60 protein-coding genes and 1 pseudogene (2 of these 61 running past the window's edge) are annotated in these 57671 nt (G+C 45.9%); 49 read left to right on the top strand and 12 right to left on the bottom strand.

All coding sequences use genetic code 11. From position 1 onward, the window contains the following. The 6 genes in view from ICN45_RS03440 to ICN45_RS03415 are tightly spaced (at most 14 nt apart) and all read left to right on the top strand, a layout consistent with a single transcriptional unit that may run on beyond the window. Positions 1-763 carry the 3' portion of a branched-chain amino acid ABC transporter permease gene (locus tag ICN45_RS03440; protein ID WP_216173168.1) on the top strand. Its footprint begins 98 nt before the window's first position, so the window shows 763 of its 861 coding nt (coding positions 99-861); its start codon lies beyond the left edge, outside the window; its stop codon occupies positions 761-763. Then, positions 760-1695 carry a branched-chain amino acid ABC transporter permease gene (locus ICN45_RS03435; RefSeq protein WP_255531076.1) on the top strand — a complete coding sequence of 312 codons (936 nt, stop codon included), beginning with the start codon at positions 760-762 and terminating at the stop codon, positions 1693-1695. The genes ICN45_RS03440 and ICN45_RS03435 overlap by 4 nt, the downstream gene beginning before the upstream one ends. Before the next feature lie 3 nt (positions 1696-1698). Further along, positions 1699-2439 (top strand): ABC transporter ATP-binding protein, encoded by a 741-nt coding sequence (locus ICN45_RS03430; protein ID WP_216173166.1) that lies wholly within the window; start codon positions 1699-1701, stop codon positions 2437-2439. Then, on the top strand, positions 2429-3148 hold the full coding sequence (locus tag ICN45_RS03425; RefSeq protein ID WP_255531075.1) for an ABC transporter ATP-binding protein: 720 nt from the start codon (positions 2429-2431) through the stop codon (positions 3146-3148). The genes ICN45_RS03430 and ICN45_RS03425 overlap by 11 nt, the downstream gene beginning before the upstream one ends. A gap of 12 nt (positions 3149-3160) precedes the next feature. Continuing rightward, positions 3161-3970 (top strand): alpha/beta fold hydrolase, encoded by an 810-nt coding sequence (locus tag ICN45_RS03420; protein ID WP_216173163.1) that lies wholly within the window; start codon positions 3161-3163, stop codon positions 3968-3970. Between the two features lie 14 nt (positions 3971-3984). Beyond that, complete coding sequence (locus ICN45_RS03415; protein ID WP_216173160.1) at positions 3985-4773, top strand: SDR family NAD(P)-dependent oxidoreductase; 789 nt, start codon at positions 3985-3987, stop codon at positions 4771-4773. Positions 4774-4794: 21 nt separating this feature from the next. Here ICN45_RS03415 and ICN45_RS03410 read toward each other — a convergent pair whose 3' ends face one another. Both ICN45_RS03410 and map read right to left on the bottom strand, forming a co-directional pair. Beyond that, positions 4795-7395, bottom strand: coding sequence for a [protein-PII] uridylyltransferase (locus ICN45_RS03410; RefSeq protein WP_216173157.1), 2601 nt, complete (start codon positions 7393-7395; stop codon positions 4795-4797). 4 nt (positions 7396-7399) lie between these two features. Then, a complete protein-coding gene (map, locus tag ICN45_RS03405; protein WP_216173153.1) occupies positions 7400-8236 on the bottom strand; it encodes a type I methionyl aminopeptidase in 837 nt (278 codons plus the stop codon). A 267-nt stretch (positions 8237-8503) separates the two neighbouring features. On the opposite strand from map, the gene rpsB reads away from it, so the two are divergent. The 16 genes from rpsB to ICN45_RS03325 all read left to right on the top strand — a co-directional run bounded on the left by rpsB (position 8504) and on the right by ICN45_RS03325 (position 23529). Then, complete coding sequence (gene rpsB, locus ICN45_RS03400) at positions 8504-9253, top strand: 30S ribosomal protein S2 (RefSeq protein WP_216173149.1); 750 nt, start codon at positions 8504-8506, stop codon at positions 9251-9253. After that, positions 9253-10137: a translation elongation factor Ts gene (tsf, locus tag ICN45_RS03395; protein ID WP_216173147.1), complete on the top strand. Its 885-nt coding sequence runs from the start codon at positions 9253-9255 to the stop codon at positions 10135-10137. The genes rpsB and tsf overlap by 1 nt, the downstream gene beginning before the upstream one ends. 185 nt (positions 10138-10322) lie before the next feature. After that, positions 10323-11033: a UMP kinase gene (gene pyrH / locus ICN45_RS03390; protein ID WP_216173144.1), complete on the top strand. Its 711-nt coding sequence runs from the start codon at positions 10323-10325 to the stop codon at positions 11031-11033. Between the two features lie 11 nt (positions 11034-11044). Continuing rightward, a complete protein-coding gene (frr, locus tag ICN45_RS03385; RefSeq protein ID WP_216173141.1) occupies positions 11045-11605 on the top strand; it encodes a ribosome recycling factor in 561 nt (186 codons plus the stop codon). 25 nt (positions 11606-11630) lie between these two features. Further along, a complete protein-coding gene (gene uppS / locus ICN45_RS03380; RefSeq protein WP_216173138.1) occupies positions 11631-12407 on the top strand; it encodes a polyprenyl diphosphate synthase in 777 nt (258 codons plus the stop codon). A gap of 16 nt (positions 12408-12423) precedes the next feature. Then, a complete protein-coding gene (locus ICN45_RS03375) occupies positions 12424-13251 on the top strand; it encodes a phosphatidate cytidylyltransferase (protein WP_216173135.1) in 828 nt (275 codons plus the stop codon). A gap of 5 nt (positions 13252-13256) precedes the next feature. Next, positions 13257-14441 carry a 1-deoxy-D-xylulose-5-phosphate reductoisomerase gene (gene ispC / locus ICN45_RS03370; protein WP_216175611.1) on the top strand — a complete coding sequence of 395 codons (1185 nt, stop codon included), beginning with the start codon at positions 13257-13259 and terminating at the stop codon, positions 14439-14441. Between the two features lie 65 nt (positions 14442-14506). After that, the gene (locus ICN45_RS03365; RefSeq protein ID WP_216173132.1) at positions 14507-15637 is read left to right on the top strand and encodes a M50 family metallopeptidase; all 1131 of its coding nucleotides are present in this window, start codon (positions 14507-14509) and stop codon (positions 15635-15637) included. 53 nt (positions 15638-15690) lie between these two features. Then, positions 15691-17982 carry an outer membrane protein assembly factor BamA gene (gene bamA / locus ICN45_RS03360; protein ID WP_216175610.1) on the top strand — a complete coding sequence of 764 codons (2292 nt, stop codon included), beginning with the start codon at positions 15691-15693 and terminating at the stop codon, positions 17980-17982. An 18-nt stretch (positions 17983-18000) separates the two neighbouring features. Next, a complete protein-coding gene (locus ICN45_RS03355; RefSeq protein WP_216173129.1) occupies positions 18001-18528 on the top strand; it encodes an OmpH/Skp family outer membrane protein in 528 nt (175 codons plus the stop codon). Between the two features lie 5 nt (positions 18529-18533). Further along, entirely contained in the window at positions 18534-19598 is a 1065-nt protein-coding gene (lpxD, locus tag ICN45_RS03350) for a UDP-3-O-(3-hydroxymyristoyl)glucosamine N-acyltransferase (RefSeq protein ID WP_216173126.1), read from the top strand. A gap of 47 nt (positions 19599-19645) precedes the next feature. Then, positions 19646-20095, top strand: coding sequence for a 3-hydroxyacyl-ACP dehydratase FabZ (gene fabZ, locus ICN45_RS03345; protein WP_216173123.1), 450 nt, complete (start codon positions 19646-19648; stop codon positions 20093-20095). Then, positions 20095-20892, top strand: a complete 798-nt coding sequence (lpxA, locus tag ICN45_RS03340; RefSeq protein WP_216173120.1) for an acyl-ACP--UDP-N-acetylglucosamine O-acyltransferase — start codon at positions 20095-20097, stop codon at positions 20890-20892. The genes fabZ and lpxA overlap by 1 nt, the downstream gene beginning before the upstream one ends. Before the next feature lie 10 nt (positions 20893-20902). Next, on the top strand, positions 20903-22108 hold the full coding sequence (gene lpxB / locus ICN45_RS03335; protein WP_439650794.1) for a lipid-A-disaccharide synthase: 1206 nt from the start codon (positions 20903-20905) through the stop codon (positions 22106-22108). Beyond that, a complete protein-coding gene (gene rnhB, locus ICN45_RS03330) occupies positions 22105-22698 on the top strand; it encodes a ribonuclease HII (protein ID WP_216173114.1) in 594 nt (197 codons plus the stop codon). The genes lpxB and rnhB overlap by 4 nt, the downstream gene beginning before the upstream one ends. Positions 22699-22704: 6 nt before the next feature. Beyond that, positions 22705-23529, top strand: a complete 825-nt coding sequence (locus tag ICN45_RS03325; protein ID WP_216173112.1) for a TrmH family RNA methyltransferase — start codon at positions 22705-22707, stop codon at positions 23527-23529. A gap of 13 nt (positions 23530-23542) precedes the next feature. Here the strand turns inward: ICN45_RS03325 and ppsR are convergent, their stop codons facing one another. Then, the gene (ppsR, locus tag ICN45_RS03320) at positions 23543-24370 is read right to left on the bottom strand and encodes a posphoenolpyruvate synthetase regulatory kinase/phosphorylase PpsR (RefSeq protein WP_216173110.1); all 828 of its coding nucleotides are present in this window, start codon (positions 24368-24370) and stop codon (positions 23543-23545) included. A gap of 106 nt (positions 24371-24476) precedes the next feature. Between ppsR and ppsA the strand changes: the two genes are divergently transcribed. Beyond that, positions 24477-26882 (top strand): phosphoenolpyruvate synthase, encoded by a 2406-nt coding sequence (ppsA, locus tag ICN45_RS03315; RefSeq protein ID WP_216173107.1) that lies wholly within the window; start codon positions 24477-24479, stop codon positions 26880-26882. A gap of 84 nt (positions 26883-26966) precedes the next feature. Here the strand turns inward: ppsA and smpB are convergent, their stop codons facing one another. Next, positions 26967-27419: an SsrA-binding protein SmpB gene (gene smpB, locus ICN45_RS03310; RefSeq protein ID WP_216168069.1), complete on the bottom strand. Its 453-nt coding sequence runs from the start codon at positions 27417-27419 to the stop codon at positions 26967-26969. Between the two features lie 25 nt (positions 27420-27444). On the opposite strand from smpB, the gene ICN45_RS03305 reads away from it, so the two are divergent. Genes ICN45_RS03305 through ICN45_RS03255 form a run of 11 tightly spaced genes read left to right on the top strand, consistent with a single transcriptional unit; the run spans position 27445 to position 36170 of the window. Then, a complete protein-coding gene (locus ICN45_RS03305) occupies positions 27445-27876 on the top strand; it encodes a type II toxin-antitoxin system RatA family toxin (protein WP_216173104.1) in 432 nt (143 codons plus the stop codon). Next, on the top strand, positions 27869-28219 hold the full coding sequence (locus ICN45_RS03300; protein WP_216173101.1) for an RnfH family protein: 351 nt from the start codon (positions 27869-27871) through the stop codon (positions 28217-28219). Before ICN45_RS03305 ends, ICN45_RS03300 begins: the two co-directional genes overlap by 8 nt. Positions 28220-28245: 26 nt before the next feature. Beyond that, complete coding sequence (guaB, locus tag ICN45_RS03295; RefSeq protein ID WP_216173098.1) at positions 28246-29709, top strand: IMP dehydrogenase; 1464 nt, start codon at positions 28246-28248, stop codon at positions 29707-29709. A gap of 49 nt (positions 29710-29758) precedes the next feature. Next, positions 29759-31366, top strand: coding sequence for a glutamine-hydrolyzing GMP synthase (guaA, locus tag ICN45_RS03290; RefSeq protein ID WP_216175609.1), 1608 nt, complete (start codon positions 29759-29761; stop codon positions 31364-31366). A 21-nt stretch (positions 31367-31387) separates the two neighbouring features. Then, positions 31388-32185 (top strand): ferritin-like domain-containing protein, encoded by a 798-nt coding sequence (locus ICN45_RS03285; protein WP_216173095.1) that lies wholly within the window; start codon positions 31388-31390, stop codon positions 32183-32185. 24 nt (positions 32186-32209) lie between these two features. Then, positions 32210-32935 (top strand): hypothetical protein, encoded by a 726-nt coding sequence (locus tag ICN45_RS03280; RefSeq protein ID WP_216175608.1) that lies wholly within the window; start codon positions 32210-32212, stop codon positions 32933-32935. Positions 32936-32963: 28 nt separating this feature from the next. Next, entirely contained in the window at positions 32964-33617 is a 654-nt protein-coding gene (queE, locus tag ICN45_RS03275) for a 7-carboxy-7-deazaguanine synthase (RefSeq protein WP_216173092.1), read from the top strand. Positions 33618-33667: 50 nt separating this feature from the next. After that, positions 33668-34132 carry a 6-carboxytetrahydropterin synthase QueD gene (queD, locus tag ICN45_RS03270; RefSeq protein WP_216173089.1) on the top strand — a complete coding sequence of 155 codons (465 nt, stop codon included), beginning with the start codon at positions 33668-33670 and terminating at the stop codon, positions 34130-34132. Next, complete coding sequence (tadA, locus tag ICN45_RS03265; protein ID WP_216173087.1) at positions 34133-34591, top strand: tRNA adenosine(34) deaminase TadA; 459 nt, start codon at positions 34133-34135, stop codon at positions 34589-34591. It abuts the gene before it with no gap. After that, on the top strand, positions 34588-35532 hold the full coding sequence (locus tag ICN45_RS03260) for an LD-carboxypeptidase (RefSeq protein ID WP_216173084.1): 945 nt from the start codon (positions 34588-34590) through the stop codon (positions 35530-35532). The genes tadA and ICN45_RS03260 overlap by 4 nt, the downstream gene beginning before the upstream one ends. Positions 35533-35540: 8 nt before the next feature. After that, a complete protein-coding gene (locus tag ICN45_RS03255) occupies positions 35541-36170 on the top strand; it encodes an SOUL family heme-binding protein (RefSeq protein WP_255531072.1) in 630 nt (209 codons plus the stop codon). Between the two features lie 20 nt (positions 36171-36190). Here the strand turns inward: ICN45_RS03255 and ICN45_RS03250 are convergent, their stop codons facing one another. From ICN45_RS03250 to ICN45_RS03230, 5 genes are read right to left on the bottom strand one after another with little or no spacing between them, the layout of a single operon-like run. Next, positions 36191-37060 (bottom strand): 23S rRNA (adenine(2030)-N(6))-methyltransferase RlmJ, encoded by an 870-nt coding sequence (locus tag ICN45_RS03250; protein ID WP_216173081.1) that lies wholly within the window; start codon positions 37058-37060, stop codon positions 36191-36193. Between the two features lie 6 nt (positions 37061-37066). Further along, entirely contained in the window at positions 37067-37858 is a 792-nt protein-coding gene (locus ICN45_RS03245) for a phosphatase PAP2 family protein (RefSeq protein WP_216173078.1), read from the bottom strand. A 5-nt stretch (positions 37859-37863) separates the two neighbouring features. Beyond that, positions 37864-39123: a glycosyltransferase family 9 protein gene (locus ICN45_RS03240; RefSeq protein WP_216173075.1), complete on the bottom strand. Its 1260-nt coding sequence runs from the start codon at positions 39121-39123 to the stop codon at positions 37864-37866. An 18-nt stretch (positions 39124-39141) separates the two neighbouring features. Then, on the bottom strand, positions 39142-40185 hold the full coding sequence (locus tag ICN45_RS03235) for a lysylphosphatidylglycerol synthase transmembrane domain-containing protein (RefSeq protein ID WP_216173072.1): 1044 nt from the start codon (positions 40183-40185) through the stop codon (positions 39142-39144). A 49-nt stretch (positions 40186-40234) separates the two neighbouring features. Then, positions 40235-41731: a glycosyltransferase family 39 protein gene (locus ICN45_RS03230; RefSeq protein WP_216173069.1), complete on the bottom strand. Its 1497-nt coding sequence runs from the start codon at positions 41729-41731 to the stop codon at positions 40235-40237. 48 nt (positions 41732-41779) lie between these two features. Between ICN45_RS03230 and ICN45_RS03225 the strand changes: the two genes are divergently transcribed. Continuing rightward, positions 41780-42577, top strand: coding sequence for a DUF3047 domain-containing protein (locus tag ICN45_RS03225; RefSeq protein WP_216173066.1), 798 nt, complete (start codon positions 41780-41782; stop codon positions 42575-42577). A 16-nt stretch (positions 42578-42593) separates the two neighbouring features. Here the strand turns inward: ICN45_RS03225 and ICN45_RS03220 are convergent, their stop codons facing one another. Next, entirely contained in the window at positions 42594-44867 is a 2274-nt protein-coding gene (locus tag ICN45_RS03220) for a heavy metal translocating P-type ATPase (RefSeq protein ID WP_216173063.1), read from the bottom strand. 51 nt (positions 44868-44918) lie between these two features. Here ICN45_RS03220 and ICN45_RS03215 point away from each other — a divergent pair, with 51 nt between their 5' ends. The 12 genes and pseudogenes from ICN45_RS03215 (at position 44919) to ICN45_RS03160 (ending at position 55979) form a co-directional block, all read left to right on the top strand. Then, the gene (locus ICN45_RS03215) at positions 44919-45113 is read left to right on the top strand and encodes a heavy-metal-associated domain-containing protein (RefSeq protein WP_216173060.1); all 195 of its coding nucleotides are present in this window, start codon (positions 44919-44921) and stop codon (positions 45111-45113) included. Positions 45114-45261: 148 nt separating this feature from the next. Further along, positions 45262-46353 (top strand): annotated as a pseudogene (apbC, locus tag ICN45_RS03210) (iron-sulfur cluster carrier protein ApbC); the annotation flags it as partial. A gap of 14 nt (positions 46354-46367) precedes the next feature. Then, entirely contained in the window at positions 46368-46907 is a 540-nt protein-coding gene (locus ICN45_RS03205; RefSeq protein ID WP_216173054.1) for a DUF3305 domain-containing protein, read from the top strand. Next, positions 46907-47527, top strand: coding sequence for a DUF3306 domain-containing protein (locus ICN45_RS03200; protein WP_216173052.1), 621 nt, complete (start codon positions 46907-46909; stop codon positions 47525-47527). Before ICN45_RS03205 ends, ICN45_RS03200 begins: the two co-directional genes overlap by 1 nt. Next, the gene (locus tag ICN45_RS03195) at positions 47524-49614 is read left to right on the top strand and encodes a 4Fe-4S binding protein (protein WP_216173050.1); all 2091 of its coding nucleotides are present in this window, start codon (positions 47524-47526) and stop codon (positions 49612-49614) included. The genes ICN45_RS03200 and ICN45_RS03195 overlap by 4 nt, the downstream gene beginning before the upstream one ends. After that, the gene (locus ICN45_RS03190) at positions 49611-50261 is read left to right on the top strand and encodes a TorD/DmsD family molecular chaperone (protein ID WP_216173048.1); all 651 of its coding nucleotides are present in this window, start codon (positions 49611-49613) and stop codon (positions 50259-50261) included. The genes ICN45_RS03195 and ICN45_RS03190 overlap by 4 nt, the downstream gene beginning before the upstream one ends. A gap of 114 nt (positions 50262-50375) precedes the next feature. Beyond that, positions 50376-50597, top strand: coding sequence for a twin-arginine translocation signal domain-containing protein (locus ICN45_RS03185; RefSeq protein ID WP_216173045.1), 222 nt, complete (start codon positions 50376-50378; stop codon positions 50595-50597). 70 nt (positions 50598-50667) lie between these two features. Further along, positions 50668-53646 (top strand): formate dehydrogenase subunit alpha, encoded by a 2979-nt coding sequence (locus ICN45_RS03180; protein ID WP_216173042.1) that lies wholly within the window; start codon positions 50668-50670, stop codon positions 53644-53646. 27 nt (positions 53647-53673) lie between these two features. Next, positions 53674-54330, top strand: coding sequence for a formate dehydrogenase FDH3 subunit beta (gene fdh3B / locus ICN45_RS03175; protein ID WP_216173039.1), 657 nt, complete (start codon positions 53674-53676; stop codon positions 54328-54330). Continuing rightward, entirely contained in the window at positions 54330-54566 is a 237-nt protein-coding gene (locus ICN45_RS03170; RefSeq protein ID WP_216173036.1) for a hypothetical protein, read from the top strand. The genes fdh3B and ICN45_RS03170 overlap by 1 nt, the downstream gene beginning before the upstream one ends. A 47-nt stretch (positions 54567-54613) precedes the next feature. Further along, entirely contained in the window at positions 54614-55669 is a 1056-nt protein-coding gene (locus tag ICN45_RS03165) for a formate dehydrogenase subunit gamma (RefSeq protein WP_216173032.1), read from the top strand. Between the two features lie 10 nt (positions 55670-55679). After that, positions 55680-55979, top strand: coding sequence for a hypothetical protein (locus ICN45_RS03160; RefSeq protein WP_216173030.1), 300 nt, complete (start codon positions 55680-55682; stop codon positions 55977-55979). 4 nt (positions 55980-55983) lie between these two features. On the opposite strand, the gene ICN45_RS03155 is transcribed toward ICN45_RS03160, so the two are convergent. Continuing rightward, positions 55984-56682: an ATP-binding cassette domain-containing protein gene (locus ICN45_RS03155; RefSeq protein ID WP_255531069.1), complete on the bottom strand. Its 699-nt coding sequence runs from the start codon at positions 56680-56682 to the stop codon at positions 55984-55986. Position 56683: 1 nt separating this feature from the next. After that, positions 56684-57379: an ABC transporter permease gene (locus ICN45_RS03150; protein WP_216173024.1), complete on the bottom strand. Its 696-nt coding sequence runs from the start codon at positions 57377-57379 to the stop codon at positions 56684-56686. 66 nt (positions 57380-57445) lie between these two features. On the opposite strand from ICN45_RS03150, the gene ICN45_RS03145 reads away from it, so the two are divergent. Both ICN45_RS03145 and ICN45_RS03140 read left to right on the top strand, forming a co-directional pair. Further along, on the top strand, positions 57446-57649 hold the full coding sequence (locus tag ICN45_RS03145) for a hypothetical protein (RefSeq protein ID WP_216173021.1): 204 nt from the start codon (positions 57446-57448) through the stop codon (positions 57647-57649). Then, on the top strand, positions 57646-57671 hold the 5' end (the start) of the coding sequence (locus tag ICN45_RS03140; RefSeq protein ID WP_216173018.1) for an endonuclease/exonuclease/phosphatase family protein. Its footprint extends 727 nt past the window's final position; the window shows 26 of its 753 coding nt (coding positions 1-26); its start codon is at positions 57646-57648; its stop codon lies beyond the right edge, outside the window. The genes ICN45_RS03145 and ICN45_RS03140 overlap by 4 nt, the downstream gene beginning before the upstream one ends.

The following is a 57671-nucleotide window of genomic DNA, read 5'->3' as shown; positions in this document are numbered from 1 at the left end:
TATTGCCAATCTTTCTCACGGCGCCTATTTCATGTTGGGCGCGTATGTGGGGTTGAGCGTAATTGACGCAGGGCACTCTTTCTTTCTGGCGATCTTGGCTGCAGCAGTGGCTATTGGGATTCTCGGTTGTATCGTCGAACGCATTATTTTGCGCCGTCTCGCGGGCAATAGTTTGTCGCAAGTACTGGCTACTCTAGGAGTTGCCTTTGTGATCGCAGACTGTAGTTTGTGGTTCTGGGGTGGGGATCCTCGCCCAGTCAGTGCCCCTAGCTTCTTGGCCGGTGGCGTACAGATCTTCGGTCTTACCTTTCCTCTCTACCGAATTGCTCTGGTGGTATTTAGTATTTTTATTGCTATCGGTTTATGGGTACTACTAGATAAAACTAAGCTGGGCGTGATGATTCGTGCCAGCGTTGATGACAGACAAATGGCACAGGGTATTGGTGTTCCCGCTACTAAATTATTTTCAATTGTGTTTTGTTTGGGTGCAGCCCTTGCTGGAGTTGGAGGCATTGCCGCCGCGCCTATTCTCTCGGTTTATCCGGGCTTAGATGCAGATATGCTGCCAATTGCTCTGGTGGTTGTCATCCTTGGGGGTCTGGGTAGTTTATTGGGCGCCTTTATTGGCAGTTTTTTAATTGGCTTTATTTATAGTTTTGGCCAAGCGCTTTTTCCAGACTTGGCTTACATCATTTTATTTTTGCCGATGTTAATCATTTTGGCTATTAGGCCTCGCGGTTTGTTTGGAAAGATTAGCGCTTGAACCGGATTGCTTCTGTCATCACCCTTGTCCTATTGCTCATGCTCCCAGTACTTACTGGTGGTACGTATTACACCAATCTCGCCAGTCAAATTCTGATTGCAGCTATCTTTGCAATGAGTTTGAATTTATTGGTTGGGTATGCGGGCTTAACTTCCTTAGGTCATGCCGGATATCTGGGGTTAGCCGCCTATATCAGTAGCTGGTTAATGGTGAAGTTGGGATGGTCACACGCTAGCTCTGCTGCAATAGCAATTGTTGGTACTACAGTAATTGCAGGTATTTTTGGGCTGATTGCCTTAAGGGCTAGTGGAATTAGTTTCCTCATGATTACGCTAGCCTTCGGACAAATTTTGTGGGGCTTAGCTTATCGCTGGGCAAGCGTCACTGGCGGCGATAATGGAATTTCTGGCCTCACTCGCCCAAGTCCATTTGGATTAGATCTTGGCGAAGCAAATCATTTTTACTATTGCTCTTTAGTGGTATTTGTATTGGTGTGGATTGCTATTGCCATTTTTATACGCTCGCCGTTTGGTGCAACCATTCGCGGTACAAAAGATCAACCACGTCGTATGAGTGCCTTAGGATTTAATGTCTGGCTGATACGCTGGATTACATTTACAGCTTGCGGATTCTTTGCTTCGATTGGCGGCATTATGTATGTCTACTATCACCAGTTCATCAGTCCACACAGCCTCTCATTAGCGAACTCTGCAGAAATGCTCTTGATGGTGATTGCTGGCGGCGCTGGAACCTTACTAGGCCCTGTGATTGGCGCTGCCTTGGTAATGCTTCTCAAAAATGTGGCCAGCCAGTACGTTGATCACTGGGTCACTTTGCTTGGTTTGGTCTTTATTTTTATAGTGATGTTCATACCAGGTGGAATTGTGGCTGGGTTTGAGCGGATTAAAAATGCTTTGTCTGCAAGCAAATAAAAGATGAACCCAATTCTTCAAGTTACTAACTTAACGAAGTCATTTGGCGGTTTACAAGTGGCCAAAGGAGTGAACCTTTCTGTTAATCCGGGGGAGCGGCATTTATTAATTGGCCCCAATGGCGCAGGTAAGACCACACTCTTCAATCTAATATCTGGCGATTTAACTTCGGATTCTGGGAGCATTACTCTTTCTGGTAAGAACGTGACTAAGCTTTCTACCGCACGACGTGCACAATTGGGCTTGGCTAGAACGTATCAAATATTGACGCTATTTGGAAAAGATAATCTACTTTCGAATGTGAAATTAGCGCTGCTTGGAAAAATGTCGCTCCGATGGCAGTGTTGGGGCTCATTCCTATCTACTGCAGCACTTGATCAAGAGGCTTTGGGTGTTCTTGAGATAGTGGGTTTGGCTGCTAAAGCACATTTACCGCTAGAGCAAACTTCCTATGGTGAAAAGCGTCGCCTAGAAATTGCCATGGCACTGGCGCAAAACCCTCAAATCCTATTATTGGATGAGCCATTGGCTGGCTTATCAACCGAAGAGCGTGAAACCATTACTGAGTTATTAAAAGGGATTGATCGCAAGATTACGATTTTGATGATTGAGCATGATATGGAAGTCGCTTTAGCATTTGCTGATCGTATTACGCTCTTGCACTATGGTGAGGTGATTACAACGGGTACACGTCAAGAAGTGGTAAATGATCCACGTACCAAGGAGATTTATCTTGGGCAATAAACCCATTCTGACGATTAAGAATCTCAATGCTTTCTATGGCGATAGCCATATTCTGTATGACGTCTCGTTTGCATTAAGAAAAGATACTGTGCTGGCGCTCCTCGGAAGAAATGGCGCCGGTAAGACAACTTGTATTAGTTCAATTATTGGATTTTTACCTGACCGTGAGGGCGCCATAGAGCTGGATGGAGTGCAATTACAGCAGCTTTCTCCTGAAAAAATCTGTCAGGCTGGAATTGGCATTATTCCCCAAGGAAGAAGAATCTTCCCAAGTTTGAGTGTTAAAGAAAATCTTGAAGTCGCTTATCAAGCCCCTCGTTTGGGGAGCTCTCGTCAATGGACTCTGAAAGATGTCTTTCAGTTCTTTCCGAGACTGCAGGAGCGGCAAGATCAAGTGGCGGGTAGCTTATCAGGCGGCGAACAGCAGATGCTGGCTATTGGTCGGGCCTTGATGACCAACCCTAAAGTTCTACTAATGGATGAGCCTTCGGAAGGTTTAGCCCCCCAGATCGTAAAAGAGGTGGGTAATATTATTACTTCACTTAAACCATTCATCTCGATTGTATTGGTTGAGCAAAATTTAAATCTGGCACTGAGTGTGGCCGATGATGTGGTTCTGCTGAATGGCGGTAAAGTTGTGTTTGCTGGAACCAAGACTCTCTTTTGTGAGAAGCAGCAGGAGCTCCAAAGTCATCTCGGGGTGGAATAAAGGAGTATGGGAATGCAAGAGCAATTGAAAACTGCCAAGATAGGAATTTACGACATCAATTACTTGGATGTTGGATCAGGTACCCCAGTTGTCTTGATTCATGGTTTAGCTGGCGACTATAGCGCCTGGACTAGTCAGATCCAACTTTTAAAAGATCACTATCGAGTCATTGCATTTGATAATCGCGGTGCAGGTAAAAGCACGCAAGTAGACGAAGCAATTAGCACTCAGGACTTAGCCAAAGACACTCTGGGTTTGATGGATTTCTTAAAGATAGAATCTGCACATGTCGTTGGCAGATCGATGGGTGGTGCGGTAGCTCAGCATATGGCATTGATGGCGCCAAAACGGGTGAAGTCCCTGGTGTTGTGTGCTTCGTTTGCAATCTTGGATCCTTTGGGGCGCCGAGTGTTGCTGAATATGCGCGAGGCACTCGAATGGCGCATGAATTGGTCCGACCATGCCCGCCATTCTGTGCAGAACTTTGTCTCTGCTGATTTCTTTAACCATCGGCAAGAGCAAGTTAAAAAAATTGAGGCTTTGATTGGTGGTGAGACTCGTCTACCAGCATGCTATAGCCGTCAAAATGAGGCATGTCAAAATCATGATACGAGTAGTCAGCTTAGATTCATTACTCAGCCTACCTTAATCATGGCTGGGCAGAATGATCCTATCTGCTCCCTCACGGCAACGAAGATTTTGAGTGATGGTATTACTAACTCTAAATCAATTATTTTTGATAACGCCAGCCATTTTTTCCTGATGGAGCAGGCAGATAAATTTAATCAATCGCTGCACGATTGGCTGAGTACTCAGGCTTAACGTCTCAGACCACTATGAAATGGATTGATCAATTTTCTTTAGAAAAGCAGGTTGCTGTAGTAACTGGAGCGGCTGGTGGCTTAGGTAGTCAGTTAGTCAAAATCCTCATGGAGGCTGGTGCGTATGTGGTTCTGGCTGATACAGATGAGATTCGCTTAAACAGAGTAGCTCAAGAGCTTGATCCTTCGGGGCTGAAGCTATTCGTACAAAAGTGTGACGTAACAAAAGAACAGGACATCCTGAGTCTGATTGATCAGGTGCATCAGAAATACGGAAAAATGAATGTATTGGTGAATAGCGCTGGAGTTTTAGGTCCCGATGCTGCCTGGTTGCATGTTTCAGAAAATGATTGGGATAGTGTTTTGGATGTGAATGTGAAGGCTAGTTGGATGATGGCTACGCATATCTCGAAATATATGATTGCCAATCAGCTTGCTGGCAGAATTATCAATATCTCTTCATCACTGGGTCTGAGGTCGCAACTCAAGCGGATTCCTTATGCAACATCAAAGGCAGCGGTTGAACATTTAACACGTAACCTTGCTATGGAATTGATTCAGCACAATATTCGAGTCAATTGCTTGGCGCCAGGGTGGATGAATACCAATATGGTGAAGAATATCTTGGCAGGGGAAGAGGGTGAAAAATGGCGGGCATCGATTCCAATGCGCCGAGCTGCTGAACCAGCAGAGCTTGCTGGACCTCTACTACTCTTAGCCTCTCAGGCATCTAGTTATATGACGGGCACGATCTTGCGTGTAGATGGCGGCTATGCTTATTGTGGAATTGAACTGCCAGAGTAATCTTTGCAAAACGTCTGTAGCTTACGCGCCTAAAGCCTCGAGTAATTCTGTTTCAAGTTGTATCTGTAGCTTTGGGTTCTTACCCAGATTGGCAGCGTCTAGCAATAAAATATCTTCCACTCTTTCGCCTAGCGTATTAATTCTGGCAGTATGAATAGAGACCTGATGCTTTGCCAATACCCTAGAGATGGTATAGAGCAAGCCAGTGCGGTCACTTGCAGAAAGTGCGAGTGTGTAATATCTGCCACGGTCATCAGGAACCATATGCACCCTTGGCTGTATTGGGAAAGTGCGTGATTGTCTGGAAAGACGACCCATACTTGGATTTGGCAAAGGCTCCGTATTCATTAATGCAGCTGTTAATTCAAACTCTACTAGTTGAATGATGTCGCGATAACTACCGCCTTCATCTACTAAGTTGCTACCAGAAATTTGGAAGGTATCTAAAGCGTAGCCATGACGCGTTGTGTGAATACGCGCATCCCAAATTGAGAAACCATGTCTTTCAAAATAAGCGCAAATACGTGCAAAAAGGTCTTCTTGGTCTTTTACATAGACGGCCACTTGCAAACCCTCTCCAATTGGCGACAGGCGTGCTCGAACAATGGGCTGGTCATTATTCACTTTGTTATAAAGATGGCGGGTGAGCCAAGCTATATCAGATGAATCTTGCCTGAGGAAGAAGGCAACATCTAATTGCTTCCACAAGTCATCATAAGACTCATCAGTAATACCGTAGAGGCGTAATTTTGTGCGAGATTCTTCTTGATGCTGCGCTAGATCTGATGATGCGTCCGGTTTAGCGCCACCTAAGACTCTTAAGGTTGCACGATAAAGGTCTTCTAATAGTTTGCCTTTCCAGGCATTCCACACTTTATGGCTGGTACCGCGCACATCCGCTACAGTTAATAAGTAAAGTGCAGTCAGATGTCGTTCATCACCCATCTTTTTAGCAAATGCACTCACCACATCAGGGTCAGTAATGTCCTGCTTCTGAGCAACCTGACTCATATTGAGATGTTCTGCAACCAGCCACACTAATAGCTCAGTATCTTTTTTATCTAAGCCATGGTCTTTAGCAAACTTTCGGGCATCTGCTTTACCAAGCTGTGAGTGATCGCCACCACGCCCTTTAGCAATATCGTGAAAGAGGGCTGCAATCACCAGTAACCAAGGTTTTTTAAAGCGAGCAATTAAGCTGCTACAAAAAGGGAATTCATGGGTGTGTTCAATCACCATGAAGCGACGCACATTGCGCAGCACCATCAGGATATGCTGATCAACGGTATAAATATGAAATAAATCATGCTGCATCTGCCCCACAATCCTCCGAAAAGCGGGCAGATAACGACCTAATACACTGCTACGATTCATTAACTGAAAAGCACGACTGACACCTTCAGGTTGTTTCAGGATCTCCATAAAGAGTGCGCGATTGATTGGGTTAGTGCGCCACTTGCTATCCATCTTTTGACGAGCGTTGTATAGAGCCCGAAAAATAGTAGCAGAGAGACTCTTCACATTGGATGTTTGAGCAAAGACCAAAAAAGTTCGCAAAATTTGCTCGGGATGCTTTTGATATAACTGTGGATCTGTGATATCTAGAACGCCCTGTCTTTCAATGAAATACTCATTGCCTTCGCCTAGTATGGGGTGAGTGGTCTTGGATTCTTGAGGAAAGAGTAAGGCCTCAATATTCTGCAAGAGGACATCATTTAATTGGGTAACGGCTTTGGCAGCCCAATAGTAACGACGCATAATCGCCTCACTGGCTTGACGCGATGATTCTTCCTGAATACCCATTGAGGCTGCTAAGGCAGCTTGCCAGTCAAATGCGAGGACATCTTGCCTACGTCCAGCTAGTAAATGCAGGTTGGCTCGCAGCGTTTCTAGAAAACGCTGATTACGGTTCAGTTCCGTGAGCTCACGCTGGGTTACTAAGCCGGACTGGTATAAATCCTTAAAAGTATTGCCCAGTAGCGCTGCCTTACTAACCCAAGAGATGACCTGTAAATCACGCAAGCCCCCCGGGCTTTCTTTGCAATTGGGTTCCAATGAATAGGGAGTGTCTTGGTATTTATAGTGACGCTGGATTTGTTCTGCTTGTTTGGCTTGAAAGAAAGCTTTGGGGTCTAAAGCTTCTTCAAATGCTTTAGCAAATTCCTTAAAGAGTGGTTTCTTGCCGCACAGTAGGCGTGACTCGAGTAAGGAAGTTCGTACGGTGATATCTTGCTCTGATTCAGAAATACATTCTGCAACGGTTCTGACTGAAGAGCCAATCTCCAAGCCGGTATCCCAACAGCTTGCAACGAACTGCTCAACCTTCTTTGATAGAGAGCTAGCTAACTGCTCATCTGCTGGCAGCAAGATTAAAATATCAATATCAGAGTAGGGAAACAAGGCGCCTCTTCCAAACCCCCCAACGGCAACAAGAGCAGCTTCATTACTGAGCTCGCAACTATTCCATAAGTGTATTAAGAGCTCATCGCTGAATTTGCTTAGTTGTTTTATCAGTTTGCCAACAACTTGTGTTTCCCTAAATTCTGCATAGGCAATTTCTCTGGCGGCCCTCAGACTTACCGTATCCGTAATACCCTTTACCGCTTGCTGCATGATGCTCATTGACTTAGGCGCTAGCCAAGCTTGGTCTAAAAGATAGACCCTTAACGCAATCCGGAGGAGGATTACTGCCTTCTGACCAGGTGAGCACTTCGACCCCGGTCTGGGTAACAAGTAAGGTGTGTTCCCATTGCGCCGATAGACTGCGATCTTTTGTTTTAACTGTCCATTGATCGGGCATGGTACGAATCTCACGACGGCCAGCATTAATCATGGGTTCGATGGTGAATGTCATGCCGGTAACGAGCTTTTCACCAGTGCCAGGTTTGCCATAGTGAAGAATTTGGGGGTCTTGGTGAAATACTTGACCAATGCCGTGACCGCAGTACTCACGAACCACGGAGTAACCCGCTTTTTCTGCATGAGTTTGAATCACGTGGCCGATGTCTCCTAGTGAGGCACCGGGTTTTACTTGGGCAATACCAAGCCACATACATTCAAAAGTAATTTGGGTGAGGCGTTTTGCCATCACAGAGACTTCACCCACCATAAACATCCGGCTAGTATCACCATAGTAGCCATCCGGTGTAATGACTGTGATATCTAAATTGACGACGTCACCACTTTTGAGAACTTTGTCCCCGGGAATGCCGTGACAAATCACATCATTGACAGAGGTGCAAATTGATGCTGGAAAGGGTGGATAGCCTGGGGGCTGATAATTGAGTGGCGCAGGTATCGTTTTTTGGACATCGCGCATATAGCTATGGCAAATGTTGTCCAGCTCACCGGTAGTCACCCCAGCTTTAACGTGAGGAGCCACGTGATCGAGGACTTCGCTAGCTAAACGTCCAGCCTCACGCATCCCTAGGATGTCTTTTTCTGCAGTAAATACACTATTCATGCCTGGATTATCAACGACTTGGCAATTTTTGGCTCACCCTGATTGCCTAAAAATTAGGCAATCCTCCTATTTTGAGAGTCCCTTACGACGGTTTCATGCTGTTCTCACCTTGTTTTGAGTATGGGAAGAGTAGCTATAGCATTGATATTTAAGCTATAATTTTGCTCTCAGGTCTTTTTTGACTTGAAATCGCGAGTTGAGCCTTCCAGGGTGGCGCTTTTTAGCGCAGCTAGGACTCAACTTTAGAACCAACCCTTAGGAGAAGTTATGTCAGTAACTATGCGTCAAATGCTGGAAGCCGGTTGCCATTTTGGTCACCAAACCCGTTTCTGGTCCCCAAGAATGGCCCCCTATATTTTCGGCCATCGCAATAAAATTCACATTATCAATTTGGAAAAAACCTTGCCGATGTTTCAGGACGCCCTGAAATTTGCAAAGCAGGTTGCTTCTAACCGTGGCACGATTTTATTTGTTGGTACCAAGCGTCAATCACGCGAGATTATTGCTGAAGAAGCTGCTCGTGCTGGTATGCCTTACATCGACAGCCGTTGGTTGGGCGGTACGCTCACCAATTTCAAAACTGTAAAAGGTTCCCTTAAGCGTTTGAAAGATATGGCAGTTGCTAAAGAGGCTGGCGATTGGGAAAAGCTTTCTAAGAAAGAAGCTTTGACCAACGATCGGGATCTCGACAAATTGCAAAAAGCACTTGGCGGTATTCAAGATTTGAACGGCGTTCCTGATGCTATTTTCGTAGTGGACGTTGGCTATCACAAGATTGCTATTACAGAAGCCAATAAGCTTGGTATTCCAGTAATTGCTGTTGTGGACACCAACCACTCACCAGAAGGTATTGATTACATCATTCCTGGTAACGATGACTCTAGCAAAGCCGTAACCCTGTATGCCCGCGGTATTGCTGATGCAATCCTTGAAGGCAAGGCTAACTCTGTTCAAGAAATCTTGACAGCGGTTAAAGAAGGCGAAGAAGAGTTTGTTGAAGAAGGGAAAGCTGAATAATGGCCGCTATTACCGCTGCAATGGTTGGCGAGTTACGCGCCAAGACGGATGCTCCCATGATGGAGTGCAAAAAGGCTTTGACTGAGGCTGAAGGTGATATGGCTCGTGCAGAAGAAATTCTGCGTGTAAAGCTGGGTAGCAAAGCAGGTAAAGCAGCTTCCCGTGTAACGGCTGAAGGCATTGTAGTTTCTTATATCGATGGTACGACTGGTGCTTTGCTTGAAGTGAACTGCGAAACTGATTTTGTTTCTAAGAATAATGATTTCTTGGCATTTACAAACGCGTGCGTAAAGTTAATTGCTGATCAGAATCCAGCAGACATAGCTGCCTTGCTTGGATTGCCAATGAATGGTCAAACGGTTGATGAAGTTCGCAGTGCGTTGATCGGTAAGATCGGCGAAAACATCATGCCACGTCGTTTCAAGCGTTTCACTAGTGGCGGCAAATTAGTGTCTTATCTCCATGGAACTCGTATTGGTGTGCTGGTCGAGTTTGATGGCGATGAGCTTGCAGCTAAAGATGTAGCAATGCATATTGCTGCAATGAAGCCAGTGGCTTTGTCTATGGCCGATGTTCCTGCTGAATCCATTGCTGTTGAGCGTAGTGTTGCGGTTCAAAAGGCAGCTGAATCTGGTAAACCACCAGAAATCGTTGAAAAGATGGTTGAAGGTTCGATTCAGAAGTACCTCAAAGAGGTTTCTTTATTGAATCAAACTTTCGTGAAGAACGATAAGCAAACCGTTGAGCAAATGCTTAAGGCCGCGAATACAACAATCCAAGGTTTCACCATGTTTGTTGTGGGTGAGGGCATTGAGAAGCGTCAAGACGACTTCGCTGCTGAAGTGGCTGCCCAGGTAGCTGCTGCCTCTAAAGCAACTGCGTAAATAGCTGTTTTGGGGCTTGCCCCAGATGATCGGTAATACCCAAAAGGGCATAGGAACCTCAGTTTCTATGCCCTTTTCTTTGATCTTTCCTAAGCCCTTTATAATTTGGCAGAGATATTAAAAAGTGCTTAAAGATCAATAAGCTAAGTAAGCAAATTACTTGGCAAATTACGGAAAATAAAAATATGCCAGGCTACAAACGCGTCCTCCTCAAATTATCTGGTGAAGCCCTGATGGGTGACGATGCTTTTGGCATCAATCCAGTCACAATCGACGCTATGGTTGCTGAGATTGCGCAAGTGGTCAATAGCGGTGTAGAGCTTGCTATTGTGATCGGTGGCGGAAACATTTTCCGCGGTGTTGCTGGTGGTGCTGCCGGTATGGATCGTGCAACAGCCGATTACATGGGTATGTTGGCAACCATGATGAATTCCCTCGCACTACAAGATGCTTTACGTCAAAAAGGGGTTGAAGCTCGAGTTCAATCTGCGCTTCGAATGGATCAAGTGGTTGAACCTTATATTCGCCCGCGTGCAATTCGGGCAATGGGTGAGGGCAAAGTGGTGATTTTTGCAGCGGGTACTGGCAATCCATTCTTTACCACCGATACTGCAGCCGCTCTTCGGGGTGCTGAGATGGGTGTTGATGTCATGCTGAAGGCAACCAAGGTCGATGGCATCTACAGTGCGGACCCTGTGAAAGATCCAACAGCTACTCTATATAAGACCATTACTTTTGATGAAGCAATTATTAAGAACTTACAAGTCATGGATGCAACTGCTTTTGCATTGTGTCGCGACCGTAAATTACCAATCAAAGTATTTTCGATTCTCAAACCAGGCGCCTTGATGCGCGTGGTTCAAGGTGAACCTGAAGGTACCTTGGTACACGTTTAATAGGAGGCCAAATGTCTGCAGCAGAAATTAAAACCAATACCGATCAAAAGATGCAAAAGTCTCTTGATGCATTGAAAACCAATTTAGCCAAGATTCGCTCTGGACGTGCTAACCCAGGAATTTTGGAGCACATTCAAGTCGATTACTACGGTAACCCAACCCCATTAAGTCAGGTGGCTAGTTTGGGTTTGGCTGATGCTCGCACCATCAACGTTCAACCATTTGAAAAGACGATGGTGGCTGCAATTGAAAAGGCAATTCGGGATTCGGATTTGGGTTTGAACCCTGCCTCACAAGGCACTGTCATTCGGGTGCCCATGCCGGCATTGACTGAAGAGCGTCGTCGCGATTTAACCAAAGTTGTCAAGAATGAAGGCGAAGAGACCAAAATTGCTGTGCGTAATTTACGTCGCGATGCGAATGAGCATCTCAAGCGCTTAACTAAAGATAAAGAAATTTCTGAGGATGAAGAACGTCGTGCAACCGATGAAATCCAGAAGATGACCGATAAGGCCGTGATTGACATTGATAAGCTTGTCTCCGAAAAAGAAAAAGAGATCATGACGGTTTAAGTACCCGATTGAATTATTAGCTCTTATGACCCAGCACCTGAGTTCAACCATTGATATCCCAGAGGTAAGCGCCATTCCTCGCCATGTGGCCATCATCATGGATGGCAATGGGCGTTGGGCTAGTAAGCGCTTGATGCCCCGCGTAGCCGGGCATTCTGAAGGCTTGGGTGCTGTACGCAAGATCGTGCAAGAATGCCGCCGTATTGGTGTGGAGTATTTGACGGTATTTGCCTTCAGCTCAGAAAATTGGCGTCGTCCACCGGAAGAGGTGGGCTTCTTAATGAAGTTGTTTCTGAAGTCACTCAAGGGTGAGGTTTCACGTCTTGCAGAGAATGATATTTCTTTGCGCTTGATCGGCGACTTGAGCCGCTTTGATTCTGCGATTCAAGAGATGGTTCAATTTTCTGAAGAAAAAACTGCTGGGTGCAAAGCCTTAACCTTTACGATCGCAGCAAACTATGGTGGACGCTGGGATATTTTGCAAGCAATGCGCCGTTGTTTAGAAGTGAACCCTAATTTAAAGCCTGAAGAGCTGAGTGAAGAGCTCTTACAGCCTCATCTTTCCATGGCATATGCTCCTGAGCCTGATTTGTTCATTCGCACCGGTGGTGAGCAACGCGTGAGTAATTTCTTGTTGTGGCAGCTTGCTTATACCGAGTTGTATTTCACTGATGTTTTATGGCCTGATTTTGACGAGCTTGAATTAAGAAAAGCGTTTGACTGGTTTAGTCAGCGCGAGCGCCGTTTTGGGCGAACTAGTGCTCAGCTTGCCTCGCAAGTAATGAGCGATGCAGTCTGCTAATTAAAAACAATTCTCCATGCTAAAAACCCGAGTCATTACTGCCCTAGTTCTTTTGGCGGTACTTTTGCCCATCCTTTTCTTATTACCACCGGTTTATATTGGCGCTTTCTTTATGTTTGCTTTGCTAGCTGCCGCTTGGGAATGGAGTCGCCTGATTGCGGCTGAAGCGGGTCGTGCTGCATGGCTTTATGCCTTATTTTGCTTGATGATCATTTTATTTTTACTGGGGATGCAAAACGCTGCATGGCAGTTTGCATTGCTACTCTTGGCAGTCATCTTCTGGTTCTTTGTGGCACCTTTTGTTTTGGCAAAGGGGATGAATCTTTCATTACAAAAGCTTCGTCCTTTTTATGTAGTCTTAGGTCTGATCTTATTACCGGCTACTTGGTTTGCTTTGGTATTTTTACGGGAGCTGGGTTTGGTGTTCTTGTTGAGTAGCATGGCATTGGTATGGGTGGCTGATATTGGCGCCTATTTTGTTGGGAAGGCGTTTGGTAAGCGCAAGTTGGCCATACAAATTAGTCCAGGAAAATCAGTTGAGGGTGCAATTGGCGGCCTCTTACTTTGCTATGGCTACGCTTTACTCTGTGTTATTTACCTACCTTTTGAGTCTACTTTATTTGGTGCGTGGGCCATTCGTTTCGGTTGGGTTCCGATGTTTTTCATGGTGACTGTTTTAGTGGCTTTCAGTATCTTTGGGGATCTCTTTGAGTCACAGTTAAAACGTTTGGCCGGAGTGAAAGACAGTAGCCATCTATTACCAGGACATGGTGGCGTATTAGATCGCGTGGATGCGTTGATTCCAACCATGCCGATTGCTGCTCTACTCGCTGGATTAGTGTGATGTCAATCAGGCAAGTTGCCATCTTGGGATCTACGGGATCCATCGGGGTAAATACGCTCGAGGTGATTCGTGCTCATCCTAATCGCTTTAATGTTGCCGCCCTTACTGCTGGAAAGCAAGTCGATCGATTAGCTGAGCAGTGCGTTGAATTTAAACCGGCCATTGCAGTAGTGACTGATGCTGCTGATGCTGCTCGTTTAAGCGCCTTATTACTTGAGCAAAAAATCCTTACACAAGTGTTATATGGGCCACAAGCGCTAGTCACTGCTGTAACTGAATCCGGTTGTGATACGGTAATGGCGGCAATAGTGGGTGCGGCCGGGTTAGTTCCTACATTAGCCGCAGCACACTCAGGTAAAAGGGTGCTCTTAGCAAATAAAGAGGCGCTAGTGATGTCTGGCAATCTCTTTATGCAAGCCATGAAAATCGGTGGGGGGGAGCTTATACCTATTGATAGTGAGCACAATGCCATTTACCAATGCCTTCCAAAAGATTTTACAAATACGCCACATCCTAGCCAGGGTGTTGAAGAGCTTTGGTTAACTGCTTCTGGTGGTCCATTTAGAGATAGTTCTTTAGAGCAACTGAGAGATGTCACTCCAAATCAAGCTTGTGCTCACCCGAATTGGGTAATGGGTAGAAAGATCTCGGTTGATTCGGCGACGATGATGAATAAAGGCCTTGAGGTGATAGAGGCGTTTTGGTTATTTGGTTTGCCACTAGAAAAAATTAGAGTACTTATTCATCCGCAAAGCGTGGTGCATTCCATGGTGCGTTATCGTGATGGTTCCGTCATTGCGCAACTGGGCCAACCGGATATGCGCACTCCCATTGCTTATGGACTTGCCTGGCCAGAACGAATTGCTGCTGGTGTAGCACCCCTAAATTTGACCCAATTAGCTACCCTTAGTTTTACTGAGCCAGACTTGGCCCGTTTCCCTTGTCTATCATTGGCGTTTGCTGCTGCAAAGACTGGTGGTACAGCGCCAGCCATCCTGAATGCAGCAAATGAAATTGCCGTAGCTGCCTTTTTGGAAGAAAGAATCCCTTTTTTGCAAATCCCAGCCATCGTAGAAAAAACTTTGAGCGCTATCAGCGTAACTCATGCAAGTTCACTGGAGTTAATTTTAGAAGTGGATGCGCAAGCAAGAGCAATTGCTCGTGATCTTATTGATGAGATGCGTCAGTAAATAATATTAATGAAGTAAAACTCAATAAGCAAAACTCAATAAGCAAAATTGATTAAGGATTTTCTTTGCAGGCACTTATTACCCTCGCCGCGTTTCTTTTGACCTTAGGAGTATTGGTCAGCTTTCATGAGTTTGGGCATTTTGTCGCTGCACGCTGCTGCGGCGTACGCGTGCTTCGATTTGCGGTGGGATTTGGTAAGCCCCTTTTTACTTATGTAGCCGCTAATAAAACGGAATGGGTTCTCGCTTCAATTCCGCTTGGGGGTTACGTCAAATTATTGGATGGTCGCGATCGGCAGCAATCAATTTCATCAGCAGAAGCGTCTGAGGCTTTTGATAGAAAACCCCTTTGGCAACGCTCTGTGATTGTTGCAGCGGGACCCTTCGCCAATTTCGTTTTAGCAATCTTTTTGTTTGCTCTTATTTATATTTCTGGCGCTCCACAACTACCAGCAATCCTGCAGGCCCCATCTGAACATTCTGTGGCTGCCAAATTGGGGGTGGTTGAAGGTGATCGCGTGATTGGCTGGCAATCCTTGTCTTCGAGTAAAGCTGTGCCCCTTTCTGGTGAATTTGAGCCTGTTCCTAGTTGGAATGCCTTGCGCTGGATTTTGCTAGATGCGCTCACAGGGGAGCGGGGATTTGCTTTGGAGGTCCAGACACCCACGGGTGGCATCGCCATTAAACGCTTTTTAGAAGCTGATTTACCCCAATGGAGTCCCGAAAAAGACCCAATGTTGGCCTTGGGTATTAGGCCAATGCCGACCCCTTTTGCTGAGTGGACGGAGTTGAAGTTGGGCCCCTTGGATGCCGCGGCTTTCGCTGCCCAAAGGGTCTGGTTAATCACCAAAGTGTCTACCAGGCTAATGGTAGGAATATTTACTGGAAGTACTTCCTTCAAGCAGTTGGGAGGCCCCTTAAGTATTGCGGATATGGCAGGCAAGACAGCCCAGGTTGGATGGCAGCCATTTTTAGCATTTTTAGCACTTATGAGTATTAGTATTGGTCTACTGAATTTACTCCCTCTTCCCATGCTAGATGGGGGTCAGCTACTGTATGATGCATGGGAGTTGGTTGCTGGTAAGCGGATATCGATTTCAATGCAGGAACAGTTCCAAAAAGTGGGCTTTCTCTTGTTGATTTCCCTGTCCCTACTAGCCTTGTTTAACGATTTACAACGCTATTTTTCGCCTTGAATTTTCTGACTTCCTTATTTCACACCTCCCCTCGTCTCATTGCGCAGCTTTTGATGGTACTTACTGCCTGTATTAGCTTGAACGTAGGCGCAGCCGAATCCTTTGTTGTGAAGGATATACGTGTTGAAGGATTACAACGGGTTGAGCCAGGAACAGTATTTAGTTATCTACCGGTTCAGGTAGGCGATACCTTTACTGAAGAGAAGGGGGCGGAGGCGATTAAAGCCTTGTATAGCACTGGCTTTTTCAGGGATGTACAAATACAAGCGCAGGGCAATGTCTTAATTGTGATCATTGAAGAGCGTCCAACCATTTCCCGTATTGAATTTACGGGAATGAAAGAGTTTGATCAAGAAAATATTCGTAAGTCCCTTAAGGCAGTTGGCGTTGGAGAGGCCCGTTTTTATGATAAAGCGTTAATTGATAAAGCGGAACAAGAGTTAAAACGAGCCTACATAGGAAAAGGTTTATACGCTGCAGAGATCGTTGCAACCGTTACCCCATTAGAACGTAATCAAGTTGCTGTTTATTTCAACGTTGATGAAGGCCCTGTTGCCAAAATTCAGGAGATTAGCTTTATTGGTAACGAAGCATTTAGTGAGAGCACCTTAAAGAGTGAGATGCAATTAAAAACGGGTGGTTGGTTATCTTGGTACACCAAAGATAATTTGTACTCTAAGCAAAAACTGACTGCTGACCTTGAGACTATCCGTTCTTACTATCTTAATCGTGGGTACCTTGAATTTATTATTGAGTCTACTCAAGTCTCGATTACACCAGATAAAAAAGGTGTTTACCTCACGATTAGTGTCAGTGAGGGTAAGAAATTTACTATTAAAAATATTAGCTTGGCGGGTGATACCTTGGGCAAAGAAGCTGAACTCATACAGTTAGTGACTTTAAAGTCCGGGGATACCTTTTCGTCTGCGCGCTTGACTGAGAGCACCAAAGCAATTGCAGAGATATTGGGCTCTTATGGTTATGCCTTTGCAAGCGTTAATCCACAGCCAGATGTCCGTCGTGAGCTCTCAGAGGTTGACCTCACTTTAGTTGTTGATCCAGGTCGCAGGGTTTATGTGAGACAGGTAAATATTTCTGGAAATGCAAAAACGCGCGACGTCGTTATTCGTCGGGAAATGCGGCAGTTCGAAAGCTCCTGGTTTGATAGTGATAAGGTTGACTTGTCCAAAAAACGTTTAGGTCGATTAGGTTACTTTACAGAAACCGATATTTCTACCGAGGATGTTCCGGGCTCCCCAGATCAGGTTGACGTGAATGTTGCGGTAAAGGAAAAACCAACAGGCGCTGTAACTTTAGGGGCTGGTTTTTCTACAACTGAGAAATTAATCCTCTCCGCTGGTATTAATCAAGACAATGCATTTGGTACTGGTACGGCAATTGGTTTGAATTTTGCGATGGGTAAGATTAACCAGAATTTGACACTTTCGAATTACGATCCTTACTTCACGGAGGATGGTATCAGTCGCTACACGGATTTGTTCTATCGCTCCTCCAAGCCTTTGTATTACACGGGCGATCCTAATTACCAAATCAAATCCGTTGGTTCAAATATTAAGCTTGGGGTACCCTATACTGAAGTGGATCGTGTGTTCTTTGGCACTGGTGTTGAAGCCTATCAAATTAATACCACCTCTAATACACCACAACCATACTTAAGCTATGCTCAAAATTATGGGATTGCTGCGCCTGGCTACCCTGGAACATTAACTACCTACAACATACCTTTCACAGTTGGCTGGGCACGGGATGGGCGCGATAGCGCCATGATTCCTTCAACGGGATCTTTGGAACAACTATCTGCTGAGGTAGGGACTCCAGCGGGGAACATGACTTTTTATCGTATTTATGGGCAATATCAAAAATATCACTCGATTTCAAAGGGGCAAATTCTGTCTTTTAATAGTGAAGTGGGTTACAGCCAGGCCTATGGAAATAATCCATTTCCAATTACCAAGAACTACTATGTTGGTGGTATCGGATCTGTTCGTGGTTACTCACCAGGTTCTCTTGGGCCACAGTATTACAACACCACCACCTATCAAAACCAACCTACTGGTGGGCAGTCAAAGATAGTCGTAAATGGGGAATATACCTTCCCTGTTCCTGGCTCAGGAACTGATAAGACCCTGCGTTTATTTACCTTTGTCGATGGTGGTAATGCTTTTGGGGAAAATATCAACCTGGTATTGAATTACTCTTATGGATTGGGTATATCATGGATATCACCCTTGGGGCCGCTCAAGTTTAGCTACGGTATTCCTTATAAGCCTTATCCTACCGCTAACGTTCAGCGTTTACAGTTCCAAGTGGGTACAGCGTTTTAACTGTTTGAGGAAAGTTTTATGAAGTTTAATAAATTCTCTAAGTGCTTACAAATTGGCTTAATAGCTATTCCATCTGCATTCGCAATGTCATTGACTTATGCGCAAGATGCGGGCACCCGAGTTGCTGTTGTGAATTCGGAAAAAGTATTTAATGAATCCAATTTAGCCAAGGCCATGCAGACTCGCTTGCAAAATGAGTTCACGAAGCGCCAGAATGACTTGCGTGACAGCGCGGAAAAAATTAAAACTGCAGCAGAAAAGCTAGATCGTGATTCAGCTGTAATGAATGAAGCTGAGCGTGTACGTCGTCAACGGGAGTTAGCTGATCAAGATCGCGAGTTACAGCGCAAGCAACGTGAATTTACAGAAGATCTCAATCAACGCACATTTGAAGAGCGTGCCAAGATCGCTGAAAAAGCAAATCTGGTCTTGCGCCAAATTGCTGAGCAAAGAAAATTGGACGTCATTATGCAGGAGGCAGCGTTTGTTAGCCCCAAGGCTGATATCACTGATGATGTCATCAAGGCTTTAAATAGTCAGAAGTAAGTTTTATGCCAACCGCCATCGAGCTGGCCGAACAGTTTCAAGCAAGCTTGGTGGGGGAAGCCTCCCTCACTTTTATTGGACTTGCCCCTTTAGAGCAGGCTCAGTCCAATCAAATCTCTTTTCTTTCTAATCCGCTGTATCGCCAACAGGCGAGTGAAAGTGCTGCAGGCGCATTAATTGTTAGTAACAGCGACTTAGAGTTTTTGCAGGCTAATCCAGGAGCTAACCCTAAGCGGGTCTACTTTGTTTCTAGAAACCCTTACGCCAGCTTTGCAAGGATGGCGCAGTATTTTGCCAAAGCCAGCGCACCAATTTATTCCCCTGGAATTCATCCAAGTGCTGCAATAGATCCAAGCGCAGTTATTCCGCCATCCTGTCATATTGGACCGTTTGTACAAATTGCTGCTGGTGTAAAACTCGGTGAGAGGGTGGCGATTCTTGGCAATGCTAGCATTGCTAGAGACAGTGTCATTAAGAGTGATACGCTGATTTATCCATCGGTTTCTATTTATTCTGCCACTCAAATTGGTGAGCGTTGCATTATTCATAGCGGCGCTGTCATTGGTGCAGATGGATTTGGTTTCGCCCCTGATTTTTCTGCTACTGGTGGCGAGTGGGTCAAGATCCCTCAAACGGGACGAGTGGTAATCGGTGATGATGTTGAAATTGGCGCCTCTACGACAATTGATCGTGGAGCCATGAGTGATACCGTGATTGGCGCAGGAAGCAAAATCGATAATCAAGTACAAATTGCGCATAATGTCAGTATTGGTAATGGCTGCGTCATCGCTGGCTGTGCCGCAATATCTGGTAGTACAAAGATTGGTAATTTCTGCATTATTGGGGGCGCCGCGAATTTCGCAGGCCATCTTACGATTGCTGATAGAACTACCGTATCTGGCAATACCTCCATCATTCGCTCAATTACTGTGCCAGGACAGCATTTCACGGGCGTATATCCATCAATGCCCCATAGCGCCTGGGAGAAAAATGCCGCTATTTTGCGTGGTCTAGATAAAATACGTCAACGCTTGCGTTTGTTAGATAAAAGCAAAAATCCAGAGTCTTAAGACTCCTTACGAACGAATTTCATTAAAACTTCCATTTGGGTCATCTTATGAGTAAAGCAATAGCAATTGATATCAATCAGATCATGAAGTTATTACCGCATCGCTACCCATTTCTGTTAGTTGATCGCGTATTAGAATTTACTCCACGTCAAAGTATTACTGCAATTAAAAATGTCACAATTAATGAGCCGTTCTTTCAGGGTCACTTTCCAGATTTCCCAGTGATGCCGGGGGTACTCATTATTGAGGCCTTAGCACAAACTGCTGCATTGTTGACGTTTACAGAAGAAAAAGCAGATGATGCGGTTTACTATTTTGCAGGCATTGATGGGGCTCGTTTTAAAAAGCCCGTGTTGCCTGGAGATCAATTAGTGATGGTCGCCACCTTCCAACGTGAAAAGGCGGGTATTTATAAATTTCATGTAAAAGCAACGGTCGATGGAGAGCTTGCAGCCGAAGCTGACATTACCTGTGCTGTGCGTACGAAAGGCGCGTAATGACTCGGATTCATGCATCTGCTGTGATTGATAGCAAGGCTGAGCTGGCTAGTGATGTTGAGATTGGTCCTTATTCCGTCATCGGACCGAATGTCAAAATCGGAGCCGGTACTAAGGTAGGCTCACATACCGTTATTGAAGGCCATACAACGATCGGCATAGACAATCATTTTGCGCACTTTGCAGCAATTGGCGGAGTCCCACAGGATATGAAATATCGTGGGGAGCCTACTCAACTAGTGATTGGTGACCGCAATACGATTCGAGAGTTCACTACGATTCACACAGGGACAGTGCAAGATGGCGGCGTTACCCGTCTTGGTAATGACAATTGGATCATGGCTTACGTGCACATCGCACATGATTGTCAGGTGGGTAACAATACTATTTTTGCTAGCAATGCACAAATTGCAGGGCATGTTCATGTGGAAGATTGGGCAATCTTGGGCGGCATGTCTGGCGTTCATCAGTTTGTGCGCATTGGACAACATGCCATGCTTGGAGGTGCTTCTGCTTTAGTGCAAGATATTCCGCCATTCGTGATGGCAGCCGGTGAAAAAGCTTCCCCCCATGGTATTAATGTCGAAGGCCTTAAGCGTCGCGGCTTCTCCAGCGAATCCATTACCGCATTACGCCAGGCTTATAAAGTACTTTACAAAGATGGCCTCAGTTTTGAGGATGCCAAAGTAGAAATCCAAAAGATGATTGCGGCTAGCGCAGCTGATGCTGCTACCGTTGAAAAGCTCACGCAGTTCCACGACTTTATCGCTGCCTCGACGCGCGGCATTGTTCGGTAACGAGTCTACCTTGCCTAAGTTAGCGTGTGTAGCGGGCGAACCATCTGGTGATTTGCTAGCGGCACCTGTTTTGAGCGCCTTGAACCAAATTCCAGATATGGTCGGATTAGAGGTTTACGGCATTGGTGGTCCGCGTATGCAAGCAGAAGGTATGCGTTCAGATTGGCCGATGGAAACGCTCAGTGTGCGAGGTTATGTTGAAGCCATTAAGCAACTCCCGGCAATTCTGAAACTGCGCAAGGAGCTCATTGCCAATCTTTTGGGTGAGGGTCGCCCAGACGTGTATTTGGGAATTGATGCACCCGATTTTAATTTAGGGGTTGAACTTCAATTACATAAGGCGGGTATTCCGACTTTACATTTAGTTTCGCCATCTATATGGGCGTGGCGCCGAGGACGAATTCAGAAAATTGCTAAAGCAGTCGATCGTATGCTGTGTATTTTTCCTTTCGAAACGGAAATTTATGATCGCGCCGGCATTACCTCAACCTATGTGGGCCATCCATTAGCAAGTGATATACCGCTTGAGCCAAATGTAAATCAAGCCCGTCAGCAGATTGCCCAAACGCTGAGTGTCCCAAGCAATGTATTAGATGGCCTAGTGATTGCCGTGTTACCAGGAAGTCGTAGTTCTGAAATTGAACTGATTGCCCCCGTCTTTTTTGACACCATGCAATTATTGGCTGATCGACTTAAGGGTCAAAAACTCAATTTCATTATTCCGGTGGCAACACCACGATTAAGGGCGCCACTAGAGCAACTCTTACTGAATGTGAAGAAGAGTAATCCTGATATTCAGATTCACTTATTGGATGGCATGGCTGATGAAGTATTAGAGGCGTCCGATGTTGTGTTAATTGCTAGCGGTACCGCAACCTTGCAAGCCGCTTTATGGAAAAAACCGATGGTGATTTCGTATAAGGTACCCTGGCTAACAGCACAAATCATGAAACGTCAGGGGTACTTGCCCTATGTCGGTTTACCGAACATTCTCTGTGGCGAGTTTGTAGTACCTGAATTATTGCAGGATGATGCTAGCCCTGAGAATTTAGCCAATGCTGTACAAGAGTGGTTAAATCATCCCGCTAAGGTGAATGATCTTAAGACCCGCTTTGCGCAGATGCATGAAACGCTGCGTCGACCGACAGGTTTGTTAGTGGCGCAAGCCGTTGTGCAAACAATTACTAATAGCCGCCAGAAGAGAGCAGGCGCATGAGTCTCATTTGGATCTGTGGAGTCGATGAGGCAGGACGTGGCCCGCTAGTGGGTTCTGTGGTTGCTGGTGCAGTCGTGCTGGATCCAGAAAACCCCATTGAAGGATTAAAGGATTCTAAGAAATTATCTGCTGCTCGTCGCGAGTATTTGTATGAGCAGATTATGGTGAAGGCTAAGGCCTGGGGTGTTGGAGAAGCGAGTCCTGCAGAGATCGACGATATCAATATTTTGCAAGCAACCATGTTGGCTATGCGTCGTGCGATTGAAGATTTAGCTAGTCGTTTAGGTGCATGGCCAGATAAAGCATTGATTGATGGCAACCGCTGCCCTGAGCTACCCATTGCCGCCGAGGCGATTATTAAGGGCGATACTAAAGAGCCGGCGATTTCCGCTGCATCGATTTTGGCTAAGGTCACTCGCGACCGTCAGATGCAACTCTTGCATGCGCGTCATCCGCAATATGGCTTTGCTCAGCATATGGGTTATCCAACTGAAGCACATTTTGCAGCACTAAAAGAGTTTGGTGCGTGTGACGAGCATCGCAGAAGCTTTTCTCCAGTCAGAAAAGTACTGGAAAACATAACAAGTTAGATGCCAATGAATTTTGATCTGATTACCTCCAAGGACAACCCGCTTTTTAAAGAGATTCGGCTATTGCAAGCGACGGGATCAAGAGGGCAAAAAGCTCGGATGACAAGTGGACAAGCCTTGTTAGAAGGAATCCATTTAGTGCAAACTTGGGTAGGAGATTCTGCCTTAAAAATGCTAGTTACTTCAGAGGTGGGTTTAAAGAATTCGGAAATAGCAGAAGCAGTCTATTCCCATTTAGAGATTTGCCCTGATACTAAGGTTTTTCAATTGGATGGCGCCCTCTGGGATTTGCTGAGTGAATTGGTGAATGCACCCCACATTGCCGGTCTTTTAGATCTTCCAAAGACCTGTTTAGCCCCATCTCAATCTATTGGAACTTTGGCGGGGGATCTAGTGGTCTTAGACCGCATACAAGATGCTGGTAATGTCGGGTCTATTTTGCGTACAGCTGCTGCAGCAGGTTTTACACAGGTAATCGCTTTATCCGGATGTGCCCATTTGTGGTCCACTAAAGTATTGCGCGCTGGCATGGGGGCTCACCGTTTGCTCGATTTATATGAAGGCTGGTCCAATCAACAAGTATTAAGTGCAGTTACCGCACCATTACTAGCGGCCACTGCGGATGCAGAGCAGAATCTTTTTGACTTGAAAAAGATCTTACAGCATCCAGTCGCCTGGGTGATGGGCAGTGAGGGTCAGGGAATTTCTGAAGACCTCACGGCTCAGGCAAAGGGAGTCTCTATTCCAATTGACCCACGAGTTGAATCACTCAATGTTTCAACAGCAGCAGCAGTTTGTCTTTTTGAGACGATGCGGGTTAGGCGAACTTAGCGACGTTCTAAAACTAACCCAAAATAGTTCTATCTGATTTGATTGCTTGCAATACAGTAGTGGCGATTTCTTCAATGGATTTGCTAGTAGTCAGTATCCAAGGAATCGATTGTTTTTTCATCATCGCCGTTGCCTCATTGATCTCATAGCGACAGTTATCTAGTTTGGCGTAATTGCTGCCAGGCCGACGTTCATTACGGATTTCTGAAAGGCGCTCGGCGTCGATCATTAGACCAAATATCTTTTGGCGAAATGGCACGAGGTCCTTCGGTAATTGACCCCTCTCAAAATCTTCTGGAATCAAGGGGTAATTTGCTGCCTTCAATCCGTACTGCATTGCTAAGTACAGACTGGTTGGCGTCTTTCCTACTCGGGAGATGCCAACTAAAATGACATCTGCTTCAGCTAAGTTTTGATTGGACTGGCCATCATCATGAGCTAAAGAGAAATTGATTGCCTCAATCCGATTTTTATAAGCCTCGGTATCTGCATTGTGGTGTAGGCGGTTCATAGCATGGGTAGATTTCATGCCTAGGGCAGTCTCAAGGGGCGCCACAAAGGTTTGGAACATATCCAAGATTAAGCCATTCGCCTTAGTCACGATGGCATTGAGCTCAGGATTGACTAAAGTAGTGAAAACAATGGGCTGTACCCCATATTTCTGGTGGGCCTGGTTAATGTTGCTGACCGCTTCGTGGGCCTTATCGACACTATCTACAAAAGGGATGCGAATGCGCTTAAAACTGGCCTCAAATTGAGCCAAAATCGATTGGCTGAAGTTATCGGCAGTGATGCCGGTTCCGTCAGAAACAATGAAAACAATACGGGTTTCGGTAGACATGGATTTGGCCTAAAAGTCAGGGTCAGCACTACAATAAGAAGTTATAGAAGTATGCCCCATTTTGAGTGGCCGCTTGACCAGTTTCCTTATCTTTTGAGAGTATTTTATGTCCAACCAACAGCAACAAAATAGTAGTTTGGCAGATGCCTATGTTTTACCTTTTGAGCAACTCCGCATGACTGATGTCGAATCCGTCGGTGGTAAAAATGCCTCTCTAGGAGAAATGATTTCTCAGTTGGCTTCCACGGGAGTTCGTGTACCAACTGGTTTTGCCACTACTGCACTGGCATTTCGTGACTTTTTGAATCACAACAATCTCACTGAGCGTATTCAACAGCGTTTGGAAGGTTTGAACATTGATGATGTGCGTGCATTAGCGCAGGCTGGTGCTGAGATTCGTCAGTGGATTGAAACCGCACCATTTCAAGCTAAGCTTGAAGAAGAAATTCGAAGAGCATTTGCAGTGTTGGATGATTCCGGCAAAGGTTCTTTTGCGGTGCGTTCATCTGCAACCGCTGAAGATCTGCCAGATGCTTCATTTGCTGGTCAGCAAGAGACTTTCTTAAATGTTGAGGGCATCGATGATGTGCTCAAGAAGATTCGTGAAGTCTTTGCTTCTCTTTATAACGACCGGGCTATCTCTTATCGCGTTCACAAGGGCTTTGCCCATGCTGAAGTAGCCTTATCGGCTGGTATTCAACGAATGGTGCGCTCAGATTTGGGGGCGGCCGGCGTCATGTTTACTTTGGATACGGAATCAGGCTTTGAGGATGTCGTATTTATTACCTCTAGCTATGGCTTGGGTGAGACGGTGGTGCAGGGCGCAGTAAACCCGGATGAGTTCTATGTGTTTAAGACCACATTAGCGCAAGACAAAAAAGCGATTATTCGTCGCTCTTTGGGTTCTAAATTGATTCAGATGCAATTTGCGCCAAAAGGCTCTGCTGAAAAAGTGCAGACTGTTGACGTTATTCCTGAAAAGCGTAATCGCTTTTCGCTGGAAGATGCAGATATTACTGAATTGGCAAAATATGCTGTCATTATCGAAAAACACTACGGTCGTCCAATGGATATCGAGTGGGGTAAAGATGGCCAAGATGGTCGCATCTATATTCTCCAGGCTCGTCCTGAAACAGTAAAGAGCCAAGCGGCCGGCCAAGTAGAGATGCGTTACAAGCTCAAAGGTAGTTCTAAGGTATTGGCTCATGGCCGTGCGATTGGTCAAAAAATTGGTGCTGGCCCCGTCAGAATTATTCGTGACCCAAGCGAGATGGATCGTGTCCAACCAGGTGATGTATTGGTGGCAGATATGACCGACCCAAACTGGGAACCAGTAATGAAGCGTGCTTCTGCCATTGTGACTAACCGTGGTGGACGTACTTGCCACGCAGCAATTATTGCCCGCGAGTTGGGTGTGCCTGCAGTAGTGGGTTGCGGTGATGCTACTGAACACTTGCAAGACGGCATGATGGTGACAGTTTCTTGTGCCGAGGGAGATGAAGGTCACATCTATGATGGGCTAATCGAAACTGAAGTAACTGAAGTGTCTCGTGGTGTATTGCCAGAGATTCCGGTGAAGATCACCATGAATATTGGTAATCCTCAATTGGCATTTGATTTCTGCCAGATTCCAAATGCCGGAGTAGGCCTTGCGCGCCTGGAATTTATTATCAATAACTATATCGGTGTTCATCCACGCGCAGTATTAGAGTACCCCAATGTTGATCCAGACCTCAAGCGTGCGGTTGAGAGTGTTGCTCGTGGCTATGCAAGTCCACGCCAGTTCTACGAAGACAAATTGGTTGAGGGCGTGGCTACGATTGCAGCCGCTTTTTATCCAAAACCTGTCATCGTGCGTTTATCTGATTTCAAATCCAATGAATACAAAAAACTCATTGGCGGATCCCGTTACGAACCCGATGAAGAAAACCCGATGCTGGGCTTCCGCGGTGCTTCACGTTATGTATCAGCAGATTTCGGCGAGGCCTTTGCGCTTGAATGTGCGGCGATGAAGCGTGTACGTGAAGATATGGGCCTCGATAATGTTGAAATCATGGTTCCTTTTGTGCGTACTATCAATCAGGCTAAACGCGTAATTGAAATGATGGAGAAGTTTGGCCTGAAGCGTGGTGTGAATGGTTTACGTCTTATCATGATGTGTGAGATTCCATCGAATGCCATTTTGGCAGATCAATTCCTTGAGCACTTCGATGGATTCTCAATCGGATCAAACGACATGACTCAATTAACGTTGGGATTAGATCGTGACTCTGGTATGGAATTACTGGCAATTGACTTTGATGAGCGAGATCCGGCAGTGGAGTTTATGATTGCCCGATCTATTGAGGCTTGCCTCAAACAAAACAAATATGTGGGTATTTGCGGTCAAGGTCCATCAGATCATCCAGACTTTGCGCGTTGGTTAGTTGAGAAAGGCATTACTTCAATCTCACTGAACCCAGATAGCGTAGTAGAGACTTGGGAAATGTTGGGTAAGAGTTTAAAAGCCTAAATTACTGATGAAGGAGATTAAAAAAGCCTAGATTGAATCTAGGCTTTTTCTTTTAAGCCATCTCCGCATCTATTTTTAGAAGTACTAGGCGTTTAAGTCGCCTCTAGCAATGCGCCCTTTTTGAACTTCCCATTCACGCTCTTTGGTTGCGGCGCGTTTGTCATGCTGTTTTTTACCTCTTGCCAGGCCAATCTCACACTTCACATTCCCCTTAGAGAAATGGAGATTTAGTGGCACTAGGGTATAGCCCTTTTGCTCAACCTTGCCAATGAGCTTACGGATCTCTATTGCGTTTAAGAGCAGTTTTCTAGTGCGGGTGCTATCTGGAACAATATGGGTAGATGCTGAAAGCAGGGGAGTAATGTGGCAGCCGATGAGGAAAAGCTCCGCCTTGCGAATGACAACATACGCTTCTTTGACGTGCACACGACCGGCGCGGATGGCTTTGACTTCCCAGCCTTCCAGCACTAGTCCGGCCTCGAAGCGCTCTTCGACGAAATAATCGAAGAAGGCTTTTTTGTTATCGACGATACTCATATTTATTTAGCTTCCAAGATCAATTATGGCAGACGTCTTCAAGACCGTTTTAATTAGTCAATCAGCCGACCGCATGTATGGTTTAGTAACTGACGTGGCACGATATCCCGAGTTTTTACCTTGGTGTGGCGGGGTGGAAATTTTTGAGCAGACCGAGACTGTCCTGGATGCCAAAATTAATATCCATTTCAAGGGCATTACCCAATATTTCCACACCCGAAATGTGAATCATCGCCCCGAAACCATTGATATGGTCTTTGTGGATGGCCCGTTTAAGCATTTTTCAGGGCAATGGAACTTTATTCCTTTAAGGGAAGATGCTTGCAAAGTCGAATTTAAGCTCCATTGGGAGTTTAAGAGCGTCGTTCTCGATAAGATTATTGGCCCCGTATTCAGCCATATTGCTGGGACCTTTGTGGATTGCTTTGTCAAGCGGGCTGAGCAGCTCTATGGCTAAACACACACTGGATCTCTTGTTGTGTGACGCCAGGTTAGGGGAACCGATTCTGAGTTCTTTGAAATTGGTCTTTCAAGATGAGGAGCCTGCAACTGTAGGTTTGGCTTTGATCAAAGCAGGGATCGCAACTAGCCAAAATGACCCTCTTTTAGCTAGAAAAGGCTGTTTTGGGGTTTTTGGTATACGTAAGGATTGGGATAGTCCTATTTACTCTGGAGACCGTTTAGAGCTTTATTCTCCCCTGCTCATTGACCCTAAGACTGTGCGACGTAAAAAGGCCAACCAGAACCAAGATGCGAAATTCCAGGCTGCCGCAGCGAAAAGAAAGGCTAGGAGGCTATAATCTGTTTTTGTGACTAGGGGTTTTGCATGCGACTCATTCAAAAAGCACTTACTTTTGACGATGTGCTCCTCGTACCGGCCTATTCATCGGTACTCCCTCGAGATGCCAGCTTAGCAAGTAAGTTAACTCGAGATATTTCTCTCAATACACCACTCGTATCCGCAGCGATGGATACCGTCACCGAAGGTCGTTTGGCAATTGCCATGGCCAGCGAAGGTGGCATTGGCATTATTCATAAGAACTTATTACCAGTAGAACAAGCGCGTGAAGTGGCCAAAGTCAAACGTTATGAATCTGGTGTTCTGCGTGATCCAATTACGATTGCCCCAGATGTTACGCTGCGCCAGGTGATTCAACTTTCTCGTGAACATGGCTTCTCAGGATTCCCCGTATTAGTTGGAAAAGAAGTCGTTGGAATTATTACGAACCGCGATTTGCGTTTCGAAGAAGATCTGGATGCTCAAGTAAAAACGAAGATGACACCTCGTGAGCGTTTGATTACCGTTAAAGAAGGTTGCTCATTAGAAGAGGCCAAGCGCTTGATGAGTCAACATCGTTTAGAGCGTGTACTCGTTGTCAATGATCGATTTGAGTTACGTGGTCTCATTACCGTTAAAGATATTCTGAAGGCTACTGAACATCCAAATGCTTGTAAAGACAGTGAAGGCAAGCTCCGCGTGGGTGCGGCAGTTGGTGTTGGTCCCGATAACGATGAGCGTATTGAGTTATTAGTTCGTGCTGGCGTCGATGTCATCGTGGTCGACACCGCGCATGGCCATAGTCAAGGCGTCTTAGATCGCGTTAAATGGGTCAAGAAAAATTATCCTCACATCCAAGTAATTGGCGGCAATATTGCTACTGGTGATGCTGCTAAAGCTTTAGCTGATCACGGTGCCGATGGTGTGAAGGTTGGTATTGGTCCAGGCTCTATTTGCACTACACGAATTGTGGCGGGGGTTGGTGTCCCGCAGATTACTGCAATCGTCAATGTAGCAACTGCACTGAAAGGCACAGGCATTCCACTGATTGCTGACGGTGGCGTGCGTTACTCAGGTGATATCGCTAAAGCGTTAGCGGCAGGCGCAAGTTCTGTGATGATGGGCGGCATGTTTGCTGGTACTGAAGAGGCTCCTGGTGAAGTATTCCTCTATCAGGGACGTTCTTATAAGAGTTACCGCGGCATGGGTTCTTTGGGCGCGATGGCTGATGGTTCTGCTGATCGTTATTTCCAAAGCGATATCGTTGCGAATGCTGAAAAACTAGTTCCCGAAGGGATTGAGGGCCAGGTTCCTTATAAAGGTAGTGTTCTTGCCATCTTGCATCAACTGACTGGCGGTATTCGTTCCTCCATGGGTTATCTCGGTTGCAAAACAATTGAAGAGCTACATGAAAAAGCCAATTTTGTGGAAATCACTTCTGCGGGCGTGCGCGAGTCACACGTTCATGATGTGAAGATCACTAAGGAATCACCGAACTACCATATTGATTAATAAGCAAACAATAGCTGAAATGAAGGCTGAATTGAAGACGGATTCTTTCGTGCACGACAAAATACTGATTCTCGACTTTGGTTCGCAAGTAACTCAATTAATTGCTAGGCGTGTGCGTGATTCCCAAGTGTATTCTGAGATCCATCCCTATGATTGCGATCCCGAATTCATTCGTCAATTTATTCAAGAGCAGGGTGGCAAAGGGATCATTCTTTCAGGTGGTCCAAGTTCAGTGACTGAAGACGGTAGTCCACGTGCTCCCCAAGTTGTTTTTGAATTAGGCGTTCCAGTGTTAGGTATTTGCTATGGCATGCAAACCATGGCTACCCAGTTGGGTGGCGCAGTAGCATCTGCAGAATCCTTGGGTAAAGCCCGTGAGTTTGGTTACTCAGAAGTGCGTGCTCATGGCCATACCAATCTTCTCAAGGGTATTCAGGATTTTTCTACTAGCGAAGGCCACGGCATTCTAAAGGTGTGGATGAGCCACGGTGATTCGGTAACATCCTTACCATCATCATTTAAATTAATGGCCTCTACAGATTCTTGTCCTATTGCTGGCATGGCGGATGAAGAGCGTCGTTTCTACGCGTTTCAGTTCCACCCAGAAGTAACTCATACATTACAAGGTGAGGCAATCTTAGAGCGCTTTGTTCATCAAATCTGTGGCTGTAAACCAGACTGGGTAATGGGCGACTACATTGCTGAAGCGGTTGAGCATATCCGTAAACAAGTAGGGGATGATGAAGTCATTCTTGGCTTGTCTGGTGGAGTTGACTCCAGTGTTGCAGCGGCACTCATTCATCGCGCCATTGGTGAACAGCTTACTTGTGTATTTGTTGACCATGGCCTACTTCGCTTAAATGAAGGCGATATGGTCATGGAGATGTTTGCCCGCAATCTCGGTGTCAAAGTGATTCGAGTCGATGCTAAAGAGAAATTTATGTCTGAGCTTGCAGGTGTTACAGACCCTGAAGCCAAGCGCAAAATTATTGGGAAAGAATTCGTAGAGATCTTTCAAAGCGAGTCGAGCAAGATTGAGAATGCGAAGTGGCTAGCGCAGGGAACTATCTATCCAGACGTGATTGAGTCAGCTGGTAAAGGAAAGAAGGGTGCGCATACCATCAAGAGTCATCATAATGTTGGTGGTTTGCCCGATGATATGCATCTCAAACTCCTTGAGCCCTTGCGTGAATTGTTTAAAGATGAAGTGCGTGAACTTGGAGTTGCTTTAGGACTGCCAAGGGAGATGGTCTATCGCCATCCATTCCCAGGACCTGGTTTAGGAGTTCGTATTTTGGGTGAGGTGAAGGCGGAGTTTGCTAGCCTGCTGCAACGTGCTGATGCCATCTTCATCGAAGAATTACGAAATACTATTGATGAGACAAGCCAGAAGTCTTGGTATGACCTCACAAGTCAAGCTTTTGCAGTGTTCTTGCCGGTGAAGTCTGTTGGCGTGATGGGAGACGGCAGAACTTATGAGTACGTTGTGGCACTCCGAGCAGTGCAGACACAAGACTTTATGACAGCACACTGGGCGCATTTGCCACATGAGTTACTGGGTAAAGTGTCGAACCGCATCATCAATGAAGTGCGCGGTATCAATCGGGTTGTTTATGACATCAGCGGCAAACCGCCAGCCACGATTGAGTGGGAATAAAAACCTAGTCGATTGCTGTAGATGAGTGACTTACGACAAGCCGCCCTTGAAATACTGTTAATTGCAGATCCCAAGACGAAGGTCGAGCAGCTCAATCAATTATTTGATGATCAGCGTGATGGGCGTCTTAGCCTAGATCCTGCTGCGCGTTTGAATTCAGAGGGTCGGCAGCTTCCCGGCCGACCCCAGCGACCAGAATTAGTCCCGCCGTTAACGGTTCCTAAAAGAGCAATGCACACTGTCGAAGGTAGACATTCTTTACTGCATTCCTTGGCCCATATTGAATTTAACGCCATGAATCTTGCCTTAGATGCCATCTGGCGATTTGCCGATATGCCTGCGCAATACTATGTAGATTGGTTAAATGTGGCCAAAGAAGAGGCTTATCATTTCAGCTTAATTGAAGCGCACTTGCAATCCCTTGGTTTAGCCTATGGCGATTTTCCTGCTCACAATAGTTTGTGGGAGATGGTGGAGAGAACCTCAGATGCAGTCATTGCTAGAATGGCACTGGTGCCCAGAACAATGGAGGCTCGTGGATTAGATGCAGTCCCAGCCATTCGCGATCGATTTAAGCAGGTAAAAGACGATAGGGTCGTGGAAATATTAGAGATTATCCTCAGGGATGAGGTTGGGCATGTATTGATTGGCAATCAGTGGTTTAATTTCTTATGCACCAAGGAAAACCTATCACCAATAAAGGCATATCAAGATTTAGTAAAACAGTACTGTGCTCCCGTATTAAGAGGACCATTTAATCTACAGGCAAGAGAGCAGGCTGGTTTTACATCAGAGGAGCTTGACCTTCTCGGTCAATAATGCCTTTTAGAAAGTGATTCTGTGATGACCTTACTTTTGAAAACGACTTATCTGCGTAGAGTACTTTTATTAGTCCTAACCGGATTATTGGGGGCTTGTATATCTTCTCAACCCTATCCATCTGGAAGCGTATTGCCACAGCCTGAAGTCCCCCCTAAAGTAAGACCTCCTCAAGTAGGACAACAGTGGGTTTATAACGTTCGTAATGTCTTCAATCAGAATCTGGTAGATGTGATTACCGAGACGATTGTTTCTGTAGACAAAGAGGTTCGCATTCAGCGTAGCGGCGTTAAAGCCGGCCCACTTCCTGATGAAATTCAATCTCCATGGGGTTTTGTTGTTCAGGATCCGCATTGGAATCCTCCTCAGGTATTTCAGCAGGCATTGCCAATATGGCCAGAGCAATTAGTTCCAAAATGGTCTGGTTTTTATCGAACTCGATATCAGGTGCCTGGTTATCCAGATTCTAGTTATTACTGGGGGCTCAATATCAGCGCTCTTCAATGGGAGGGAATTACAGTCCCTGCAGGACAGTTTTCAACTATCCATTATCAAAATGAGGCACCCTATTTTGAAAGTAATGACCTTTTTAGAGTAGCGAATGATCGTCAAGAGGATGTTTGGCTAGCTCCAGAAATTGGTCGGTGGGTTATACGGAGGAGTTATGGCCGATATTTAACCAGTGGTGTCTTTTGGGTGAATGCCTATTGGGAAGACTATCTGCAGTGGGACCTTGTCGCCTGGAAGTAAGCAAAGCGCTTAAAATGGGTGTATTGCTATGTATACCGTTAAAGAACTTTTCCCAACCCTTCAAGGTGAAGGTGCTCACTCTGGGCGTGCTGCCATATTTTGCCGTTTTGCAGGTTGTAATTTATGGAGCGGCCGTGAAGAGGATCGAGCGACTGCCGTTTGCAAATTCTGCGATACCGACTTTGTAGGTAGTGATGGTCTTGGCGGCGGCAAGTTTGAGAATGCCAAAGATTTGGCTGAGGCAATAGAGACTTCTTGGAGAAGTACTTCGGCAGGACCACAGCAACGTTATGTTGTTTTCACTGGCGGCGAACCACTTTTACAATTGGATGAGGATCTGATTGCAGCCCTCCATCAAAAAGGTTTTGAAGTGGCCATTGAAACCAATGGCACAATTAAAGTTCCTGCCGGCATTGATTGGGTCTGTGTTAGCCCCAAAGCTGGTGCAGAATTGATTGTGCTGCAAGCAAATGAATTGAAGTTGGTTATTCCACAACTTGGACAAGATCCCCTGGAGAAATTATTGGCTCGCTTTGAGAAGATGGATTATCGAAACCGTTTCTTACAGCCCATGGATGGACCGAATTTGATCAGCAATACCGAATTAGCGGTAAGCCTTTGCCAGAAACGCCCACTTTGGAGGTTAAGCCTTCAATCTCATAAACTCATCGGTATACGCTAAGGTGTTCGATAATCTGGCTAAGGCTAGCAAGGCCATTAATTAAGTGCTGAATGAAAAGTAAACAAACTGCAATTTCTATTACCCGTCGTCTTGAATTTGATTCAGGACACCGCATTCCGAATCACGATGGGCAATGCCGGCATCTTCACGGGCATCGATATGCTATCGAAGTCACTTTGACTGGTGAGGTTATTGAGCAACCTGGTCAGGCTGATGATGGCATGGTCCTTGATTTTGGGGATATCAAACGCCTTACCAATCAATATGTGGTTGATCTTTGGGACCATGCATTTTTGGTTGCCAAAGAAGATGAAGGGCTCGTTGCGTTTTTAGCAAGCTTGCCCAATCACAAAACAGTAGTTATGGAGCATGTGCCTACCGTAGAAAATCTTGCGAATGCTGCCTTTACTATTTTGCAGCCGGTATTTAGTCAGGCCTTTGGTGGTCGACTCGAACTCTCCTCTCTGCGCTTATACGAAACCCCAAATTGCTGGGCTGATGTTCATCATTCCTAAATGAATCCAATCGAGCTTGATCGCCAGTTTATGCAGCAAGCTTTAGAGCAAGCTCAGTTGGCTGCTCTTGCTGGTGAAGTTCCTGTCGGCGCTGTGCTGGTCCGCGATGGTCAAGTGATCTCGAGGGCATTTAATAAGCCGATTACAGATCATGATCCTAGTGCGCATGCTGAAATGTTGGCATTAAGACAGGCAGCCTTGGCAGCTGAAAATTACCGCTTGCCAGGTGCCACTTTGTACGTAACCCTGGAGCCGTGCACGATGTGTGCCGGTGCAATCTTGCATGCTAGGCTTGATCGCATTGTTTATGGGGCTAGCGATCCAAAAACAGGTGCTGCAGGTAGTGTTTTAGATGTATTCTCTTCTGAACAAATCAATCATCAAACCAGTGTGGAGGGCGGAGTGATGGGCGAGGAATGCGGTCAATTACTACGAGACTTTTTTAAGGAGCGGCGTTGAAATCGATTCACCTCATGGCTCCGTCTGGAGCAAGCCTGGATGATAAAAGTCCATTAGCTGGAATCGCATGGTTAAAGAGCAAGGGGATTACTGTTGAGAATCCTGAATGCGTACATCGTGTTCATGAGCGTTTTTCTGGATCCGATAACGAGCGTTTAAATGAATTAAATCAGTTAGCTACCCTCGACCCCCAGAATGTGGTGATGGCCATGCGTGGTGGGTATGGCTTGCATCGCTTACTCCCTGACATTCATTGGTCAGCAATTGCAAAGGCCGTGAACAATGGTTTACAAATTTGTGGTCACAGTGACTTCACAGTATTCCAGCTAGGCTTATTGGCAAAGACGGGGGCGATCAGTTTATCCGGCCCAATGTTGAATTATGATTTTGGAAAGCTGGATGAAAGCGGTAAGTCGATTCCTCCTGATGAATTTATGTGGCAGCAGTTTCAAGCTGCAGTAAAAGAACGAAAACTGAATTGTAGTGTTTCTGCTACCCAATCTTTTTTAGGGAAGGCAGTAAACAATTCTCTATCAGGAATGTTATGGGGCGGTAACTTAACCATCCTGGCTGGTTTAGTGGGAACACCTTATTTGCCATCAGCGCAACAGACTAAGAATGGCATCTTATTTCTGGAGGATGTCAACGAGCATCCTTATCGGGTAGAGAGAATGTTGATGCAATTGTTTGAGGCAGGAGTGCTTTCAAATCAGTCCGCTATCTTATTGGGTAGCTTTTCTGCGTATCGTCTTTACGATCATGACAAAGGATATTCTTTAGAGAGCGCAATTGAAGCAATTCATAAACGCTTACCAGAATCCATTCCTATTTTGACTGACTTGCCTTTTGGTCATCAGTCTAATAAGCTTACGCTACCGGTTGGCGCTCAAGCCAGCTTAGACTATAGTGCAGCGGGATTCACTCTTAAAGCGAACTGGTAGGGTAGTGCTTGAAAATTACTTTCTTCCGAATTCTGTTCTGTTTGCTTTCTTTTGGAGAGATAGGTACTGCAATGGCTATTGAGGAACCTAAATATGTTGTCCTTGAAAAAACACCGCCATTTGAGCTAAGGTCTTATGCCCCAATGATTTTGGCAGAAGTGCAGGTTGAGGGGGGTTTAGACGAAGCATCGAGCCAAGGTTTCCGGCTCATTGCAGCCTATATTTTTGGGCAAAATCAGCCTAATGAAAAAATTTCGATGACTACTCCCGTGGTCGTAGAAGAGCAGCCTGCAAAGGGCGCCAAGATCGCAATGACTACCCCGGTCAACATTGAATCCAATGCCGGAAAATGGACAGTATCTTTTGTGATGCCTGCAGAATACTCTATGGAGAGCCTCCCTAAACCCCTGAATTCCAAAGTACTACTGCGGCAAATTCCAGCTGTGAAGCGCGCAGTGATTGGCTTTTCTGGTTTTTATAATGAGAATAAGGTCGCGGAAAGAACTCTCGAGTTAGAGGAGTGGATGAAGACTAAAAATCTGCAGGCGGCTAGTGTTCCCAAATTTGCTCGTTATAACCCGCCTTGGACGCTACCTTTTATGCGCCGTAATGAAATCATGATTGATGTTCGCGACTAGTGATATCCGAGGTTTACTGCTTAAGCCTCAAAACTCTTCAGTACGAATTTAGCACCACTATCTACACCTAAAGCTTTAATTAGAATCGGCAATGCTTGTAGCAAATTTGCTTCAAGAGTCCACGGTGGATTGATGATGAACATGCCACTCGCTTGCAGGCGACGTTCCCCGGGTGCATTTTCCACCCGCAATTCTGTATGAAGCCATGAGCGCTTGTGATGTGTAGCAATCTTTTTCATACGATCAGGTAGGGCAGCCGCCTCTCTTCTAGAAAGCCCGGGATACCAAATGGCGTAGCAGCCGGTAGCAAAGCGCTGGAGCGCTTCCTCCATCGCTGTTTCAAGATGGCGGTAATCTTGTTTGTCTTCGTAAGAAGGATCAATTAATACTAAGCCGCGCCTGCTAGGGGGCGGAAGCAAGCCCTTCAGTCTTGAAAAACTATCTTCGGCATAAACATCAATCTGTTTGGATTGCTTGAGTTGGTTAATATTGTGACGCAATATATCAATCTCTTTGGGGTGAAGTTCAAACAGCTTCAATCTATCTTGTGGCCTCAATAGATTTGCCAAGATAAAAGGTGAGCCTGGATAGAGGGCTAGTTCTTCTTGGGTATTTTCTGATTGAATGATCTCTAGATAGTGCTGAATACTTTCTGGGATAGGATTTCCTGCTTCAATATATTTGAGTAGACGAACTATTCCGCCCTCAGCTTCTTTACTAATTGCTGCAAAACCATCCTTTAGGCTATAAATTCCTGCTCCAGCATGCGTATCAACAATCGTCAGAGCACCCGGCTTCTCTTGGAGATATTCAACTAAATGAATCAGGATTAAGTGCTTCAGAATGTCTGCATGACTGCCCGCATGAAATGCGTGTCGGTAACTAAACATGGTCCATTAGTCCGACTTAGTGAGTGATTGGGTGAACTGGGCTTTGATAAACACAGTAAGCGTCACAAGCAGGATGGCTATGGATATATATTGCAATGGCAGGTTTAATTCATGATCCATGATTTGGGTCAGATGAGCGTAGACAGCGCAGACGCCCCCAAGAGCTATAAATCTTAGCCACAGGCTTTTAATGGCAAGATATTTTTCTGGGATGCCATTGGCCAAAATAGCCCCCAACATTCCACACCACAGCCCAAATCCAGCGCCTCCGAGCACATCGGTTAACCAGTGCGCTCCAAAAGCACTTCGTGAGAGGCCGACCAAGGCTGCCGCCACAAAAAGAAGCAGCATCAGTCCGCGCTTTTCTTTATCGGTCGAAAAATACAGGGCACTAGCAATAGCAAAAGCCGTTAAGGTGTGACCAGATGGAAAAGCCTTATGTAGCAAGGGCTCACCAATGCGGTAAAAACTACCTTCAGTTAACACGCTAGCGGGCCTAGGTAAATCAAAGAGGGCCTTTAAAGAACTGCTGGCAATTGCGGAGATTACCCCTGCAAAAATCCCGGCGCTCAATAAGCGGGGCGCTAAGAGGATGAGTGGAAATGCAATCGCAAATACTCCCCAGCCATTACCTAGGAAGGTAAGCCATACCCAAACGGTGTCTGGTAATAATGAGGTAATTCGATTGATGAATAGAAAACTACTAGTTTGCAGTTCACCTGAATATATCGCGAAGGCAAGTGCCAATGGAGCAAGCGGAATAAACCAGGCAAAAGTAGAAATTGCTTTTTTGCCCATTCTGATTAGCGACCCTTCGCCTTGTCAGCGTCTTGCAGTTGAATTTGTACTTTGTCTAACACTTGAGCAACAGTAATCGCTTGCATACAGACATTGTCCTGACAGGGAGTCTTGCGATGGTTGGCCGCACTGACACATGGAGAACAAGCCAGATTGGCGGTGATCGCAATTGAATTACCGATTGAGCCATATAAAGCGGGAGTTTCTGGTCCAAACAGCACTACTGTTCTGAGGGGCGTTACAGCGGAGAAGTGACCTGGACCGGAGTCATTGGTCACCATGACATCTGACAGGGTGTAGAGCGGGGGCAGTTCCGCAAAAGTGACTTGGCCTGCAAAATTCAGCGCATTCTTGACATTGGCGACTACACGTACTTTTTCTACATAAGCAAGCTCTGCAGGCGATCCTGTTATCAAAATCAGGTCATGAGGATATTGCGTATTGACCGATTGGATTAATTCAGAAAAGCGTTGCTGAGCCCAGCGCCGCTGCGGTAATAAGTCACTCGCATTGGGATTAATCAGAATTAAGCGCTGCTTGCCATGCACATATTCAATCCCTGCTTCACTTGCTTGCTTCTCAATACGTTCACGCACTTTCTCAAGTACTGCCGGATTAATGATGGCTTGCTCTAAACGCACTTCAGAATCGGAAATATGAATCTTGCTAAAGGGTACTTCAATCTCTTTGGCAAAAGCCGCATGAATTAAAGAAAGAAAGTTTTTAGTAATGTGGATATGGGGGTTGTAGTGGACTTTGCGAGTCAGCATGAAGCCGCGCCATAAGCCTTCACCATGAAAGATGTGATAACCCACACGACGACGGGCGCCGCACAAACCGGTTAGTAATGCCGTGAAGCGTGAGAAAAGCTCTAAATCAATGACGGTATCAATATGATGACGACGCGCAAGCCATAAGAAACGCAAGGTATCTTTGATTAAACCGCCCAAGCTAGAAGAATCAATAGTGAATATATTTTCTGGCTTAACAGTATTCAATAAAGTGAGGCTGGCACGGTTGCTCTTAAAAATTAAGAAGTAGAGTTCCGCACCACGGGCTTGTGCATTACGCATTGCAGGGTCTACCAAGATTGCGCTACCCATTTCGGAGAGTTCAATAAAGAGAAGTTTCTTTGGGGTCTCGGGACCGCGAGTGAAAAGATTTTTCACGCTATCAATGAGTGCCACCAATGGGCTAGCGACTGCACAGAGTGGGACGCCTACCCAATGATCAATTGCACGCATAGTGTTGACGCTAATAGCCATAGTTTCGCTCTGAAAGAATTATTTTCGTTTTAATAAAAAGTACGCACCAGGCAATACCGATATAACAGTGAGCGCACCATAGCTAATAGAGGCTAAGACAGTGAGGGAGGGATTTACTCCCCACAATGCCAATACTGATGAGAGTGTGGCTTCACGTAATCCCCAGCCCGATATGCTGATAGGTAGCATCAGCAATAAGCTGAGGGCAGGTAAACCAATCATTAAGCTTTCAATCGGCGCATCCACTCCATAGGCTTTTAGGCAAAACAAGAGTGTAAGGATAGTTAGAAAGTGAATACCAATTGCCAATACGGCTTGCGCAAGATTAGCAGGCCAAGAAAATGCTAGCCGAATACCCGGCATTGCATTGTTCATTTGTAGGCGATCCAATAATTTTTGTAATAGTTGACGGCTTGGAGCCCATGCCAATATGACGGAAATAATGAGCCCTACCAGAATCATGATGCCTAGAACGGCATAACCCAGATCTTGACCCCAGGCAGCAAGCGTTACACCACCCAATACCAAACCAATACCACCTAATAAATTATTCCCAGCAAGCCCTAATAAGCGGTCTACCAAAACCATTGCAAAACTTAAGCGCAGTTTGGGAGTGGCATGCCCAAGATCTACTGAGTGATGCAACTCTTGATCCAGCTCTTTGGGGTCGCTCAAATTTCCTGCATTGGTTAGGTGAGTAGCCGTAATAGCGCGGTAACTATCTCCACCTAGAGTGCTTGGTAGACCTTGATTAATTAATCCGCCAGCAAAGTAGAGTCCAATGTAGGAGTGAATGCGGCGCGGAAAACCTACTGCTTGCATAAACAATCCCCAGCGATAGCCACCGCAAACAAAGGCGGTCATCATGCAGGCTAGGGCGGCTAAGAACCAAAGTGGCTCCATTTTGATTTCGGAATCCAGTAGGGTGTGCCAATCAATTCCGCTTGTCGCTTTCCAGAGAAGTGCGACAGAAAGCAAAATACGAATAGTGGGCCACGTACGCTTCAGAATTGATTTCCACCCAGACGGGGTTTTAGCAGTAGCTTGGGGTTGTGAACTCATAGGCGTAAGGATAATGCCTTGGGCACCTCAGGTCTTGAATTTGGGTGAATTACTCTACTGCAGCTGGGCCTTGCCAATTACTACAAAGGCTAAAGTCAAATTTTGATAAAACTTGGCCAAATCGCTGTACTTCTAGGGTATCAAGGGCTTCGCAGCGTTCGAAAGCCGACTTAGTACCAATCGGTGCCAGGAAAGCCATTCCAGACCAGTTGATGAGCAGAATATTTGCCCCAGGCGGGAGCTGTCCAAACCAGAGGTCAAACTGATCTTTTCTTTGGTCTAGTACGAACACGGGAATGGGTTTTGCATACCAAGCGGCTCGACTAGCCAGAGTCCAATTTTGCACAGCGATGCCATCTGCTTTAGTCGCTTGCGTTAGTGCAGCGGCTTTTTGACCTGCTATTTTCCAGCCATACAGATCTGCGATCGGATTTGATTTGATCAATGCACTACTAATGCCGCCCGATAGAACAAACCCAAAACCAATACAACACAGAGCAATTTGGAAAATGAAGAGCGCACGAATAATGGCACGATGTTGTGTAGACCACGCCTTTGCTAAACCAATGCCCGCAAACGGGGCCAAACAAAACCATGCAGGAGTTGTCCAGTGGGGTAATCCACCACCGCCAGATAAGCTTGCAAAAATCATGAAAGGAATGAAGAAGAATCCAAGCAATGCAAGCAAGGAAAGTTTCGTTGTATGCATGCAGGTTCTCAAAAAGAGATACGTTCCCATGATCAGCAGAGGACCAAAGACCACAATTTGTAATCCTAAGAATGATCCTAATCTACGCCATAACCACTCACCGCCACCACCATGGGCAATTTGATATTTAAATGAAATCCAGTCATTCACCCAGTTCCAATAAAGAACAGGGGTAATAAAGAGCAGTGCAATCAATGCTGCCATCCAAAAACCTACTTTGGTAATCCATGGTTTTCTGCGGGCACTGAAAAACACTAGCAACAAAGCCAATGCAGTAAATACAGCGGTGTACTTACTTAATCCAGCCAGACCTAGTAAGACACCCATCAAAATCCAATCGCCAATACTGAAACGATCTTGGATTAACCAACGCAGTGCCATCAAGATAATCCCAAGACTTAAGGGGGTCAGTAGTGTGTCAGGCAATAAGCCAATGGCTAAAACATGGGGCATAGGTGCTGTAATGATGGCTAAGACCGCCATCAGTCCGCAAGAGTTTGCCGAAGGTAGTGAACTGGTCAGGTAGCCTGAATTACGCCCTTGAATGAAGTGGTGAATCTCCAGTGTTACTTGATAAACCAAGATGCAGGAAACAATCCAAAGAAGCTCTGGAATAATGCGAATGAGGCCTTCTGAAGAAGTAAGCGCAACAAGAGGCCACTGAATCCAGCCAACTAAAGGTGGATGATCAAAATAGCTCCACGCTAAGTGTTGGGCATACAGCGCGTAGTGGGCTTCATCTACCGAAAATTCAATCGAGAACCCCAGTGCAAAATGCACAATGGCTGCTATGCAAATGCAGATTACTGCCCAGCCTGATGGTGAATATTGGCGCATGTTCCGATTTTAGACTCACTCGGGCAATTCTTTGGGACAATTAAGCTTATGTTGAAACGCATCTTAGGCCCCACCATTCTCTGCACAGTCTTCGCTTTGGCTGGATGTGCTGGTTTCGGTGGAGACTCTATTCAAAATGAGTCCGGGCAGGCCTTTAATGTTGACCAACTGCCAGCCCAAGATGAGCTTCCCAAATTTTCTGCCGAGACTGCTCGTGATGGCATGCCTAATGGCTGGAATTTTTATCGTATAGCACCTTATAAAAAGAATACGGTGTATCGCCTAGAAAACTACCAAGGTAAAACCGTTCTAAGCGCGAATTCCAAAACATCTGCTTCTGGTTTGGCAGTGAAATTGCGTCCACGCCAGGCTAATAATTTGTGGCTACAGTGGGAGTGGAAAGCGCTGAGAGCGATGCCTGAGGCGGATAATGCTGAGCGCTATCACGATGATGCGCCATTAAGAATCCTAGTCGCCTTTGATGGCAATAAATCGAAATTGCCTTTAAAAGAGAAGATGACTTTTGAGATGGCTAGTCTTATTAGCGGTCAAGAAATGCCTTATGCCACCATCATGTATATCTGGTCGGGTAAATCTCCTGTAGAGACCATCATCACCAATGCCCATACCTCGCGAATCAAAATGATTGTGGTTGATTCTGGCTGGGAAAATTTGGGACAGTGGCATAAACATCAGCGCAATTTAGAAGCTGATTACAAGCTTGCTTATGGTGAGGCGCCGGGTGAAGTGATTGGGATTGCTTTGCTAACCGATACAGACAACACTAAATCAGAAACGCGCGCCTTCTATGGCGATATTGAATTGGTTCGCAAGAGTCAAAAATAGTTCTTCTCAATAGTTTTTAGCGCTGAGAAGGGCGCCAGCGTTTCAGTAACAGCGCATTACTGAGTACGCAAAAGCTAGAAAGAGCCATCGCGCTACCGGCAAGCATTGGGGAGAGATAGCCAAATGCTGCTAAAGGTATTCCGGTTGAGTTAAAGATAAAAGCCCAGAATAAATTTTGCCGAATTTTTTTCCAAGTTCGATTAGAGATATCAATGGCATCGGCAACTAAGGTCGGATCTCCTCGCATCAAGGTGATGCCAGCGGCTTGCATCGCCACATCTGTTCCAGTGGACATGGCCATCCCAACATCAGCAACCGCTAGAGCGGGCGCATCATTGACGCCATCGCCTACCATCGCAACCCATTGACGTTGATGACCATTTCCGATGGACTGCAGTTTGCGAATGATGTTGGCTTTATTGTCTGGCATGATTTGTGCAAAAACTTCATCAATACCAATAGAGTTACCAACACGAGTCGCGGCCGCGATGTTATCTCCTGAAAGCATCACAGTACGAATATGGAGTTTATGCAAGGAAGTAATCGCTTGAAGTGCATTGCTCTTGAGCTCATCGCCAAATGCAATGATGGCAATCGGGGAAGCTGCGTCGGTATTCATTAATACAGAAACTGTTTGACCCGCATCAAAACAGGCTTGTGCTTTTTGAAGTATCTCTGCTTGATGGGTGTTGGTGTCTAGAGATGCAAGGCTTTGTAAGCAGAGTTTTTGATTCAGCCACGGGCCAGAGCTGGGTTTCCCGCTAATGCCAATCCCAGGAAGTGCCTTACTCTCAGAAGGTGGAATGGGGGTAAGACCTTTTTCCTTGGCTGCATCAAGTAAAGCTTTGGCTAAAGGATGTTCGCTACCCAATTGCAAGCCAGCCGCAGTAGCCAGAATCGCATCTTCATTAACTGAGTTTGTAAAACGAATTAAATTTAAAAGACGGGGCTTGCCAATGGTCAGCGTTCCAGTTTTGTCAAAAGCCACAATCTTGAGACGGTGTGCTAACTCCAGCACTTGGGGGTCTTTAATCAGAATTCCAAAGCGTGCGGCCACACCAGTTCCCGCCATGATGGCAGCTGGAGTGGCTAAACCGAGAGCGCAGGGGCAGGCAATGACCAATACAGATACTGCTCTCAATATGGCAATAGAAGCGGAGTCTAAATAAAACCAATTCGCAAATCCAGTAATGATTGCAATCACGATCACAGTCGGCACAAAGATCGCGCTGACTTGATCCACTAATTTTTGAATGGGGGCTTTCTGGGTTTGCGCATCTTCTACTAATGTGATGATTTTCGACAAGACACTTTCTACACCAACAGCCTTAGCCTCTATCACCAAAACGCCTTCGCCATTCAGAGAGCCGCCAATAACGGTTGCACCTAGGGCTTTCTTGACAGGGGCGCTTTCTCCAGTCAGCAGGGATTCATCAACGTGACTGTTGCCCAAGAGAATCACGCCATCCACAGGAATGCGCTCCCCTGGCAGCACTAATACTCGGTCTCTCGGGAACACTTGATCTAATGGCAGGTCACGATATTGATCTAAAAGAGATCCTTCGGTAATAACAATATTGGGGTCAAGTACCTTCGCATGTTCTGGCCACAGTTTTTGCAATGCTCTAATGGCTTCACTGGTTTGTTGTTTTGCTCTTGCCTCTAACCACTTACCTAAAAGCACCATAGAGATAATGACAGCTGAGCCCTCAAAATAGAGTTCATGAATTGGATGTGATGAAAACAGCATTTGATATACGCTTAAGCCATAGGCGGCACTCGTCCCAAGTGCGACAAGTAAATCCATATTGCCAACCCCGGACATGAGTGCTTTAAAGCCGGCCTTATAAAAACGCCAGCCTAAAAAGAATTGCACTGGACTTGCTAATAGCAGTTGCCACTCCGGCGATAGCGCCCAATGAATGCCAAATGGCATCAGAAACATGGGCAAAAAGAGTGGGGCCGATAAAGTAAAGCTGAGTAGAACTCGACCTAAACCATCCGCCCCCCAAAAAGATTTAGATGGATTTGGTTGAATATCGCCATGGGGGCTACTGATCTTCGCTACATAGCCAGTCTTTTTTACCAAAGCGATTAACTCATCGATGTTGGTCTCGGAATTGGTTTTTAGGCGTATCTTGGCCTGCTCAGTAGCTAAATTCACGGTTGCCGCCTCAACGCCTGGAATCTGATGTAGCGCTTTTTCTACCCGCCCAACACAGGAAGCGCAGGTCATTCCTCCAATATCCAGAGTAATAAATTTGGAATTCGTCTCTTTTGAGGCATTCATATAGAAGATAATCTACTGCATCCATACTCGATTGACTTTAAAAGGGCTGATATGTTGACTCTCAAAGTATCTGGAATGACCTGCGGTGGTTGCATTAATGCCGTTACTCGAGCTATTCAGGCGCAAGACCCTCAGGCAAAGGTGCAGGCCGATTTAGCGACACAAATCGTATCTCTGGAAACTTCTTTATCCGCTGCCCAAGCAAGTGAGCTCATCACAGATGCTGGCTTTCCAGTTTCTAGCTAAATTTCCCAATCCCTTTTAGGGGCTTCAACAGACTCTTGTGGGCTGCTTAAGCAATTTTTCGCTGGTAAGGTTAATCTAGCTGCTATTCAATCATAGCCATAAAAAGTAATCCCTTGTAAATGCTTGGGATTATTCGTCACAGGAGAAGGTAGTGTCAGTTACTGTAGAAGCCGTACAAAGTGCATTAAAAAGTTTGATTGATCCCAATACTAAGATCGACTTTGTAACGGCTAAAAATATTAAAAATTTACGCGTCGAAGATGGAAATGTTTCCTTAGATATTGTTTTGGGTTACCCCGCTAAAAGCCAGTTCGAATCCATCCGTAAATCAGTCATTAATGCTGTGCGTGAAATAGCTGGTGTAAAAAACGTGAGCATCAATGTCAGCAGTCAAGTAGTTGCGCACGCAGTTCAGCGTGGCGTGAAATTATTGCCGGGCGTAAAAAACATTATTGCTGTAGCTAGTGGCAAGGGTGGTGTTGGTAAGTCAACTACTGCGGTTAACTTAGCCCTAGCACTAGCAGCCGAAGGTGCACAAGTCGGAATTTTGGATGCGGACATTTATGGCCCAAGTCAGCCGATGATGTTAGGCATCACAGGTAGACCAGAATCGATTGAAGAAAATACGATTGAGCCAATGGAGGGCCATGGCTTACAAGCCAGCTCGATTGGTTTCTTGATTGAAGCAGATGCCCCGATGGTCTGGCGTGGCCCGATGGTGACTTCTGCCTTAGAACAGCTACTCCGTCAAACCCGTTGGCGTGATTTGGACTATTTGATTGTGGATATGCCGCCAGGTACTGGTGATATTCAGTTGACCCTATCCCAAAAGGTGCCTGTGACAGGCGCAGTCATCGTCACTACTCCACAAGATATTGCTTTATTAGATGCGCGTAAGGGCTTAAAGATGTTCGAGAAGGTTGGTGTACCAATCGTCGGCATTATTGAAAATATGAGTACGTATATTTGTACTCAGTGTGGACATGAAGAGCATATCTTTGGTAGTGGTGGTGGCGAGAAAATGTGTAAAGAATATGGAGTGGATTTCTTGGGGGCATTACCGCTGAATCTTTCCATACGTGAGCAGGCAGATGCTGGCCGTCCAACGGTGGTTGCCGATCCTGATAGCGCTATTAGTGTTATTTATAAAGAGATTGCTAGACAAGTAGCCATTCGTGTTGCTACTCTATCTAAAGATATGAGCAGTAAATTTCCAAATATTGTGGTTCAAAACACCTGAGGCCTTGAGCATTTATGCGCTTTGCAGTTTTAATGCGTAAGCAAAATATTGACAACCCATGGATTTCCTATCGCTGGGTTCCTCAGGAGGTATTGCCTGATTTTGGGCAATTTAGTGATAACAGCAATCCCAAGAATTCTGTCTCCGGCCATTTCCTGGGTCGTGATGCTGATGGTGAGTCTTGGGTATTTACTGGCTATGAACTCAATCTTTTCCCTGATGAAGCCGAAGGGTACTACCTGAATGTTTCCGCAACTACCCCGTGTTGGTTTGTGATGTGGCGTTTAGAGGAAGATATTGATCGATATATCGATGGCCAATCTCTTGCCTTAGCTATGTCTGAAAATACCTTTGCTGTGCCCCATCGTATTTGTGTGAGTTACAACGAAGCAGCTCGACTTCTTGATGGTGGAGAGTCAGTGGACACAGTGCCCATGAGCGATGAGCATGCTTCTTGGTTGCAAGAGTATGTCAACGAGCACTATCGGCCTGAAGTAAAAAAACGCCATAAGCCAGCTTCATTCAAGGGTGCTGAGCGCCCAGCGGAGGAGTAATGGCAGATGGATTTTTAGGTCGTTGGTCTAGACGCAAAGCAGGTAAAGAGGATGAGCTTGCAGAAAAGAGAGTGGATACGACCCCGGCCCCGGTTGCAATTCCTGCTACTCCAGAGCCTGAAGCCCTCCCTCCTGTTTCATTGGAAGACGTTGAGAAGATCGATCGCTTTGACCCAGATTTTTCTGCTTTTATGAAGCCTAATGTGGATCCAACTGTTCAACAAGCTGCTTTGAAGAAGATGTTTACTGACCCCCATTTCAATGTCATGGATGGTTTGGATATTTATATAGGCGATTATTCCAAGCCGGATCCTTTACCGCCGGGGATGCTGGAGAGAATGGTGCAGAGCGATATGCTCAATCTCTTCCGTAAGCCCGCTGATGAGCTGGTTAAAGACGTAAACCAAGAGGCAAACCAAGAAGCAAATCAATTGGCAAATCAAGAAGAAAAACAGACCAATCAACAATCGGCAGAAAAGCAATTGCAAGATGGCTCTTTGGGGACACAAACTCAAACTGATTTAACATCCATCCATTCCTCATCTGAGAAACACAGTGATGAGTTAGATAAATTACCCGTTGAGCCCGCTCAGAAAAAAACTAAAGAAGATAGCGAATGAGTCAAAAATTAGTCTGTAACTGTAATGGCACCATGCCTTTGGATGCAAAGACTATGGGTATCCCCATTCATAATTCCTTGTGCAGACAAGAAGTGGGCTCTTTTTTGAAGGCGCTCGACGGATCTGATTCTTTGGTAGTTGCCTGCACTCAAGAGAGTGCTCTTTTTGCTGAGCTAGCTGATCAAGCTGAAAAACCTTTAGTTGCACCCCTGCGTTTCGTCAATATCCGAGAAGTAGCTGGCTGGACTCAAGAAGCAAAAATATCGGGCCCCAAGATTGCAGCATTACTTGCCTTGGCAGATCTGCCTGAGGCTGAGCCAGTCCCCGTTATCAATTATCAGAGCGAGGGACGGTTACTCATTGTCGGCGCTGGATCTCAAGCGCTACCCTGGGCGGAAAAGTTAAGCCAATCACTCGATGTTTCTGTTTTATGTACAGAGCCTGGTGATTTACCGCTGACGCGGAACTATCCTATTTATTCTGGAGTGGTCACCAAGTTAGATGGTTACCTTGGAAAGTTTTCAGTAGATTGGGATTTGCAAAATCCGATTGATCCTGAGATGTGCACTCGTTGCGGTGCCTGTGTTGAAGTCTGCCCAGAAAATGCGATCGACCTATCGTTCCAGATTGATTTGTCAAAATGTAAGTCGCATCGTTCCTGTGTCACTGCGTGCGCCAGCATTGGCGCAATTTCTTTTGAGCGTAAGGATCTTGAGCGCAATGCAGAATTTGATTTGATCTTGGATTTGCGTGCCGATCCAAAAATGCGCATGAGTCAAACACCGCAGGGTTACTTTGCTCCTGGTAAAGATCCACTAGACCAAGCCCTAGTAGTAAATCAATTACTGGAGATGGTTGGTGAATTTGAGAAGCCTAAATATTTTGCGTATAACGAAAAAGTGTGCGCGCATGGCCGTAACGGTAAGGTAGGCTGCAACTCTTGTATTGATGTTTGTTCGACCGGCGCGATTAGTTCCTTATTCAAAAGTGGCCAAGGTAGTGTCGAGGTCAACCCTAATCTCTGCATGGGCTGTGGTGCCTGTGCCACGGTATGCCCCTCGGGTGCAATGCGTTACAACTACCCGAGTGTTCCGCATCAGGGAAAAGAGCTCAAAACTATCGCCTCAGTATTTACTGCTGAGGCGAAAAAGATTCATCAGGCGATGGCCCCAAGTCTGCTGTTACATACCTTAAAAGTAGGCACCCAGATGATCGATGGTTTGGGTCGAGTAGCGCACTTAAAGCCTAAGCAGTACGAGGGCTTGCCAGCTTTTGTGATTCCTTATGGCATTGAACACATTGCCTCTACTGGTTTAGATCTCTGGCTTGGCGCCTTAACTTATGGATTTGCTGAGGTCGTGTTGCTCTGCAGTGGTGATGAGGACCCAGCCTATCGCGCCGCTCTTGAAGAACAAGCGCATTTGGCTAATGCCATCTTGAATGCTTATGGATTCGATGACCGCATCCGCTTGGTGCTGACTGATTCTGCTGAGGATTTACAAACGGTATCAAAAGCGATGGGGGAACTTCGTCAGCGCGGCTCACTGACTCCAATCTGCCCCCCTTCAAGCTTTGGTTTATCCAATCAGAAGCGTGAAACTGTTGAGGCAGTGCTTGAGTATTTACAAAAACAGGCAAAGACGCCATTGCCTGAAGCAGGAGTTGTCCTTCCAAAATCTTCCTTATTAGGTGGCCTCCTAATTAATAAAGAGGCTTGTACCTTGTGTATGTCTTGTGTAAGTAGTTGTCCTGAGGGTGCGCTATTAGACAACCCAGACGAGCCCAAACTTTCTTTTATTGAAAAGCAGTGTGTGCAATGCGGTATTTGTGTGCAAACTTGTCCAGAACATGCTTTGACGCTTGATCCTCGCCTGCAAACTGTTGAGCAGCGTAAACAAAAGGTGACTTTGAATGAAACCCTAGCTTTTCATTGTATTAGTTGCGGAAAGCCTTTTGGAACCCTGAAGATGGTGGATTTAATGCTCAGCAAGTTGGGTGCGCATGAGGCTTTTGCAGGTGCGGCAATGGATCGGCTCAAGATGTGTAGTGACTGTCGTGTTGTAGATATGGTGAAAAAAGAAATATGAGCGAAATGCCAAAAGAAGCAGCCAAGGAAAGTTCATCGACTGAAGTGGGGGACATTGGTTTACCAGAGGATCTAGCAAGAGCAGATCTATATGGTTTGATCGCAGGCTTTTTCCACCTGCCGCCTGATCAAGAGTTGTTAGATCAAATTGCCGCTACAGCCGATCAACATGATGTTACCGATAATGCTCCCTTGGCTAAATTATGGATGGCTGTCGTAGAGGCAGCTAAAAACAATCCAGCCAAAGCTTGGCAGGATGAGTTTGACCTGAATTTCATTAGCGTAGGTAAGCCCAATATTGTTGTTAATGGCTCCTTCTACATGGCAGGGCACTTAAACGAAAAGCCACTGGTGAATATTCGGAAGGCCTTAGAGGGGTTCGGTCTTGAATCCGCAGAAGAGGTAACCGAAACCGAAGATCATATTTCAGCGCTTTGCGAAGTGATGCGCTACCTGATTGCAGGGGATGATGTCGAAATTTCTAACCTTATAAATCAAAGGGTTTTTTTCAATGCCCATATTCGTCCTTGGTATGACGACTTGTGCGATGCAATAGAGGCTATTCCAGAGATGCATCTTTATCACCCAATCGCCGCGCTGACCAGAGAATTCCTAGCGATTGAAGGGCAGAGTTTTGACATGATTTGATGCTGCACCGCATCAAAGGGAAAGTCCTAACATTCTCACGTGAATGAAATATGTCAAAAATGCAATTACGAATTACACTTAGACTAGTTATGAATAATAAAAAAGGAGCATGCCATGAGCACTAAATCCAATATTGCCGTGAGCGAAGCAAACAAACCCTCCCGTCGCAAGTTTTTTGTAGGTGCAGGCGCTGCCGTAGGTGCTGTTGCTGTTGCCTCACAAACTTCGATTGGTAAAGCCGTTATTCAAGAAATTGGTAGCACAGTAAAAAGTGGAGGCGAAAGCCAGACGATTACTGCGCACATGCGTAAGTACTACGAAACCACCATGCTTTAAATAATTTATTACCGCTAGATATTGATTTAACCCTTACTAAATACATAAAAAACTTTCTCAGGGACCACATATGAGTCTAACTCGTAAATCCAATACCCCACAAAGCAGCCGCTCTACATCACATTTGATTGGTAGCCTATCGCGCGGCTTAAAAGCAGCTGTTCCAACTATGGATCGCCGCACATTCTTGAAGCGTTCAGGAGTGGGTGTAGGCGCCGGTATCGCTGCTAGCCAATTAAGCTTTGTCCAAAAAGCGGTAGCAGAGCCTAGTAAAGCAATGCTGGACGGCAAAGGCAAGATTGAAGTCAAAAGAACTATTTGTACCCACTGTTCAGTAGGTTGCGCTACAGATGCTACTGTTGAAAATGGTGTTTGGGTTCGTCAAGACTCTGTATTTGATTCCCCGATCAATATGGGCTCTTACTGTGCAAAAGGCGCAGCTTTGCGTGAGCATGGCCATGGTGACTATCGTTTGCGCTACCCAATGAAGTTGGTGGATGGCAAGTATCAGCGTATTTCTTGGGATCAGGCATTAACTGAAATTACTGCTCAGATGAAGAGTATTCGTGAGAAGTATTCTCCGGATGCGATGTTCTTCATTGGCTCTTCTAAGCACAACAACGAACAAGCCTACTTACTCCGTAAGTGGGTTTCTTTCTTTGGAACGAACAATACAGACCATCAGGCTCGTATTTGTCACTCAACCACAGTTGCCGGTGTTGCAAACACCTGGGGCTATGGCGCCATGACCAATAGCTATAACGATATGATGAACTCTAAAGCGGCCATGTACATTGGCTCAAACGCTGCAGAGGCACACCCAGTTTCGATGTTGAGCCTTTTGCATGCAAAAGAAAATGGCTGCAAAGTCATCGTAGTGGATCCGCGTTATACCCGTACTGCAGCTAAATCAGATCAGTATGTTCGTATCCGTTCGGGTACAGATATTCCTTTCTTATTTGGTGTTCTGTATCACATCTTCAAAAATGGCTGGGAAGACAAGAAATACATCAACGACCGTGTTTACGGTATGGATGAGATTCGTAAAGAAGTAATGGAGAAATGGACTCCAGCAAACGTAGAAGAGGCTTGCGGTGTTCCAGAAGCACAAATGTATAAAGTTGCTGAAACCATGGCTAAGAATCGGCCTAGTACTGTAGTTTGGTGTATGGGCCAAACGCAGCATACTATCGGCAATTCCATGGTTCGCGCTTCTTGCATCTTGCAGTTGGCCCTAGGTAACGTTGGTAAATCGGGCGGCGGTACTAATATTTTCCGCGGGCACGATAACGTTCAAGGTGCAACGGACGTTGGTCCAAACCCAGACTCCTTGCCTGGCTACTATGGTCTGGCTGCGGGTTCATGGAAACACTTTGCAACTGTTTGGGGTGTTGACTACGAATGGATTAAAGGTCGTTATGCACCAGACATGATGGAGAAGTCTGGAACAACTGTATCTCGTTGGGTTGATGCTGTTCTTGAAAAGAATGACATGATTGATCAGCAAACCAACGTAAAAGGTTTGTTCTTCTGGGGCCACGCTCCAAACTCCCAAACTCGTGGTTTAGATATGAAGCGGGCGATGGACAAACTGGATCTGTTGGTTGTAGTCGATCCGTATCCAAGCGCAACTGCTGCAATGGCGGCAATGCCTCCGGCAGAAGGTCAGGCAGTCAATAAGAGTCGCAATGTTTACTTATTACCAGCCACCACTCAGTTTGAAACCTGTGGGACTGCAACTGCATCAAACCGTTCGCTACAGTGGCGCGAGAAAGTCATCGATCCGCTCTTTGAGTCTGTGCCTGACCATGTTCTCATGCAAGCATTTGCAGATCGCCTAGGCTTCGGCCAAGAATTGTCGGTCAATTACAAAATGCTTAACTCTAAATTTGCCGGTAAGCAGTGGAGAGAGCCAGAGATCGAATCTATTTTGCGTGAAATCAACCGTGGTGTATGGACGATTGGTTACACCGGTCAAACTCCAGAGCGTCTCAAAGCGCACATGAGAATGGTTGCTACATTTGATCCGAAGACCCTGAAATCCCGTGGTGGTGTTGATCCAGTAACTGGCTATGACACCACTGGTGATTACTATGGCTTGCCTTGGCCTTGCTACGGTACCGCAGCGATCAAACATCCTGGCTCACCAAATCTCTATGACACTAGTAAGAGTGTGATGGAGGGTGGTGGTAACTTCCGTGCCAACTTTGGTGTTGAGCGTGAAGGTAAGAACTTGCTGGCTGAGGATGGTTCCTATTCCAAGGGTTCTGCAATTACCACGGGTTATCCAGAGTTCGATCACGTATTTGTGAAAAAACTAGGTTGGTGGGATCAATTAACCGAGGATGAGAAAAAGCTTGCTGAAGGTAAGAACTGGAAGACTGACTTATCTGGCGGTATCCAGCGCGTCGTGATGAAGAACGGTTGCCATCCATTTGGTAACGCCAAGGCCAGAGCGGTTGTTTGGAACTTCCCAGATGCAGTTCCTATTCACCGTGAAGCCCTCTACAGTACCAACGCGCCGATGATGCGTAAGTACCCAACGTCTGCAGATAAGAAGAATTTCTGGCGCTTGCCAACGCTCTTCAAGTCAGTTCAGGATCAAAACTTAAATCTGAAGCTGTATGAAAAGTTCCCAATTATTCTGACTTCAGGCCGTTTGGTCGAGTATGAGGGTGGTGGAGACGAAACCCGTTCTAACCCATGGTTAGCTGAGCTACAACAAGAAAACTTTGTGGAGATTAATCCAAAAGCTGCAGCGGATCGGGGCATTAAGAACTGGGATTATGTTTGGGTCATATCGCCAACAGGTGCCAAGATCAAGGTACGTGCAATGCTGACTGAACGTGTGGATCAAGGTACAGCCTTTGTGCCATTCCACTTCGCTGGTTGGTGGCAGGGTGCGGACTTGCGTAAATACTATCCAGAGGGCGCTGCCCCAGTAGTTCTGGGTGAGGCAGTCAATACTGCAACTACTTATGGTTATGACCAGGTAACGATGATGCAAGAGACTAAAACCACTATGTGTCAAATCGAAAAATTTGCCTAAGTTAAAAAATAAAGTCAGGAGAACACAATGGCAAGAATGAAATTTATCTGTGACACAGAACGTTGCATCGAATGTAACGGTTGTGTGACTGCATGTAAGAACGATAATGAAGTGCCTTGGGGCGTCAATCGCCGTCGCGTTATTACGGTGAATGACGGCATCATTGGTCAGGAAAAATCAGTTTCAGTGGCGTGTATGCACTGTAGTGATGCACCTTGTATGGCTGTTTGCCCAGTAGATTGTTTCTACCGCACTGATGAAGGTGTTGTCCTGCATGACAAAGATATTTGTATTGGTTGTGGCTACTGCTCCTTTGCCTGCCCATTTGGTGCGCCACAGTTCTTGAGTCAAGGTGCTTTTGGTACTCGTAGCAAGATGGATAAGTGCACCTTCTGTAGTGGGGGTCCAGAAGCAAATGGTAGCGTTGCCGAGTTTGAGAAATATGGCCGTAATCGTCTAGCTGAAGGCAAGTTGCCACTCTGTGCAGAAATGTGTTCAACCAAGGCTTTAATTGGTGGTGATAGCGATATTATTTCTGGAATCTTCAATAACCGGGTTGCTACTCGCGAGAAGAATGGCAAGTATGCTGGTTCTAAGGCATTTGGTTGGACTACTGCCTATGGTGGTCCGGATACCCCAGCGCCAACTCCAACCCCTGCTGCAAAAATTCCAGGAGCTAACTAATGAAATTCAATTTCAGAACTCTCGGTATGTGTTTTGCAGCAGCAACGCTTTTGGCCGCATGTTCTGAGCCACCAGAAATTGCTGCCAAGGTTGCTAAGCGTCCAGACGTAGCCCCATATATGGGTGCCGATAATGGGTTCATGACAAAAAACTGGGCCCCTGGAAATCAGGGCAGTTGGACTGAATCAGTTGACAAGCGCAATCAAGGTCAAAACGAATACAGTCGCGTTAAGTGATCAACTAAACAACAATAAATAAAACGAAAACGTTTAAGGACATGTGTATGAAACGATCATTCTCTAAAGTTCTACGCACTTTGGTGGTGGCTACAGGTCTGTCGCTCAGTCTAGCGAGTGGAGTAAGTTATGCAGAGCGCGCGCCAATGGCGCCGCTGCCCTCTCCTAGCGGAGTGGATATTCCTCCTAGGTCAGTGCCAGCCAATCCCGATAGCCTTGCTAATGGGACCCAGGCCCAATCACAGCCAGCGAATCCATCAATCTTTACCTCTGCCAATAGCGACCCCTATAACTTCGTCAGCATCCCAGATAAAGAAGCCAGCGTTCTGATTCAGCGCTCTGGTCAAGAATGGCGTCTGATTCGTAACGGTATCATCACCGTTTACGGTGGTTGGTTATTGGCGATTGCATTCTTCGGTATCGCTGCGATGTATATATTGAAGGGCTCAATCAAGCTGCATGAGCCAATGTCTGGTGTAAAAATTAAACGCTTCAGCCTCTTCGACCGGTTTGTTCACTGGACGATGGCTGCTAGCTTTTTAGCTTTGGCCTTTACAGGACTGCTTATCCTCTACGGAAAATATTTTGCAATGCCAATTATGGGTGGAGTTGCTTATGGCTCATTCTTGGATGTTTGTAAAAACATCCACAACTTCACTGGCCCACTCTTCACAATTTGTATTGTCGTTTTCTTCTTACTCTTTGCGCATAAGAATTTACCTGGCAAAGGTGATATGGCTTGGTTCCTTTCCTTTGGTGGAATATTTAGTGGCAAGCATGTACCAGCTGGTTTCTTTAATGGCGGTGAAAAGGTCTGGTTCTGGTTTGGCATGACTTTCTTGGGATTAGTCATTTCTGCATCTGGCTTTGTGCTCGATATGATCGTGCCATTCATGACGATTGAGTACACTCGTGGGACGATGCAGATCGCCAACATCATTCATAGCAGCGCTGCCATATTGATGTCAGCGATGGCAATGGGCCACATCTATATCGGTACTATTGGTATGCAAGGGTCAATTGATGGCATGAAGACGGGTTATGTTGATGCTACTTGGGCTAAAGAGCACCATGAGCTCTGGTATGACAAACTGAATAAATAAGGACAAGGCCATGAAAAAAATCATTGCTTTTACATTTTGTGCATTTGTATCTGCTTCGGCATTTGCAACTCTGCCTCCATTGACACCTGAAGCACAGGAGGCTGCAGCTCTGGCGAAGGCTAAAGCTGCTTATGGCGATAGGATGGGTGCCTATCAACTTTGCCAAGCGCAAAATCGAGTTGCTGATCGATTCAAGGTAGCTGGTACGGCAGCACCTGCTGCATGCACAGCACCTCCACCGTTTGTTGCTCCAGTTACTGCGGCTGTAGCACCAGCCACGGCACCAGCAGCTGCGCCAGCAGCAAAGTAGTTACTTAATCAGTTAGCAATTCTTGATGTAGGTAGCGTTTAGCAGCCTGCGTTTGGGGATCTAAAAAGAAGGGGCCTACGGGTCCCTTTTCTTTTATCTCACCCTGATCAATAAAGATAATGTACTCGGCCAGTCTTTGTACTTGTGCAAGTTGATGAGATGAAAAAATCACATCCGTTGCATTTCGATCAAATTGACGGATGATGTCTTCGACTTGCTCGGTAGTATTGGGATCGAGGTTGGCTGTTGGCTCGTCTAATAAAACCAAGTTCGGTTTTTGTAAAATTACCCTACCCAAGCACAGCTTTTGCCTTTCACCGGCAGAGAGTTTGTGCGCAGGGCTAGAGGCCAGTTTACCAAGACCCACTCGGTCAATCACTTCATTAATTTGGGTTGCAGTAATTGAAGAATCAGCATCTGTCACGATGCCCAAATTGGCTTTGGTTGAAGCCTTAATCATGGGAGTGTGATGCAAAACTAATGCGGTTTTATGGGTGAATGAATATTTCACTGTTCCCGTATCTGGCTTGATGAGGCCGTCTAACAGTTTCAATAAGGTGGTCTTTCCCGCTCCATTCGGACCAATGCAGGCAGTAATACGATCAGCTGGAATAATGGCGTGAGGAATATTGAGAATAATCCTCCCATTACTTTTTACCGTAATGTCTTTGAGTTCAACGTACTTCTCAAATTGTTCAGTCATATTACCCATAGCGACGCTCTGCAATTTGACGCACAGCAAAAGTAAACAGGTTAGCCAACAGCACAATTCCAAGTAAGACAATCCCGAGTGCTAATGCAAGTGGAAGATCGCCTTTGCTAGTTTCTAAGGCAATAGCGGTAGTCATCGTTCTGGTGGAATGATCAATATTGCCGCCGACGATCATGACGGCACCAACCTCAGAAATGGCCCTAGCGAGTCCAGCAAGGATGGCAATTGTGAGGGAGAAACGGCAATCCCATATAAGCCATTTATAGCGCGCCATAGGCGGTAACCGGAGGCTTAGGAAGGAGTCACGGTGAATTCTCCAGGAATCTTCCAAGATTTGCCTGCTCAGAGCGGCGATGAGAGGCGTTGTGAGCAACACTTGGGCCAAGATCATACCTTTGGGTGTAAATAGCCACCCCCAAGCCCCTAGAGGCCCCGTCCGAGACAGCATTAAATAAACGATCACACCAACAATGACAGTAGGGACACCCATGAGGGTATTTAAAGTCACAATAATCCACTTTTTACCGCTAAATTCCTCTGTGGCCAACAGGGCGCCGATTGGAAGTCCCAGCAGGGTCCCAAAGAATAGGGCGCTTAGGCTTACTTGAAGAGAAACCAGGACGATTCCGATCACTCCACCATCTAGATGGGCAAGTAAAGCAAGGGCGTCTTGAAAAGCAATCAACATGCGCTTGATTCTATCAAGCCAATGGCAAAATAGGACGAATGAGATCTTTTATCCAATTTTTGACTTATGGCTGAAGTGATATGCCTCTGTAATGAGGTCCTCGATGTAGATTTGCGAGAGTATCTAGATACTCACTCAATAAGCTCAATTGAAGACTTGCGTGAGCAGGCATCCATTTGTAATAAGTGTATGCAGTGCCAAGACTTGGTTGAGGGTGAAATTTATCAGGCAAGACTGAGGCGGCAGCGTGCTGCAGGAGAGTTTTCATGACTCAAAATAACAGCGCGCGTTT

It is taken from the genome of Polynucleobacter alcilacus, assembly GCF_018881545.1.
Lineage (GTDB): Bacteria > Pseudomonadota > Gammaproteobacteria > Burkholderiales > Burkholderiaceae > Polynucleobacter > Polynucleobacter alcilacus.
The sequence above is the reverse complement of the archived record's forward strand: the minus strand, read 5'-3'. Positions and strand labels throughout refer to the sequence as shown.

Bases quoted from the DNA above. Each gene is read 5' to 3' on its own strand.
- ICN45_RS03205 (WP_216173054.1), top strand. From the start codon at position 46,368: ATGCGCTTTGCAGTTTTAATGCGTAAGCAAAATATTGACAACCCATGG.
- ICN45_RS03300 (WP_216173101.1), top strand. From the start codon at position 27,869: ATGGCTAAACACACACTGGATCTCTTGTTGTGTGACGCCAGGTTAGGG.
- ICN45_RS03200 (WP_216173052.1), top strand. From the start codon at position 46,907: ATGGCAGATGGATTTTTAGGTCGTTGGTCTAGACGCAAAGCAGGTAAA.
- ICN45_RS03410 (WP_216173157.1), bottom strand. From the start codon at position 7,395: ATGAGCATCATGCAGCAAGCGGTAAAGGGTATTACGGATACGGTAAGT.
- ICN45_RS03305 (WP_216173104.1), top strand. From the start codon at position 27,445: ATGGCAGACGTCTTCAAGACCGTTTTAATTAGTCAATCAGCCGACCGC.
- ICN45_RS03160 (WP_216173030.1), top strand. From the start codon at position 55,680: ATGAAAAAAATCATTGCTTTTACATTTTGTGCATTTGTATCTGCTTCG.
- ICN45_RS03195 (WP_216173050.1), top strand. From the start codon at position 47,524: ATGAGTCAAAAATTAGTCTGTAACTGTAATGGCACCATGCCTTTGGAT.
- rpsB (WP_216173149.1), top strand. From the start codon at position 8,504: ATGTCAGTAACTATGCGTCAAATGCTGGAAGCCGGTTGCCATTTTGGT.
- ICN45_RS03415 (WP_216173160.1), top strand. From the start codon at position 3,985: ATGAAATGGATTGATCAATTTTCTTTAGAAAAGCAGGTTGCTGTAGTA.
- ICN45_RS03230 (WP_216173069.1), bottom strand. From the start codon at position 41,731: ATGCGCCAATATTCACCATCAGGCTGGGCAGTAATCTGCATTTGCATA.
- ICN45_RS03185 (WP_216173045.1), top strand. From the start codon at position 50,376: ATGAGCACTAAATCCAATATTGCCGTGAGCGAAGCAAACAAACCCTCC.
- queD (WP_216173089.1), top strand. From the start codon at position 33,668: ATGAAAAGTAAACAAACTGCAATTTCTATTACCCGTCGTCTTGAATTT.
- ICN45_RS03180 (WP_216173042.1), top strand. From the start codon at position 50,668: ATGAGTCTAACTCGTAAATCCAATACCCCACAAAGCAGCCGCTCTACA.
- pyrH (WP_216173144.1), top strand. From the start codon at position 10,323: ATGCCAGGCTACAAACGCGTCCTCCTCAAATTATCTGGTGAAGCCCTG.
- rnhB (WP_216173114.1), top strand. From the start codon at position 22,105: ATGAGTCTCATTTGGATCTGTGGAGTCGATGAGGCAGGACGTGGCCCG.
- ICN45_RS03220 (WP_216173063.1), bottom strand. From the start codon at position 44,867: ATGAATGCCTCAAAAGAGACGAATTCCAAATTTATTACTCTGGATATT.
- ICN45_RS03355 (WP_216173129.1), top strand. From the start codon at position 18,001: ATGAAGTTTAATAAATTCTCTAAGTGCTTACAAATTGGCTTAATAGCT.
- smpB (WP_216168069.1), bottom strand. From the start codon at position 27,419: ATGAGTATCGTCGATAACAAAAAAGCCTTCTTCGATTATTTCGTCGAA.
- bamA (WP_216175610.1), top strand. From the start codon at position 15,691: ATGGTACTTACTGCCTGTATTAGCTTGAACGTAGGCGCAGCCGAATCC.
- uppS (WP_216173138.1), top strand. From the start codon at position 11,631: ATGACCCAGCACCTGAGTTCAACCATTGATATCCCAGAGGTAAGCGCC.
- ICN45_RS03165 (WP_216173032.1), top strand. From the start codon at position 54,614: ATGAAACGATCATTCTCTAAAGTTCTACGCACTTTGGTGGTGGCTACA.
- ICN45_RS03150 (WP_216173024.1), bottom strand. From the start codon at position 57,379: ATGTTGATTGCTTTTCAAGACGCCCTTGCTTTACTTGCCCATCTAGAT.
- ICN45_RS03285 (WP_216173095.1), top strand. From the start codon at position 31,388: ATGAGTGACTTACGACAAGCCGCCCTTGAAATACTGTTAATTGCAGAT.
- ICN45_RS03325 (WP_216173112.1), top strand. From the start codon at position 22,705: ATGAATTTTGATCTGATTACCTCCAAGGACAACCCGCTTTTTAAAGAG.
- ppsA (WP_216173107.1), top strand. From the start codon at position 24,477: ATGTCCAACCAACAGCAACAAAATAGTAGTTTGGCAGATGCCTATGTT.
- fdh3B (WP_216173039.1), top strand. From the start codon at position 53,674: ATGGCAAGAATGAAATTTATCTGTGACACAGAACGTTGCATCGAATGT.
- lpxD (WP_216173126.1), top strand. From the start codon at position 18,534: ATGCCAACCGCCATCGAGCTGGCCGAACAGTTTCAAGCAAGCTTGGTG.
- ICN45_RS03225 (WP_216173066.1), top strand. From the start codon at position 41,780: ATGTTGAAACGCATCTTAGGCCCCACCATTCTCTGCACAGTCTTCGCT.
- ICN45_RS03430 (WP_216173166.1), top strand. From the start codon at position 1,699: ATGAACCCAATTCTTCAAGTTACTAACTTAACGAAGTCATTTGGCGGT.
- ICN45_RS03420 (WP_216173163.1), top strand. From the start codon at position 3,161: ATGCAAGAGCAATTGAAAACTGCCAAGATAGGAATTTACGACATCAAT.
- tsf (WP_216173147.1), top strand. From the start codon at position 9,253: ATGGCCGCTATTACCGCTGCAATGGTTGGCGAGTTACGCGCCAAGACG.
- ICN45_RS03155 (WP_255531069.1), bottom strand. From the start codon at position 56,682: ATGACTGAACAATTTGAGAAGTACGTTGAACTCAAAGACATTACGGTA.
- ppsR (WP_216173110.1), bottom strand. From the start codon at position 24,370: ATGTCTACCGAAACCCGTATTGTTTTCATTGTTTCTGACGGAACCGGC.
- map (WP_216173153.1), bottom strand. From the start codon at position 8,236: ATGAATAGTGTATTTACTGCAGAAAAAGACATCCTAGGGATGCGTGAG.
- queE (WP_216173092.1), top strand. From the start codon at position 32,964: ATGTATACCGTTAAAGAACTTTTCCCAACCCTTCAAGGTGAAGGTGCT.
- ICN45_RS03245 (WP_216173078.1), bottom strand. From the start codon at position 37,858: ATGGGCAAAAAAGCAATTTCTACTTTTGCCTGGTTTATTCCGCTTGCT.
- guaB (WP_216173098.1), top strand. From the start codon at position 28,246: ATGCGACTCATTCAAAAAGCACTTACTTTTGACGATGTGCTCCTCGTA.
- ICN45_RS03240 (WP_216173075.1), bottom strand. From the start codon at position 39,123: ATGGCTATTAGCGTCAACACTATGCGTGCAATTGATCATTGGGTAGGC.
- ICN45_RS03145 (WP_216173021.1), top strand. From the start codon at position 57,446: ATGGCTGAAGTGATATGCCTCTGTAATGAGGTCCTCGATGTAGATTTG.
- ICN45_RS03170 (WP_216173036.1), top strand. From the start codon at position 54,330: ATGAAATTCAATTTCAGAACTCTCGGTATGTGTTTTGCAGCAGCAACG.
- fabZ (WP_216173123.1), top strand. From the start codon at position 19,646: ATGAGTAAAGCAATAGCAATTGATATCAATCAGATCATGAAGTTATTA.
- lpxA (WP_216173120.1), top strand. From the start codon at position 20,095: ATGACTCGGATTCATGCATCTGCTGTGATTGATAGCAAGGCTGAGCTG.
- frr (WP_216173141.1), top strand. From the start codon at position 11,045: ATGTCTGCAGCAGAAATTAAAACCAATACCGATCAAAAGATGCAAAAG.
- tadA (WP_216173087.1), top strand. From the start codon at position 34,133: ATGAATCCAATCGAGCTTGATCGCCAGTTTATGCAGCAAGCTTTAGAG.
- ICN45_RS03250 (WP_216173081.1), bottom strand. From the start codon at position 37,060: ATGTTTAGTTACCGACACGCATTTCATGCGGGCAGTCATGCAGACATT.
- ICN45_RS03215 (WP_216173060.1), top strand. From the start codon at position 44,919: ATGTTGACTCTCAAAGTATCTGGAATGACCTGCGGTGGTTGCATTAAT.
- ICN45_RS03190 (WP_216173048.1), top strand. From the start codon at position 49,611: ATGAGCGAAATGCCAAAAGAAGCAGCCAAGGAAAGTTCATCGACTGAA.
- ICN45_RS03375 (WP_216173135.1), top strand. From the start codon at position 12,424: ATGCTAAAAACCCGAGTCATTACTGCCCTAGTTCTTTTGGCGGTACTT.
- ICN45_RS03235 (WP_216173072.1), bottom strand. From the start codon at position 40,185: ATGAGTTCACAACCCCAAGCTACTGCTAAAACCCCGTCTGGGTGGAAA.
- ICN45_RS03280 (WP_216175608.1), top strand. From the start codon at position 32,210: ATGACCTTACTTTTGAAAACGACTTATCTGCGTAGAGTACTTTTATTA.